This is a genomic window from Anaerobiospirillum sp. NML120511, assembly GCF_023050955.1.
Classification (GTDB): Bacteria; Pseudomonadota; Gammaproteobacteria; order Enterobacterales; family Succinivibrionaceae; genus Anaerobiospirillum.
Genome location: NZ_JALKIK010000038.1, coordinates 1 through 48,485 on the forward strand (window position 1 = coordinate 1; position 48,485 = coordinate 48,485).

General features: G+C 52.7%; 19 protein-coding genes and 1 tRNA gene. 9 read left to right on the top strand and 11 right to left on the bottom strand.

Annotation, left to right across the window (positions count from 1 at the left end; genetic code table 11):
• Positions 1-1,189: 1,189 nt before the first annotated feature.
• Positions 1,190-1,280: transfer RNA gene (locus MXE39_RS09915), tRNA-Ser, on the bottom strand.
• Positions 1,281-1,786: 506 nt separating this feature from the next.
• A complete protein-coding gene (locus MXE39_RS09920) occupies positions 1,787-2,806 on the bottom strand; it encodes a LacI family DNA-binding transcriptional regulator (protein WP_247074034.1) in 1,020 nt (339 codons plus the stop codon).
• Between the two features lie 963 nt (positions 2,807-3,769).
• Here MXE39_RS09920 and MXE39_RS09925 point away from each other — a divergent pair.
• Together MXE39_RS09925 and MXE39_RS09930 are read left to right on the top strand one after the other, a co-directional pair.
• Positions 3,770-4,861, top strand: coding sequence for a cellulase family glycosylhydrolase (locus tag MXE39_RS09925; RefSeq protein ID WP_246977836.1), 1,092 nt, complete (start codon positions 3,770-3,772; stop codon positions 4,859-4,861).
• Between the two features lie 21 nt (positions 4,862-4,882).
• Positions 4,883-6,238, top strand: a complete 1,356-nt coding sequence (locus tag MXE39_RS09930; RefSeq protein WP_246977837.1) for an MFS transporter — start codon at positions 4,883-4,885, stop codon at positions 6,236-6,238.
• 942 nt (positions 6,239-7,180) lie between these two features.
• Here the strand turns inward: MXE39_RS09930 and MXE39_RS09935 are convergent.
• Positions 7,181-8,371 carry an SLAC1 anion channel family protein gene (locus tag MXE39_RS09935; protein ID WP_246977838.1) on the bottom strand — a complete coding sequence of 397 codons (1,191 nt, stop codon included), beginning with the start codon at positions 8,369-8,371 and terminating at the stop codon, positions 7,181-7,183.
• Between the two features lie 1,374 nt (positions 8,372-9,745).
• Between MXE39_RS09935 and MXE39_RS09940 the strand changes: the two genes are divergently transcribed.
• On the top strand, positions 9,746-22,639 hold the full coding sequence (locus MXE39_RS09940) for a TOPRIM nucleotidyl transferase/hydrolase domain-containing protein (RefSeq protein WP_247074036.1): 12,894 nt from the start codon (positions 9,746-9,748) through the stop codon (positions 22,637-22,639).
• 253 nt (positions 22,640-22,892) lie between these two features.
• On the opposite strand, the gene MXE39_RS09945 is transcribed toward MXE39_RS09940, so the two are convergent.
• The 5 genes from MXE39_RS09945 to MXE39_RS09965 form a co-directional block, all read right to left on the bottom strand.
• Positions 22,893-23,795 carry a flagellin gene (locus MXE39_RS09945; protein WP_246978654.1) on the bottom strand — a complete coding sequence of 301 codons (903 nt, stop codon included), beginning with the start codon at positions 23,793-23,795 and terminating at the stop codon, positions 22,893-22,895.
• Positions 23,796-24,195: 400 nt separating this feature from the next.
• Positions 24,196-25,098 carry a flagellin gene (locus MXE39_RS09950; protein WP_246978653.1) on the bottom strand — a complete coding sequence of 301 codons (903 nt, stop codon included), beginning with the start codon at positions 25,096-25,098 and terminating at the stop codon, positions 24,196-24,198.
• A 456-nt stretch (positions 25,099-25,554) separates the two neighbouring features.
• Complete coding sequence (locus MXE39_RS09955) at positions 25,555-26,469, bottom strand: flagellin (protein WP_246978652.1); 915 nt, start codon at positions 26,467-26,469, stop codon at positions 25,555-25,557.
• A gap of 505 nt (positions 26,470-26,974) precedes the next feature.
• On the bottom strand, positions 26,975-28,435 hold the full coding sequence (locus MXE39_RS09960) for a citrate transporter (protein ID WP_247074038.1): 1,461 nt from the start codon (positions 28,433-28,435) through the stop codon (positions 26,975-26,977).
• Between the two features lie 300 nt (positions 28,436-28,735).
• On the bottom strand, positions 28,736-29,509 hold the full coding sequence (locus MXE39_RS09965) for a hypothetical protein (RefSeq protein WP_246978649.1): 774 nt from the start codon (positions 29,507-29,509) through the stop codon (positions 28,736-28,738).
• 2,352 nt (positions 29,510-31,861) lie between these two features.
• On the opposite strand from MXE39_RS09965, the gene MXE39_RS09970 reads away from it, so the two are divergent.
• From MXE39_RS09970 to MXE39_RS13000, 6 genes are all read left to right on the top strand, one after another.
• Complete coding sequence (locus MXE39_RS09970; RefSeq protein ID WP_246978648.1) at positions 31,862-32,326, top strand: DIP1984 family protein; 465 nt, start codon at positions 31,862-31,864, stop codon at positions 32,324-32,326.
• A 1,998-nt stretch (positions 32,327-34,324) separates the two neighbouring features.
• On the top strand, positions 34,325-35,680 hold the full coding sequence (locus MXE39_RS09975; protein ID WP_246978647.1) for a Wadjet anti-phage system protein JetD domain-containing protein: 1,356 nt from the start codon (positions 34,325-34,327) through the stop codon (positions 35,678-35,680).
• A gap of 361 nt (positions 35,681-36,041) precedes the next feature.
• Positions 36,042-39,035, top strand: coding sequence for a hypothetical protein (locus tag MXE39_RS09980; RefSeq protein ID WP_246978645.1), 2,994 nt, complete (start codon positions 36,042-36,044; stop codon positions 39,033-39,035).
• A gap of 279 nt (positions 39,036-39,314) precedes the next feature.
• On the top strand, positions 39,315-39,632 hold the full coding sequence (locus MXE39_RS09985) for a hypothetical protein (RefSeq protein ID WP_247074040.1): 318 nt from the start codon (positions 39,315-39,317) through the stop codon (positions 39,630-39,632).
• Positions 39,633-40,343: 711 nt separating this feature from the next.
• Positions 40,344-42,560: a DUF805 domain-containing protein gene (locus MXE39_RS09990; RefSeq protein WP_246978641.1), complete on the top strand. Its 2,217-nt coding sequence runs from the start codon at positions 40,344-40,346 to the stop codon at positions 42,558-42,560.
• A gap of 216 nt (positions 42,561-42,776) precedes the next feature.
• Positions 42,777-43,916, top strand: a complete 1,140-nt coding sequence (locus MXE39_RS13000) for a DUF805 domain-containing protein (protein WP_281503441.1) — start codon at positions 42,777-42,779, stop codon at positions 43,914-43,916.
• A gap of 368 nt (positions 43,917-44,284) precedes the next feature.
• Here MXE39_RS13000 and MXE39_RS10000 read toward each other — a convergent pair whose 3' ends face one another.
• The 3 genes from MXE39_RS10000 to MXE39_RS10010 all read right to left on the bottom strand — a co-directional run.
• Positions 44,285-45,550 (bottom strand): hypothetical protein, encoded by a 1,266-nt coding sequence (locus tag MXE39_RS10000; RefSeq protein ID WP_246978639.1) that lies wholly within the window; start codon positions 45,548-45,550, stop codon positions 44,285-44,287.
• Positions 45,551-46,744: 1,194 nt separating this feature from the next.
• On the bottom strand, positions 46,745-47,884 hold the full coding sequence (locus MXE39_RS10005) for a hypothetical protein (RefSeq protein WP_246978638.1): 1,140 nt from the start codon (positions 47,882-47,884) through the stop codon (positions 46,745-46,747).
• Between the two features lie 379 nt (positions 47,885-48,263).
• A partial coding sequence (locus MXE39_RS10010; protein ID WP_246978637.1) for a hypothetical protein occupies positions 48,264-48,485 on the bottom strand: 222 nt, incomplete at its 5' end.

Genomic DNA, 48,485 nt, shown 5'->3' on the forward strand with positions numbered 1-48,485 from the left:
TGTAATGGCACACAGCCAGCGGCGTCAGCCCCAACGGAGCGACAGCGGCCCCGCATGCAAGCAGCGGCATCAGCCTCAACGAAGCAACAGCTGTAATGGCACACAGCCAGCGGCGTCAGCCCCAACGAAGCAACAGCTGTCTCTGCACACAAACAGTGGTATCACCCTCAACAGAACAACAGAGGTGAAAAAATACAGCAGCCGCGACAGCGGGAAAGCAGCATAAGCTGTGGCATGCTACAAGAGGACAGGAACCGGTCATATTGGCACCTGCAGCCTGCAAATAGTGTGTGATCAACAAGTTGTCAGGCTTAGCAGAGGCAAAAGGACAAGGGACGATGGTATGCCCGGGTAAAGAGTATTAATGATGCTCTAACTGAAAGATGTTGGGTCAATAAACGTACTGTGCCGCTTTCTGTACCTTTCAGTTACAGTTGCTTATATAAAAGAGTTTGATGAGCGTCTTAAAGATATTAGCGGGGCAGAGGTTGCAGGGCTTCAGGGGTATGTACAAATGTGCAGGAAATATTTGGCAGTGGGCTGTGCTGCCTCATGGATGCCGCTTTGCTTTGCAGGCGGAGATGCATATCTAAAATATTTTGAGATGTGCTTGCTGAGGTTGACTTACAGGTCTGGAAGGGCTGACAGAGCTGTATGAGTGGTATGGGAAAGGATTTGTGAGCGGACATGCAGGCTCATGTCGATGGTCTCGTATTGGTGTCAGATACTGTCTAAGCGCAAGGATTCTTATACCATCGGCCTGGTATGGACCTGAGAGCATTATGCTCGGAACTGTTGAGGGTCGGGAGGTCTGGCACAGCAACTTATGATGGCTCCACACGGGAGGAACAGCGCATGGACTGACAGCCGCCGGGCTAACTGAGGCTTGTCTTACTTAAGCGGACTTTACTCAGGCTGGCCTTACTGGCTATGGGAACGGTGAGAATGGTATCGGGTCCATGGTATCTGGACCGTGGTGGAATCGGGATCAGGGGATGATGACGACGGAGGCAGATAAGCATGGCTGCAGATCAATGCCATCATAATGGTTGCGCCAGATAAATCAGATGTTTATTGGGGATGAGATAAAACCAAGAGGGGACAGGCCCGTTTGGTAAGGCGGCGGCTGATCCTGGTGTGATGTATCTATGAGGCGGGCAATAAAAAAGCAGCTTGCGCTGCTTAATCATGGCGGTGAGAGGGGGATTCGAACCCCCGATACGGAGTTACCGTATACACGCTTTCCAGGCGTGCTCCTTCAGCCACTCGGACATCTCACCGCTGCTGCTACGAAGCTTTTCTCTTCAGCTCCGTCGCTGGAACGGTGCTCATTATATAGAAATTTAACGTGCATGCAAGCTTTTTTTAAAAAATTTTTGCCTGAGCAGTGGCTGCAGGGCTGTTTTTTGGTGAAAAGCTGCATATATACGGCAAAAGTGCTCTGGTGGCGCGATTATGAAGTTTGCGCCGCTGAGCGGCTGCGCTGTCTGCAGGCATCATCATGCATGAGACATCAGTGCAGATAGCCCTTATGCTTGGAGACATCAGTGCAAGGGGCATAATGCAGGCGGCGGCAGTGCAGGGGGCAGTATGCATGGCACCAGTGCAGTGGGGCAGCATGCATGGGAACGTCTGTGCAGGGGGCATAATGCAGGCGGCGGCAGTGCAAGGGGCATCATGCAGGCGGCGGCAGTGCAAGGGGCATCATGCAGGCGGCGGCAGTGCAGTGGGGCAGCATGCATGGGGACCTCTGTGCAGGGGCAGCAGGCTGCGGCATGCTCAGGCGTCAGCTATGAGGGCGAGCCAGCGGAGTAGAAGCTCTGATGAACAGCTCTCCGGTTACGGTGCGAATCTTGTCTTTTTTCACCTGTTTGCCTGAAGCAAGAGCATAGGCATACTCAAGAGCTGTACGGGCCATCTTCTCATAAGGCAGTTCAACAGAGGTAAGCTGCGGACTGAGCTCGCGGCACACAGCCTGATTGTCATAGCCGGCCACTGCAATGTCACGGCCCGGACGCAGGCCCATATGGGACAGTCCATGGTACACACCCATGGCTACGTAATCTGAGGCGCAGTAGATAATGTCATAGCCCGGCTCCTCTCTCAGGCGCTCCATAACAATGGAGCAGGCTTCACGAAAAGACCATGAGCAGTACTGGATATCATCAGGTAACAGGCTGATATTATGAGCAGCATAGACTTCAGTTATGGCCTTAATACGATCCCGTGTGGCTTTCATCCAAGCATCGCCGCCTATAATCAGAGGATGACGGTAGTGTGGGGCCAGTGCCTGAGCCATGCGGGAGGCATTGTCATAATCGTCAGGCAGCACGGCTATAACACTTGATTCATCCTGCGGCATGCAGTTGAGATACACAGCCGGAACCGACAGGGAAGTGAAGGTGCATTTCTCTGAGGTCATATTAGTAGCCACAATCACGGCATCATAAGAGCCTCCGGATATTTCATCCCTGATAAGTCGCTCACCTTCCCGGCTTGACAGTGTGGCAACCACCTTGAGACTGACATTAAGCTCAAGGGCCCTCTCCATGGCGGCATTGAGAGTAAGCAGGAAATGGTCATAGCAGTAAAGGGAGCCGTCTATTATCAGGGCCACCTGTTTAAGCTCACAGCTGCGACGCTTTGATTTTCGTATGTAACCGAGCTCACGGGCGGCATCAAGCACGCGCTTGCGTGTTTCTTCTGATATGGAGACAGTATCGGAATTATTAAGCACTATGGACACTGTGGGCTGAGACACCTGAGCGCGCTGAGCAATCATGCTCATAGTAACTTTATTAGCCATAAATTAATCTCCATATCATAAAGGCAGCATCCAGCCACGCAGGCTGCCCCTGTCCATCTTAACAGTAATTTTGCCTGCAAATTCCTGAAAAAATCCAGGAAAACAGGGCATCTGTTGCTGGACAGTGTCAGCGAAAAAAGTATAAAAAAGTGTGATGCAGCTGTCAAAATTGACTAATAATATTAGTAAGTTCAGGACTAATAATATTAGAATCACCTCAGAACAGTAAATTATCAGTTGATTATTCCAGCAGGGATAACAACCAGATCAGCTGTGGATGTGCTCACATGCTTATATTGAACATAGCTGAACATAGCTGAACAGTATGGTGATCTCCCGTAGTAAATACTGGCAATCCCTCAGGGGGCGCTGTTGTGGTGGCAGTGCTGTTGCCAGTCTTTTACCAGGTCATGTTTTATGCCTGATCTCCAGGGGGTGGCTCCACACAAAACCGATTTAACCTGTCAGGGCCACGATGGCTTACTATGGCCCTGTTTCTTTTCCTTTAATTACTAATAATATTAGTATGTGTTGCTGCATGAGCAGCATGACTGCATTAAGGCAGTAATTTTCAGCAGACAGCACTCCCTTTGTCAGCTCAATACCAGACTCATGACATAAGTTACTGGTGCGGGCGCGGCTATGCTGGCTGTGCCATGAAGAGGGCTGATGCCGGTCCTGTAACTGACGAAGAGCACGTGTGCACATGTGCACATGTGTACATGTGCACATGTGACTGAATAAGAGCGCCGGTGCTGTTCGTGTGACTGAGGGTGTAACCGGGGGCAGGGGCTGTGGGCCGTAGGTCCGGAGGGCGGCCTTATGGTTCGTGAGTCTGTCTGGTGGTATGAGAGAGCAGAATTTTCAAGTTTTATCTGAGACTGCAGCAGCTGTCGGAATCTGACCGGTCCATTTTTGACGGGCATAGCGGCTGACAGTGAGCGTGTTAATGAGGGAAAAACAATGAAACGTCGCTGGACTGAAGAAGAAATTAACGCATGGGCTGCCGAGCGTCCATGGTTTGTAGGCATGAACTTCCTGCCATCCACAGCTGTTAACTGGAATGAGCTGTGGGCCCGTGAGACCTTCGACCCTGAAACAATTGACCGCGAGCTGGGCTGGGCAGCTGCCATGGGAATGAATACCCTGCGCACCAATCTGCCATTTATCGTCTGGATGTACGATGCTCAGGGCCTTCTCGAGCGTATCGATCAGTTTCTGACTATTGCCTCTAAGCATGGCATTGCCACCATGCTCACTCTTATGGATGACTGCGGTTTCTCCGGTGAGCATCCTTATATCGGTTTTCAGGGCGACCCTCGTCCTGGCGTTCACAACTCACGTGGTGCTGCCAGCCCGGGCCGTAATGTAGTTACCAGAAAGGAGTACTGGCCACAGGTTGAAAAGTACATTCGTGAGGTGGTCCGTCGCTTTAAGGATGACAGCCGTATTCTGATCTGGGATGTTTACAATGAGCCTTCCAATGACGGTATCTTTGGCGATGACGGCAGGATGCTGCACTATCAGGGCCCTCTTACCGAGTGTTCTCTGGAGCTGTGCCGCAAGGCTGTTGAGTGGGTGCGATCTGAAGATCCGTCCCAGCCTCTTACTGTAGGCGCCTGGCGTGACATGAAGATCTTCATCAACCGTGAACCTGAGATCTTTGCCCATGCTATCGATCAGATGGCCCTTGAGCTTTCTGATATCATCACTTTCCATGCCTACTCTCCAAAAGATGTTATTGAAGAGACTCTCAATATCTTAAAGCCGCTTAACCGTCCTGTGATGTGTACAGAGTGGCTGGCCCGTCATGCCCAGTCTACTGTAGAGGACATTCTGCCGATCTTTGCCGAGCACAAGGTAGGCTGCTATAACTGGGGTCTGGTAAATGGACGTACCCAGACTCATCTGCCATGGCCGGTTATCATGGAAGCAAGTCCTGATTACATCAACACCTGGTTCCATGATCTGTTCAGGGCTGACGGTACAGCCTACAGTCAGAGCGAGATTGATCTCTTCAGCCGCCTGATTAAAGAGCGCAACGGCAGCAAGTGATGAAATGAGGGAGAGTTAACTATGAGTTCCAGCAAAATACCACTTAAGGCCCTGGCCTCCTATTTTGGCTTTGGTATGGGACAGTGCTTCAGCTTTGGCCTGGTCGGTACCTTCATTCTGTTCTTCTATACTGACATTCTGGGCATCAGTCCGGTAGCAGCCTCTACCATCTTCCTTATTGCCCGTGTCTGGGATGCTTTTAATGATCCGATTTTTGCAGGCCTGATTGATTCGCTCAATCTCAAGCGTGGCAAGTACCGTCCATTCCTCGGTTTCATGCCTTTTGTAATCGTCATCATTACCATTCTGACCTTTATCAATGTTGACGGCTCTATCTGGTATAAGACCATGTATGCCGGTGCCACCTACATTCTCTGGGGCACTTTATATACCATCAGTGATCTGCCTTTCTGGTCCATGACCACTGTGCTCTCTGATGATCCTCAGGAGCGCGCCAAGGCAGCTACCTGTGCCATGCTGGGCGTAAACGCCGGTATCGGCCTTGCCATGCTGGTCTTCCCATATCTGGCCGATTTCTTTGCCGAAGGCCGTGATGACCGTGGCTATCTGCCTGCTGTAATTGTGCTGATGCTCATGGGCCTCGTGCTTATGCTCAATGGCTGGTGGAATACCCGTGAAAAAGTCCGTCCAGAGGGCGATGCTGCCAAAGTTACCCTGCTGCAGACTTTCAAGGTTGTAAAGACCAACAAGCCGCTCTTTATTATCCTGGGCATTTTTTCCATGAATGTCTTCGGTAATATTGCCAACAATCTCTATCTGTACTTCTTTACCTACAATATGGGTAACGGCTCTCTGGTAGCTGCAGTAGGCACCATTACTATCTGCTGCTCGATTGCCTGTCTGGTAACTCCTTTCCTCACTGCCCGCTTCCGCAAGCGCGATATTTTCATCGTACTGTGCGTGCTTGAGATTGCTGCCCGTATCGGCTTCTATATGAGCGGCTATGACTCAGTTACCGAGGTTATTATCTGGCTGTCCGTAGTGAACATCATTTTCATGATGACCAATCCGTTAGTGTCCGCCATGATTGCCGATACCGTAGAGTACTCCTACTACCACACCGGCAAGCGCTGTGCCGCCATTACCTTTGCCGGCCAGACCTTCACTGGCAAGCTGTCAGTTGCCATTGCCGGCGGTTTCTCCGGTGTGCTCCTGACCATACTGGGCTATATGCCAAATGAGGCTCAGAGCATCGAGACCATGGACGGTATCTTCTTCTGCATCGCTCTGTTACCGGCTCTTGGTACTGTAGTACGCATTATTCTGCTCAAGATGTACACCTTCAACGAAGAGCAGCATGCCGAACTGGTTGAAAAGATTAACCGTGGTGAGTTCAATATCACCGCCAAAATCTAAGACCACGTACAGCTGCATCTCACCGTGCAGCTGCCCCTGACAGGCCAGCGGCCCTGAAGAGGACACCTGCCCCGACAGGACCGTTGACCACAAAAGGAAACTGGCCCCCTGCAGGCCCCTTTCCTCAAAAGGACAATGGGCCTTAACAGGGCCATTGTCCTGAAATGCCTGTCGCCGGCTCACCGAGTTGGGGCCGCCCCGGGCAAGGTCATAACCCGCGATTACCTTCTATACACTAAACACCTTCAGGCGCAGTCATCCCCATGGCTGCGCCTTTTTGCTTTGGTACAGTGGCGACAGGTCTGAACTCAGGGCCAGAAGCAAACTGGCCTTTGCCTGCTCCGGTTGCTCTCACAGTGCCATGCGAGAGCGCCTGTTGCCAGTACAGGTCATGTAATGTCAGCCAGGGGGCCAGGGCGCGAGGGGGCTTTGTGTCCAATGGTCATGTCCCCAGTAGGACATGGTGCAGGGCTGCATGCTCCGGCGGGAGTATGCTCTTAAATGCAGGCCTGGGTTGCGTCTGGTCATGGTGTGGGGGCGGCACTGACACGAGGGCCTGTACAGAGGACGGTTATGGAGCATAGCAGCCTGTACCGTGGTAGCCAGCGCTGACACGCGGGACTGTGCGGAGGCCTGAGCGGAGACCCGGGCGGAGACCTGGACCTGGGGCCATCGGGCTGGGCTCAGAGCTGTTAGTGAGGCTGCAGAAATAAAAAGAGCACCGGACGGAAAGCCAGGTGCTCTATTTGTGAGATCAGCTCGTGCTGGGATATTTAATACCTGCCTGCCGGGACGGGACAGTAATGCGCAGAGCAGTGCTGTGCTGTTGTGTTGTGCTTAATAGTACAGCTTTGCATCGCAGGTTATGAAACTACATGTTATGGCAGCGTAAGCTGCTGGTCCTCTGGCAGGGATGGGGGCAGCGCGTGGCAGCCTGGGGTTTTATTCAGGAACGCAGATCTTGCCTTTGGCAATCAGACCAACTGTTCTTACCACCAGCCAGAGGATCAGCATGGTAAACAGGCCCCACAGGGTGTAATCAATAATTTCGAGCACGCCCTTGTAGGCCGGGTCGGCAAACTCTGGAACCAGCTTTCTGGTAGCCAGAATAAAGGCAGCTACAGGGAATGAGTAGGCCCATGCTGACAGGAAGAAAGGAGCCTTCATAAAGCGCCTGATATTGGTAAGCAGGAAGACGAAGACGAACCAGGCAATACCGTAAAGCATCAGCACTACAGGAGAGGGAGCGGCCTCTGGAACGGCATAGAAGCCATCGATGGCGTGATATGACAGGGCTGCTACAGATGGCGGAGCCAGCATAATGCACAGCATTGGAACCAGCTTTGGAGGCAGAGGATCGTGGAATACCAGACGGTAGAGCAAAATGGTAAAGAGCAGAATCCAGAACAGGAAGCCGACAGGATAGGCAATTGATGAAATAAAGCCGTAACCCATCTGAATACCTGCCAGAGGCACAATCAGCGGACCTGCTACCGGGATAAACCAGGCAGGATTGACGTGGTTGATGTTAAAGCTCTTGTGAACCAGAGAGTACAGCACAAATAAAGTGAGGAACAGCTGCAAAGTACAGCCGGCCAGCCACAGGTACCGGGCAAAATCATACTTGAGCCATACTGAGGAAAGCAGCAGCAGGCTGATGGAAAAAGCCGGGAAGAAGGAGAGCTTGACCGGGTGACTGGCCTCCTGAACCACAGCACCAGGGTATTTGATGATTTTAATGCCATAAAGAATGGTCAGGACAACAAATACCGCTGAAGCCAGCAGTCCGGTAATGATATCGAGGGTGGCATTGCCTATTACAGCATGGCAGGTTAGCGAATAGCCGGCCAGACCCATAACAATGGCGTACATGTTAACTGGCAGATGCTTGAGCTTTGGCTCAGGGCCGGCGGCAGCGCCAGGGGCGCCAGCGGCACTTGATGAGGCACCGGCAGCAGCTGCGCCCTGGGCGGCTGCAGGTGACTTTTCACAGGCCTGTGGGGCCGGGGCAGCACCGGGCTGTGCCGATGACGGGGCACTGCTGGCGGCGGCTGTGGTGGCGGGAGTTTGCTGGGCACTGTGCTCAGGGGCAGGAACCTGAGCATCTACAGGCTGTTTTGTCTCTTGACTCATGGGGAATACCTTTGACGGGACGTTTAACAGGTAATGTATTGAAGACCTTGCATGTTTGTGACCGGTTTTTGCGTGGAGACAATATAAATAAGGAAGGTACTTTCAGTAATTATCAGTATTGTTTTGTGTCAAATCAGCCCTTAAGACCATAGTGAGGCCTGGGGCGATTTTAGCATGAGCCCATACTAGACAAATTAAGCTCTCATAATCAAGCTGCCATTCTTGTCTGCACCAGCGCAACATCATGGGCACCAAAAGGGAGCGTGAATTATCCTGGGTGCACGACCACGGCGGCGCCAGCGAAAAATACGGCCCTGCGTGCAAAAGTGGCACGCTTTTTTCGCGCACTTGCGCCCCACATTGCCTGCCCCTCATCTCTGCCTGCAGTCCGTCAGGATCCCGCAGGCTCATTGCCACTGATTGCGACCTCTCCTGGGCGGGCGCCGCTGCGCCTTGCTCAGGCCAGCCATCCATTTAGCCAGTCAGTTGGCCAGTCGGCCAGCCAGTCAGGCTGCCAGCCAATCAGGCAGACTGAAGGCAACTGGCCTCTCTTTGCGAGCTGCGCATGCTGACGCAGCTGGGCAGGTTTCACTCCGGTTGGAGGCTGAGCGTGTGTTTACGAGCTGATATCCTGGCAGGCTGGTGAGTCAGGTCTTGATCAGGCTGGTGCAGCTGGGCAGTGAGCACGTGTGTTGCTGCCCGAATGGCTCGGGCGCTGCCTGTCCGGTGCAGCCGTGACCTTTGCCCTGTGGAGCTGGCGCTTCGCTGTAACTGGTGCATCGCTGTAGCCGGTGCTTCGATGATCTGCAGTATGGCGCTGTCGCCGCTGCTTTCATTTGTGGGCTCTGAGTTGCTGTCTTTGGTGCGGCTGCCTTATGAGATGGACCTGCGCTACGTGAGAGCAATTATGCGCTCGAGGCTTCGCGGCATCTGCAGACTTATCATTGCTGCATGTTGGCTGCGGTGGCCTCGGTCGCCACTGTGGCATGGTGGCCGGGACATGCTGGGGCTGGGGCGTGACAGGCGGGGGCTGGGGCGGGTTGATAGATATAAATTATTTTGGTGTTTTTGCCCTGTTGAGGGGCAGATTCTGTATCAAGGGGACTGCCTTGTGATGGGGCAGCGGCGAATTTTGGCCTGTGTCTGCTCTTTTTAATATGAGACCGGGCGCACGGTACTGGCAATAAGGGGGCCTTTGAGGGCGCCAAACGTGCCCAAAAAGTGGCCTAAGCTGCCCATTGCCACTATAATTAAGGATGAGCCGATCCGCGTACCCATTTGATCGGCTCAAAATTTTTCCGGCTCTGACCTGTTTTTCAGGGAAAGGATCGCCGTGAAAGCTTATTACCAGCTGCACTGACAGGACTACTCTGCATGCTAATCAGGCATTTACATATCGAGCGCTTCCGCTCCCTGCACTTCTTTGATTTGAGTCTCAATGATGACTCCACTATCATCGCGCCTATTCCGGCTGCCGCTCAGCTGGATCTCATGGCCGCCATCAACAAAATTACCCTGCTGAACAATCCGGCTCAGGCCTTGGTACCGTCAGAAAGTCCTGACCTTGCCAGAGCTCTGCTGCAGAGCAACTGCGCTCTGTCCCATCAGACTGTAGTGGGCCGCCTCGGTCCATGCGGCCGTCCGCTGGCTCTGCCGTCCCAGTCCGTTGAGGTTCACCCTGAGCATGATGTTGACGCCGGCTGCGGCGGCAGCTGCAGCTCAGGCTGCTGCGATGAGCTTTCAGCAGATGATGAAAGCTGCTGTGATCACAGTGGCCCGGACGGCTGTGGTAATGACTGCGGCTGTGCACAGGGGCATTGTGAGCGTGCCGCAGGTGCTGTTGCAGGTTCTGGCATCGGTGTCGGCGCTGGCGTCGACTGTGCAGGTCACTGTGACAGTGCTCAGGGCACTGACAGTGAGGACCTGGGCGACAGTGACGCACAGAGCGCCGGTAATGTAACTGTCAAGAGCGGCAGTGAACACGAAAGCGGCATCAAGGACATGCTGGAGTTCAAGTTCATGGCTGATGATCAGCATCTTGATACTGCCCGCTATGACGTCTCCATCAAGTCACGTCACCGCAATGCCGGCACCTATCAGCTCTCGCGTGTAAACCCTGAGGGTCCGCAGAAGCTGTCCTTAATGGTGACCTCAGGTGTATATGAGCCTGAGTCCAATACAGCTCATGGCTATTCTCAGGTAGCTGTTCACATTGCCCCAAAGGGCGATGGCTCCAGCCAGGATTATGCCGAGGCTGAGGTCAGCCGTGCCTTTATTGCCGGTGCTGATGTGATCCGTGAGCAGATTACAGTGCGTTCACGTAATTCAGATGCTCCTGATATCAGTCTGCAGGTTACCCATAAATCTCATGCCGGTCTCATGCAGTCCCTAAGTCCTGCCCTGCAGGGCGCACTGCCCGGCAGAGCCCTTGCTGACAGACCAGTCCTGTCTGACAGCAAGCTGGGTTCCATGCTGCGCCGTGGCCCGGTAATCAGCTTTGAGGTGGTTCGTGGTGATCGCACCTGGCTGGTAACTCTTAATCTGACCATGCAGGGATCCGATCAGGCTGTCGAGGGTACCGACAGCTGTGATGGTTCTTTACAGGGCGGAGCAGCTGCTGCCTGTGCTCAGGGTGCTGTTGCCGGCGCTGAGGGCATTACCCTGCCATATGACTTTGATCGTCCGGAGCGCCGCAATGTTGTGGTCTTTGAGGGGGATCGCCGTGTTAACGAGGGCGTCACTCCGGCTGTTGATGCCAGGGATGCTGCCTGCATCAATGCCTCTCTGGACAGTCGTGGGGTGCGCTGTCAGGTAAGCGTTCATGAAATCATCAGCAGCTGTGAGGACTGCAGGGATCAGGCTGATGCTGCCGAAGCTGAGGCTGCCGAAGCTGCAGCTGGTGCCGCCTGTGCCGGCGCTGCTGAAGATGCTGCAGCTTATGTTGCCGGCGATGAGGGCGCTCAGGCAGAACAGAGTGCTGCCCAGGCTGCCGGCTCAGGCGCCGCAGGGGCTGTCGGGGCAGCCCGTCGCCTGATTGCTGTAAGTGAGGCAGAGCGTGATGAAGTGCTCAGCTGGCTCAGTGGCGTAGGCCCACGCTACCCTGTGCCTCAGTGCCTGATGCTCGGTGCTTTCTGCAGCCGCAAGGGCAAGACCCTTGATCAGGTGCGTGAGGACAATGCCGGTTACAACTCTCTGCTGCGCTTTATTTCCTATGATGAGGATGAAGTTCAGACTCTGGCCGAGCAGAAGTGCCGCCGTGCTCATAACAAAACTATTCCATGTGAGGTCAACGACCACATCGATCATCTGGCCTCTCAGATTATTGCTCTGTCCTCAGGCACAGAAGAACTGATTTTCTATCCTGGCGCCCAGTGGCGTCTGATTGGCCCTGTCAGCAAGGTTGACCGCCGCTTCAGCATCAAGCTCAAGAGCTCCCAGAAGCACTCTGATAACAAACTGCCAGCTTGGGGCACCAATCTGCTCCGTGAGCGCTGGTATCTGGAGCACGGCTCTCTTGAGGGCCTTGCTCAGTCTCAGGGCGGTGCTCCTGCCAGTGCTGGTGCCGCAGCAGGTGCAGCAGGCGCTGCAGCTGCCACCGGTGCTGCAGCTGCAGCTACCGCAGCCAGTGCTGCTGACATCATGGCTGATGTCCTTGGTGATATGGGTATTGATATGCCAGATGATGAGCTGACAGCAAATTCTGATGCTACAGGCATGGCCGGGGCAGAGAGCGAAGCTGCAGCCAGCGCAGGTAACGAAGTTGATGCTGATGCTTTCGCCGCTGATACCGCTGGCGCTCAGAGCGCTGAGCTTGCAGGTGAGGAAGATGAAGGCGAGCAGGACATGATGGATGATCTGCTTGGTGAATTTGGCATTGAGATCGAAGAGGAAGAGGAAGAAGAGGAAGTGCTCAACGAGTCTGCCCCTGATCTGAATCTGAGCGCAGCTGATGATTCAGCTGACCTGCTCGCTGGTATTGACGCTAAAGATGACGGCGGTGATCTGCTCGACGGCATTGACCTTGATGCCAATGACTTGGAGCTGCCTGATGAATCTGACGGCCTTGCCCAAATGGCTGCCGGCGCCGAAGAAGCTGCTGACGATGACCTTTTTGACGGCGTTACAGATGGAGCGGGTACTCTTTATGGGGCAGATGGTGCAGATGCCTGTGCAGTGGATATCAGTGCTGTACGTGCTGTAGCTCAGGATGAAGAATTTTCCTCTGCTCTTGATGCGGCCGATGATCTCGTAGTGCCTGATGCCTGTCCTGTAGATCTTGGCGCAGTCAGCAACTCAGAGGCACAGCTCAGTCAGGACCGCGATGAGGAGCTCTTTGATGAATCGGATGACAGTGATCTGGTGATGCCTGATATTTGCGCAACTGCATCTGATGGTGCCGATTCTCTGGAGGGTGATCTGCTTGATGCAGCTCTTGATGCCGCTGATGTTCTCAATGTGCCTGATGCCTGTCCGGTAAATCTGGGCATATCCCCATCTGACAATGACGATTTTGATTCAGCTGAAATGGCTGCTGCTGCCGTAAGCTGCGCCAGCAATGCCGCTCAGCATGCCTCACAGGCACGAGAAGATGCTGCCAATGCTGCCATGATTGCTGCGGCCATTGCCCGTGATGAAACTTCCAATGCCTTCCGCGAGGCCACCAACCAGGCCTGCAAGGAGGATCATGCCCAGGCTGCTGCCTTTGAAGAAGCCGCAGCTGCCGCAGTCAGTGCCGCTGCTGCTCCGGCTGAGGTCGATGAGCAGTCTTCAGCTGCCGGCGAGACCACTGCTGAGGCTGCCGGCGAGGCCACTGCCGGGGCTGCCGGTGGAGTGGCCAGTGCAGATAAGCACAGTGAGGAGACAAACGGTAACAGGCCAAAGACCATGGCTGAGCGTATGGCTGCCATCAAGGCTGCCGCCTCTGCCCGTAAGGCCGCCCGTGAAGCCGAACTGGCTCAGGAGTTTGGTGAGCAGCAGGCTGCAAAGGAAGAGGCCCTTGCTCAGGAAGAAGATTTTGCTTCCGATGCCTCTGCTGCTTTTGATGCTGCCTTAAGTGCTGATGAGGGCAGTGAGGCAGCCACCACTGATGTTGCCGCCAGCGCAGGCGAGCTGTCTGCTGGTGCAGATGAGCAGTCCCTGGACATGGGAGCAGTTGCTGACGCTGTAGCACATGCTGCTCAGGCGCTTGCCGAGATTGATCTGGACAGTACAGTCACTGCCCCGGCTGTTGAAGATACAGCCGATGCTGCTATGGATGCTATGGCCGATGCTGCTGATATGGATGCAATGGCCGATGCTGATGTCGGTCTTGATGACAGCCTTGACGCTGGATCTGTTGAGGGTATGGATGAGCAGTCTGAACTGAGCGCAGTTGCCGCTGACAGTAGCGACGATGCTCAGAATCAGTCTCTGTCAGCAGAAGATGATTTACTGGCTGCTGCTGAAAGTGCTCTGGACAGTGCTGAGCTGGAGCTCGAGGCCGCCGCTGGCTCTGATGCAGCCGATGCTGAGTTAAGCACAGCTGCCACAGCAGATGATGACTGTGAGCTGTCTCTTGCTGAACTGAACACAGGGCTGGAGATTGAACCTGCAGCTCAGGCAGGTGGCGATGACGAAAATGCTGTTGCTGATGCAGCCGGTCAGATTCAGGCAGCTGATGGATTAGACAGTGCTGCCATGGAAGACAGCATGACCGAGACTGCTGATGAGTCTCTGACAGGCTCCATGGAAGAAGTCATGTCCGAGACTGTGAGCGATGCTGATGAGGCTGTGAGTGAGTCAGTGTCTGAAAGCATGCCAGATGGCCTGACAGAGGGCCTGGCAGAGAACCTGGCAGAGGACCTTACTGATCCTGATTCAGCTCAAAGTGCTCTCAGTGAAGAGCCTGTAATGGATCTGGGCGGTGAGCCTGCTGATATTGTCGAGGCTGATGAGTCTGCCCTGGTTGCCGATGACGATCTGGCTGTTGATGCCGGCAGTGCTGATGAGTTTGAAGAGACTGCAGACAGCAGCGCTCTTGCTGCTGTAGCTGCTGCTGATGATATCGAAATGCCGGAGATGGCCCAGGAGGCACCTGCTGCAAAGAAGTTAAGCATGGCTGAGCGCATGGCTGCGGTCAAAGCCGCTGCTGCCGCCCGTAAGGCAGCCATGGAGGCTCATGATGAGCCTGATATGGATATGGGTCTTACCCTTGACAGTCTCAGTGAAGCAGCTGCAGAGGATACTCCTGAGCTGCCAGCTGATGATATTTCTGCCGGTGCGCCTTCTGATACTGAGGCCCTGGGTGCTGGTGATGCTGCCGCTCAGGAAGTAGATGCAGATGCTCAGGCAGGTGCTGCAGCCGATCAGGCGGTTGAAGCTGTTGATGATGCTGGCGCAGCCGCACTGGCAGCAAGTGAAGCAATGGATATTCCTGACATGGCCCAGGAGGCACCTGCTGCAAAGAAGATCAGCATGGCTGAGCGCATGGCTGCGGTCAAGGCCGCTGCTGCCGCCCGTAAGGCAGCCATGGAGGCTCATGATGAGCCTGATATGGATATGGGTCTTACCCTTGACAGTCTCAGTGAAGCAGCTGCAGAGGGCACTCCTGAGCTGCCAGCTGATGATGTTTCTGCCTGTGCACCTTCTGATGCTGAGACTGTGGCCCAGGGTGCTGGTGATACTGCCGCTCAGGCAGGTGATGCAGATGCTCAGGCAGGTGATGCATCCCATCAGGCTGTTGATGATGTTGCCGATGCTGGTGCAGCCGCACTGGCAGCAAGTGAAGCAATGGATATTCCTGATATGGGTCAGGAGCAGCCGGCCAGGAAGACGAGCATGGCAGAGCGCATGGCCGCCGTTAAGGCCGCTGCAGCTGCACGTAAGGCTGCCATGGATGCCGGGAATACTGATGATGACCTGGCATCTGAGACAGATATGGCATCAGAACCTGCCATGGAGCTTAATGACTCTGTTCCTGCCGATGAGATGGCTGACAAGTTTGCAGCTGGCGATGTTCTGGACGGGCTGACAGATGCCCCTGATCTGTCAGACATTGCTGCTTTTGCCGATGAGGCCGGTCTTGATTCCATAAGTGGTGTGCTTGAAGATCCGAAGATGGATGCCGAAGCGGCTGTGGAAATCTCTCATGAAGATGCGATCGGATCCCGTCAGGATAAAGATAAAAGTGTCAATGATGAGCTTTCAGGAAAGTTCAAGGCAGATGCATGCATTATGGAGGATGAAAACTTTGCCTCCGACAGTGCTGCAGCCTTTGATGCAGCTGTAGCTGCTGAGCAAAAGGACAGTCACAGACCTGCCGGATCAGGAACTAAGGGTGTGAACATGGCCGAGCGCATGGCCGCCATCAAGGCAGCTGCTGCCGCCCGCAAGTCAGGTGAAGCCCACCCTGTACTGACCGCACAGCCAGTTATGGAGTCAGTAAGCACTGAACTTTCAGCCCAGCTGGAAAAGGCTATTGAAGTCACTGACGACAGTGCCAGTGGTCAGTCTGATATGCCACCAGCCATTGATGTCAGCCTGGCCCCTCAGGATCAGCCTGAAGGTCAGCTCGGTGCAGATATCATCTCTGACATCAGTGCCCCTCAGGATGAAGCCGTGCAGGCTGACCTCCAGGATTGTGATGCCCCGGCAGCTGATCAGGCTGACGATGAGTCAGAAGGTGCTGCAATGGCAATTGCTGCAGGCGATGAGCCTGAAGATGCTCCTGAGCTGGAAAATGCCATTGAGTCAGCTGACCCAGGTGCTCAGAGTGCAGACGATCTGGTATCCCTGGTAGCTGAGGCTGCCGGTGCACTTGACGCTGTTGAGGAACTTGCCGGTGATGGTGCTCCTGAGCCTGAGGATCAGTCAGATGAACTCACTGCAACCCATGACATGTCTCTGGACAGTGAGTGTGCAGGGGCTGATGATTCAGGTTCCGACCTTGCCTGTGATGTCTTTGATGAAGATGAGTCTTCTGATGAGGATACTATGGCAGGTGATTCTGAAGATCATGGCCGTGGTATTAACATGGCTGTACGTATGGCTGCCATTAAGGCCGCTGCAGCCGCCCGCAAGGCCGGTCTTGCTGACACAGTAGAGCTCTCAGCCGATGTCGGTGCTGCTCAGGACGGCTTATTTGCCATGACTGATGACCAGCACAGTGCTGACCAGCAAGCTGCTGCAGCCAGTGACGAGCTTAGTGAAAGCGATGCTGATACCAGGGCTGTCGGTGATGACATTTCAGCTGATGCTCAGGAAGATGCATTTGAGTCCGCTGACGCTGACATGGCTGCCAGTGCATCTGCCAGCATCGATGATATGAATGCCAGTGCTCAGGATGTACCAGCTGAAGAAACTGAAGAGCTCAACAATACTGCTGAGCACAGCTCTGGCGGTGAATCTGCAGTTCAAGGCGTGGACATGGCCGAGCGCATGGCCGCTATTAAGGCAGCTGCAGCTGCGCGTAAAGCAGCTCTGGATGCAGAAGCTGTTGAGGCTGTAGAGGCTGAGCAGTCTGCCATCATTGAAGAAGACGAAGATTATGCTCAGCTCGCTGCCGAAGAGTTTGAAGCTGCGGCATCCGGCGAGAACGGCATACTTGGAAAAATCGTTGAGGAAGAAGAAGTTCGTGATGAGCTTGATCTTGCAGATGCAGCTGATGAAGAAGACGAGCTGATCATGGCCCGTGAGCTTGATCTGGATGATGAAGATGATGATCTCATCATGCCGGACAACCTTGACAGTTCTCAGGAAGGTGCCGCTCAGTTCGATGAGGCCCTGGCTTCAGACACCATGCCAGCAGATGAGCTGGCCGCTGATCCGGTCGCCGGTGAAACCTTTGTCGGAGACGCTGCCTCTGATGGCGAACAGACTGACCTTTCTGCTGTTGACAGCGATATGGAAAGTGACACCTCTTCACACAGCGAAATCAGCAGTAATGATATGGCTGAGCGCATGGCCGCCATCAAGGCTGCCGCAGCTGCCAGAAAGGCTGCCATTCGTGAGGAAGCCAATGATGCCGTTGAGGCACATCAGGCTGCCATCATGAGTGAAGATGAGGACTTTGCCCAGATTGCCGCCGCCGAGTTTGATGCTGCCGTATCAGGCGAGATACCTGCACATGCCGGACAGGTCAGCAAGTCTGTTGCCATGACTGACGACATGGATCTGCTCGAAGAGGGCGATGATGGCGACATGATCATGCCTGAAGACCTGGTGCTGGCTGAAGAGAATGCACGTCCAGCTGAGTCAGTAACCATGGAGAGCGTAGCTCAGGCCATGGCAGAGGCTGCCGGTCTTCAGGACAGCGAGCCTGCTGATGAGAGTGCTCAGGATCTGTCCATGGATATGGCAGACAGCACTGCTGACCTCATGGATGAATCAGTCTGCGACAACATGGCAGATACAGAGCAGGAGCTCATGGATGAGCCTGAGCTTGCTGCTCATGACCAGGATCCAGCTGCTGATCTGGCAGAAGACAGCATTGACCTTGAGAGTGCTGCCGATGCTGCTGCTGACATAATTGACGAAGCAATCAGCACTGACGATGTGTTAGAGGCTCAGATTGAGGCTCAGGAAGAGCTGGCTGCCATTGCTGAGGCTGCTGTAGAGGAAGCTGCCGATGAAGCTGCTGAGCTGATTGGCGACGATATGGCATCTGAGGAGGACTCAGCTGACGATTTCATGGGCTCAGATGAATCTGCTGACCTGATGGCTGACGCCATGGCCGATGCTATGGGTCAGGAGGACAGCTCAGATAGCCCAGACCTCATGGCCGGTGATGAAGCCGCCCTGATGGAGGAGACTGCTGAGGCTGCCGCAGCAACTGACGACCTCATGGGCTCAGATGAATCTGCTGACCTGATGGCAGATGCCATGGGTGAGGCCGATAGCGCAGACAGCGCAGACCTCATGGCCGGTGAAGAAGCCGCCCTTATGGAAGAGACAGCTGATGCCATGGGTGAGGCCGACAGCGCAGATAGCGCAGACCTCATGGCCGATGATGAAGCTGCCCTGATGGAAGAGACAGCTGATGCCGCCGCAGCAACTGCCGACCTCATGGGCGCAGATGAGTCTGCTGACCTGATGGCTGACGCCATGGCCGATGCCATGGGTGAGGCCGACAGCGCAGACCTCATGGCCGGTGATGAAGCCGCCCTGATGGAGGAGACTGCTGAGGCGGCCGCAGCAACTGCCGACCTCATGGACTCAGATGAATCAGCTGATCTGATGGCTGACGCCATGGCCGATGCCATGGGTGAGGTCGACAGCGCAGACCTTATGGCTGATGTAATGGGTGATGAGTCAGCTGCCTCAGCTGATCTGCCTGCTGATCTTGCAGCTGCAGCCAACTTCCTCAAGGAAAATGAAGTTGAGGAGCCTGCTGAGGACAAGCCGGCTGCTGAGACTGCTCAGGATGACTTCATTCCTGCAGTTGAAAGTCCTTCACAGTCTGCCAATCCGGCTATTGATGCAGCCTATGCAGTATATAAGGATGCCAAGGAGACCCTTACCGAAGGTGAGCCTGCTATTGAGGCCTCTTTTGCCGTATACGAACAGTCCCGTGGCGTGCTGACTGGTGAAGAAAAGCCTGTCATCAAGTCAGGTGACAAGGAAGTTCCTAAGAAGATTGTTGACGAGGCTGCCAGCATTGCCATGGTCACAGCCTATGCCGTTTACAAAGAGGCACGTGAGGACCTGGTAACTGATAAGGGAGAGCCTGTTGAGGGTGCTTCTGAGGCTCAGGCCCAGTCAGCTGCATCAGCTACAGATGATCTGATGTCTGATGTTGAGGCCCCAGCTGCCACTGCAGTTGAATCTGAGGATCTTGCAGTTGCTGATGCTCTCTGTGCTGTTGAAGAGCTTGCACAGGGTCAGTCTGAAGCAGAGGATGATGCTCTGGCATCACTGGGCTTTGACAGTGAGGATGTGGTTGATACCCTTTCCGATCCTGAGGCAGAGGCTCGTGCTGAGGCTGAGGCTGACGCCGCCATGATTGAGGCTGCTGAGACTGCAGAGCGCACTGAGGAAATGCTTGGTGAGTTCGGTCTTGAGAATGCCTCTGAGGGGGATGATGAGCCTTACGATGCTGAGGCTGCTGCCCGAGCTGAGGCCGAAGCCGACGCCGCCATGATTGAGGCTGCCGAGACTGCAGAGCGCACTGAGGAAATGCTTGGTGAGTTCGGTCTTGAGAATGACTCTGAGGGTGATGACGAGCCTTACGATGCTGATGCTGCTGCCCGTGCTGAGGCTGAAGCTGACGCCGCCATGATTGAGGCTGCCGAGACTGCAGAGCGCACTGAGGAAATGCTCGGTGAGTTCGGTCTTGATAATGCTGCCGATGGCGACGACGAGCCTTACGATGCTGAGGCTGCTGCCCGAGCTGAGGCCGAAGCTGACGCCGCCATGATTGAGGCTGCTGAGACTGCAGAGCGCACTGAGGAAATGCTCGGTGAGTTCGGTCTGGAGAATGCCTCTGAGGCAGACGACGAGCCTTACGATGCTGAAGCTGCTGCCCGTGCCGAGGCTGAGGCAGACGCCGCCATGATTGAGGCTGCTGAGACTGCAGAGCGCACTGAGGAAATGCTTGGTGAGTTCGGTCTGGAGAATGCCTCTGAGGGTGATGATGAGCCTTACGACGCTGAAGCAGCTGCCCGTGCTGAGGCCGAAGCCGACGCCGCCATGATTGAGGCTGCCGAGACTGCAGAGCGCACTGAGGAAATGCTTGGTGAGTTCGGTCTTGAGAATGCCTCTGAGGGTGATGATGAGCCTTACGATGCTGAAGCCGCTGCCCGTGCCGAGGCTGAAGCTGACGCCGCCATGATTGAGGCTGCTGAGACTGCAGAGCGTACTGAGGAAATGCTCGGTGAGTTCGGTCTTGAGAATGCCTCTGAGGGTGATGATGAGCCTTACGATGCTGATGCTGCTGCCCGTGCTGAGGCCGAAGCAGACGCTGCCATGATTGCAGCTGCCGAAGCTGAAGAAGCTGCTGAGGCAGACGCAGCTATCATTCCTGCTGATCCAGAGCTGGCTGCAGAGGCTGTTTCCGAGGTTGCAAACTCAGAAGATTCTGAGTATGTATCTGACATAGCCGGTGAGGATGTCGCAGCAGCTGAAGACAACGCTGTCTTTGATGTTGAGTCCGATGCAGCTGATATTGAAAATGCTAACGCTGCCATCGATGCAGCTGCTGAGGCTATTAATTCAGCTGAGGCTGAGGCATCCTTTATAGCAGGTGCTGTAGAGGAGCAGCGTGCTGAGGCTGAGGCCGGTGCAGCAATGATGGCTGCTCAGGATGCCACTTCAGAGTCTGCTATGGAGATTGCAGGCGTAGCCGATGAGCCTGCATCAGAAGCTGCTGAAAGTTCTGAAATGACTGGCGCGGGCGCTGCAAGCGAGATGGTCGTTGCTGTTGAACAGGAGGATCAGGATGATGAGTTCGATGACTTTGTTGATCTCTCATCAGCCCGTACTGTTCACTCACTTGGTGATGAATTCAGTCTTACTCTTGATGACAGCAATACTGCAAGCTTCATCAGCACCCACTGTCCTGATGCACTTGAGGCCCGTTTCTGGCTGCTCGTTGAGGGCTCTACTGATACCCTGACTCTGACCAACATGGCTCATGAGATGGGTATTAACCTCAAGCGTGCCGGTCTGCACATTGTGCGCTTTATAGGTACCAGCCTGAACATACTCATTGAGCTGGCTCAGCGTATGGGTATCGATTACCTCATTCTCTGCGATGAGGATCAGGGTGCTTCATCAGTGCTTAAGAATCTGGAGCTGCCTGCATCTCTGGACAAGAGACGTCATAATGCCCTGCTCTCAGCAATGGAGAACTTAAACCGTCTCGGTGAAGCAGGAAACGCAGCATTCCCACAGGCTGATGATATTGCAGCACGATTTGCTGCTCTCAAGGCCAACAGCGTGAACCACGTAGTGTTCCTGCCTGGTGCATGGCTTGAAATCTTCCTGTTCAATCATGGCTTTGCTCATGTATACCTCAAGGCTGCTTTCAGCAACCAGACTGACCTGCACACTGTGAACTACAGGGAAAAGCTGGCATCTGAAATCAAGCGTATGCGCAGCCGCTGCAATACTCTGCAGGCCCAGATCAAGGCTGTAGAGAAAGCACAGGAGGCTATCTTTGCCCGTGCTGCTCTGCAGGCTGCAGAGGCTGATGCCACAGCTGAGGAGGCTGCAGCTGCACAGGCTCAGGCTGCAGAGGAGGCTGCACGTATGCAGGCTGCTCAGGCCCGCGCCCATGAGGAGGCCCAGGCACGCTTTGTTGAGGGGCTGAAAGACTGGTCACCAATTGAGTCACACAATGACGATACTCTTGTCGGTCAGGGACCTGATCACAAGCTCTACAGCATTATTTCAACTATTGCCAATGAGCCTGAGGGCGCAATGTCACAGCTGGCAGTTCTACTGAGAATTGTCTACATCAAGGCACGCAATGACTTCCTCCTGTCCCGTGGCCGTGAGTCTGAGCTGTTGTCTGATAAGGGTGATGCACGTTACACCTTCAAGATCCCTACTGATCAGGGCTTCAATCCAGATGACATGACCATGAACGATATCGCCCGCCTCAAGAAGGCTCTGGACAGAGCAGCTGATTCTTACACCATCAGCTCATCTGCTCCTAGCATGGCTGATTCAACATGGCGTGCCAGCTTCTCTGCTTCAGTATCTCTGGTCAGATCAGCTACCATGCAGGCCAAGAACCTGTATCAGAAGCTGCAGACCCGTGTAATGCGCAACAATATGCTCAAGGGGCATCCTGCTCAGTCAGGCGCTACCCCTGCTGCAACAGCTGCCGGTGGCAGCTACACTGCAACTTCATGTCCTGTACCGCAGAATCTGCGCAACCGCGTGACTGCACAGGCAGCAGCTGCTACTGTAGCTTCTGCCATGGTTACATCAGCTGCAACTGGTGGCAAACTGTCTTCAAATGAGCGTAATGCCATCAAGGACACCTACCAGAAGCATCTTGATGATGAGATAAAGGAGCTGCGTACTCTGGAGCTTATTTACCAGCGTGCCTGCCTCAAGCGCAATGTACCGCTGACCGCTGATGAGTATGAATACCTCAAGGTAGATGCTCTTAACTTCACTCAGCGCGCCATTGCAGCCCGTGGCAAGATGCTGCTGGCTACCATGATTGTTCATGACCTGAATAACCGTGGTCCAGAGGCCGTACCTGATTTCATGGCTGACCTGCTGGCCGGTATCATCAGCTACATCAATTGCCGCAGCGTCGACAGCGAGAACTCAAAATAGTTTTCAGCCGTCACTGACTGCTTCAATAAAAGGGCAACCTTCCTCAGGGAAAGTTGCCCTTTGTCCTTAATGAGCTATGCACTTGAACTCATAATCATGTTCCAAAACTCCATGGCAGCCCGTACACTGGTGCCGGTGAGCCTGGGTTATCGGGTATTGAGAACATAAACGACAAAGCCCCCTGCCTTTGCGGCAGAGGGCCTTGTGTGCACCAGAGGCAATGCCTCCAGTAGAGTCGTCCTATTGTGGCTTATTAGCCTAACAGGGACAGACCCAGCTGTGGGCGGGTGTTTGCCTGCATCAGCATAGAGGTTGCAGCCTGCTGGATAATGGACTGCTGGCTCAGGTTTGCGGACTCTTCGGCGAAGTCAGCGTCACGAATACGTGAGCGGGCATCAGCCTGGTTGGCAGAAACGTTAGCCTGATTTCTGATGGAAGATTCCAGTCTGTTCTGGATTGCACCTAGTCCAGCTCTCTGGGCATCTACAGCGCCAATCATCTTGTCCATGGCTTCGATAATGCCATCGATCTTGGTTGCGTCGCTCAGGAGAACTACGCCTTTGTTGATGATATTGGTCACATCGCCTGGGGCGATGCCACCCTTACTGGCGATCTGTGAGAACTTCATGCCGTTAACGGTGAAGTCGATAGTATCACCCTTGTTTGCACCTACCTGCAGGGTTAACTTACCCTCGTAATCGCCTGCACCCTTTGTGAATAAGGAGGCAGCGCCGGCGCCGTCCAGGATCTTCTTGCCACCGAAAGTGGTCTGCTGGGCAATACGGTTAACTTCGGCGGCCAGTGCTGAGGCCTCCTTACCAAGGGCCTGACGGTCTTCAGCTGTGTTGGTACCGTTCTTGGCCTGAACTGCGAGGGTACGGATCTTCTGCAGCATGCCTGTGATTTCGTCCATACCACCTTCAGCGGTCTGGGCAAGGGCAATACCATCAGAGCTGTTGCGGTTACCCTGGTTCAGACCGTTAATCTGGGTGGTTAAACGGGAGCTGATTTGCAGACCAGCTGCGTCATCCTTAGCAGAATTAATTCTCAGGCCAGAGCTGAGTCTTTGATACGTAGTAGTGAGCTGGTTCTGCACATTATTCAGATAGCGGCGGCCATTCAGGCTTGATACATTGGTATTTACGTAAACTGCCATGACAGGCTCCTTAACAAAAAGTATTTGCAATTATGACATTTAAGGTAAATCCCGAATGCCATCTACCTGTATGAACGACCCTTTGCGCTATATGACATATAGAGGAATATGATGCAAAATTGTTGCAAAAATATACAAAAATTTACGTATGCATAGATGCTACAAGATGATGCAAAAATCGCGTAAATAAGCATTTCCAGATCTTCGTTACGATTAATGCATAGTTATCACTTACGTAATCAGCGCAATGAAATAATATTTTACAATTATAAATCTGTAACGATTGTTAGTCAGTTCTTGCTGATGGTCTTGAAAGCAACAAGGCCCCCTGCCTTAGCGGCAGAGGGCCTTGGGCGCACCAGAGGCAATGCCTCCAGTAGAGTCGTCCTATTATGGCATATTAGCCTAACAGGGACAGACCCAGCTGAGGACGGGTGTTAGCCTGCATCAGCATAGAGGTTGCAGCCTGCTGGATAATGGACTGCTGGCTCAGATTGGCGGACTCTTCGGCGAAGTCTGCGTCACGAATACGTGAGCGGGCATCAGCCTGGTTGGCAGAAACGTTTGCCTGATTTCTGATGGAAGATTCCAGTCTGTTCTGGATTGCACCTAGGCCGGCTCTCTGGGCATCTACAGCGGCAATCATCTTGTCCATACCTTCGATAATGCCATCGATCTTGGTTGAATCAGACAGGAGGACAATGCCATTCTTGATGATGTCTTCAACCTTTGCTGCCTCAATACCGCCCTTACTGGCGATCTGGGAGAATTTCATGCCGTTTACGGTGAAGTCGATAGTATCACCCTTGTTTGCACCTACCTGCAGGGTTAACTTACCCTCGTAGTCGCCTGCACCCTTTGTGAATAAGGAGGCAGCGCCGGCGCCGTCCAGGATCTTCTTGCCACCGAAAGTGGTCTGCTGGGCAATACGGTTTACCTCAGCAGCCAGAGCAGAGGCCTCCTTACCGAGGGCCTTACGATCATCACCTGTGTTGGTTCCGTTCTTGGCCTGAACTGCGAGGGTACGGATCTTCTGCAGCATGCCTGTGATTTCGTCCATACCACCTTCGGCGGTCTGGGCAAGAGCAATACCATCAGAGCTGTTGCGGTTGCCCTGGTTCAGACCGTTAATCTGGGTGGTTAAACGGGAGCTGATTTGCAGACCAGCTGCGTCATCCTTAGCAGAATTAATTCTCAGACCTGAGCTCAGGCGCTGGTATGTAGTGGTCAGCTGATTCTGCACATTATTAAGATATCTACGGCCGTTCAGGCTTGAGACATTTGTATTGACATAAACTGCCATGACAGATTCCTTAACAAAAAGTAATTTGCAACTGTGAAATTAATTAGGGCTTGCCCTTGATTATCATCGAGTTTGAGAACGGTTACACGAGATACATTACATATAGATACATGATGTGAGCAATTTTAGTAAATATATGCCGATCAGCATGGCTTCATAGATACTGCAAATATATGCCAGGAGCACGTGCCCATCGTATTTCTGTGCGTTTTTTAGTTGATGTCAATATTTGCATACGTTAAGTACTTGTGATGCATGGAAATGTCTATATACATTTTTAAATGACTCAAATAGACTGGGGGCTTTGCTCCTTCGGCAGAGGCGCGTTCTGCAGACAACTCATTGGCACGTGGAGGATATCGTAATTCCAAAGCACCAAGGCCCCCTGCCTGGCGGCAGAGGGCCTTGGGTGCACCAGAGGCTAAGCCTCGGTTAGTGCTGTCCGGTGACGAGCTGTTAGCCTAACAGGGACAGACCCAGCTGAGGACGGGTGTTGGCCTGCATCAGCATGGAGGTAGCAGCCTGCTGGATAATGGACTGCTGGCTCAGGTTTGCGGACTCTTCGGCGAAGTCTGCGTCACGAATACGTGAGCGGGCATCAGCCTGGTTGGCGGATACGTTGGCCTGATTTCTTATGGAAGATTCCAGTCTGTTCTGGATTGCACCTAGGTCTGCGCGGCTGCCTTCAACCTTGGCAATCATTTTGTCGAGGCTGGAAATAGCTGCATCGATGTTATCAGCAGTAGAGAACAGAATTGTAGAATTCTTGGTATCAAAATACTTTTTGAGATCATTGTTAGCGTCAACACCGCCACCAACAGCAATCTGAGAGAACTTCATTGACTGAATCTGGAATGAAATGGTGTCGCCTTTATTGGCGCCTACCTGCAGGGTAAGCTCACCAATTGAGGTGCCATTGGCGCCCTGTGGCTTGGTCAGAAGGCCGTGGGCGCCATCAAGAACCACCTGGCCACCAAAAGTAGTCTTCTGAGCAATACGGGTGATTTCCTGAGCCAGTGAGGAGGCCTCCTTACTCAGTGCAGTACGATCCTCGGCAGTATTGGTGCCGTTGCGGGCCTGCACTGCCAGAGTGCGGATCTTCTGCAGCATGTTGCCCATTTCGTCCATAGCGCCCTCAACAGTCTGGGCAAGGGCAATACCATCAGAGCTGTTGCGGTTGCCCTGGTTCAGACCGTTAATCTGGGTGGTTAAACGGGAGCTAATCTGTAAACCAGCTGCGTCATCCTTGGCAGAATTAATTCTCAGACCTGAGGAGAGTCTCTGGTATGTAGTAGTCAGCTGATTCTGCACATTATTGAGATATCTACGGCCATTCAAGCTCGATACATTGGTATTGACATAAACTGCCATGACAGATTCCTTAACAAAAAGTAACTTTCAAATGTGACACCATGGAAGTTTTCCCTGGTTGTTTACTTCTTTATGAACGGTCCCTTATAACCAGTGACACATAGATACACATGCCGTGTGGCTGGCACAAAAACAGGCTGAAACGGAACTTTCATAGATACATCATTATGGATGATATCCTGTTAAATTCTGTGTAACATTCGTCAGCTCATAATGGAAAACTCTTCATCAGAAGCCCTTGTTTCAGGTCTTTGTAATTAATATTTGTGGAAATTTCAATTTAAAGGCTGAAAACGGTCGTTGTTACTTCAGTTGTCAGTGCAATCATTGCCCTGTACTGGGATTGATAAGCGGAGGAAATGTGTTGTGAGGAAGGGCGGGATTTTGGGCAAAACAAAGGGCAGCGTGATGCTGCCCTGAGTGAAGGCGGGCTGAGCTGGTCAGCCCTTGATGTTGGCCATTTGGCCAGAGATTGTGTCCTTATGAGCCTTTATGCGCCTGTTTGTTACTGGGCTCCGGCTTCAGAGGCTGGAGTGGCAGCGGATGGGGCCTGTGGAGCTGCTGGGGCCTGTTGAGCTGCTGGTGCAGCAGGGGCGGCTTCAGGAGCTACGGTTACACCTGCAGGCAGATCATTCTTGTTGATACGGGTGTTACCTACAGCCTCTTCACTGGTAATAGGAGCAGGCATCTGATCTGGTGGGTTGCCCTTCATTGGGTCCCAGCCAAGAGTAATGAGGTAGACGCCAAAGCCAACAAGGAATGCAAAAGGAATGTGCCAGCCGTAACGCAGCCAGTTCATGAATGAGCGGGCCTTAGGGAAGACATTACATACGGCAACGCCGGCAGAGGAGCCAAACCACATCATTGAGCCGCCGAAGCCTACCGCAAAGGACAGCAGAGCCCAGTCGTAGCCGCCCTTGATAAGAGTAAGCTGGGTGAGTGGTATGTTGTTGAATACCGAGGATACGAAGCCGATGGCCATGGTGGACAGGATGGAAGCGTCAGGTACGGAGTCGATTGGTACGAGCTCGGCACAGAATACCAGAGCAATAAGGAATACTGTTGACTCAATGGCAGTCAGGCCTTCACGGAAGTTGATCTTCACAAAAGGAGTGCCAATCAGAATGGCGATCCAGATACCAAGGGCAGGGAACTCAAGGAAGTAGTTGAAGATAATGGCACCTGCCAGAATCAGACCAACCAGGGCAATTCGACGGGTCTCGACACGTACGCCGCCCTGTGGAACAAAGACGTCCTGTGTATACAGATGCTGCTGACGGGCACCAAAGAATGCCAGTACTACGAAAGCTGTAATTGATGGGATAAAGGCATGGGCAAGGACGAGTGGATCCTTACCGAAGATCCAGATCAGGGTAGTGGTGGTATCGCCTACTACCGATCCTGCACCACCAGCATTGGAGGCAGCACAGATAGCGGCGATATAACCGATGTGTACCTTTCCTTTGTAGAGAGTTGCGGCCATGGAGCAGCCGATAATTGCTGCAGCAATGTTGTCAAGGAAGGTAGAGAGGATGAAAACGAACAGCAGCAGAACCATGGCACCGCCCATGCCCTTAGGCAGGTAACGTGGCAGTACGGCAGGGAACTTGGACTCCTCAAAGATGTTAGCCAGAATAGCAAAGCCAGGCAGCATCAGAGCGAGGTTGAGGTAGGTATTCCATGAGCCTTTTACCCACTCACCATCGGCGTTGGTATAACCAAAAAGCTTATGAATCACCGAGAAGTCAACAAGGAATTCATACTTGTAGAAACACAAAGCCAGCAAACCTATCAGGGCAACATGCATGGTCTTGTTGTAAAACACGGCTACACCAAGGAGGATGAGACCGAAGATGATCATCTCATAGCGGATGCCGTAAACAGTAGTAGTGGTGATAATGGCGGAGCTGTCGCCAGTTGCGGCCATGGCGGCGCTGCCGGCCATGCCGAGCAACATCGCCACCATGCTTAAAATTTTAAAGAGGGGCATATTTAATCTTCACAAAATGCTCTGCCCTGACATCAGGCTATACCACGGGATCAAAGGCCTCATGGTGGTATGTATAAGCCCGTACTGAAAAAGAGATCCGATCGAGGCTGTACTGGCAGTTATCAGATCAGGGATGTACTGGCAATTAACAGTATCCTGGATGGTACTTAAGGCAGAAAATCAATCTATTGCAGGGTAAAGAATCGTGGTGACCTGTACCCGTGGATTCTGATCAGAACCTGTTTTCAAATCAGGCTGAAGAGCCGGACTGCTTAATCAGATGCGCTTGTTGTCGTTCTGCTTCGGGGCAGGTGGAGCTGCATCGCCGTCCTTGATTTCAGTGCTGTCAGAGTGAATGTAGCCACCCATGGACTTCAGGGCATCAAGATTGATATCGGCATCTGGGGAAGGCCTGGACTTTGGCTTGCTGTGGTGATGGCTGTAGTCAACGCCATCTTTCTGGATACGAAGTACGAATTTAGGTGCATCGGAGTAGTCGATGTGCAGGCCAAGACGCTGAACCCATACCCAGAAAGCGATTACGATGAAGTGAGCGTAAACAAGTCGCAGGGTCAGAAGACCATACTGGTCAAATATATTGAGAACTGCAACAGAAACTATAGGACCAACTGCCCATGCTGCCAGTGACATGGCTGAACTGCCGCCCTTGGATGCAGCCTTTACCTGAACGTTGAAATTGGCGGTGAAGTACCAGCTCATACCAACACCGCTGATGAGCAGGCCAACGATAAGCATTGCCTGATTCATGGCCAGAGACATGAACAGAAGGCCAATCATCATGATCAGTACATCCTGCTCAAATACAGCCTTTACGCCTACCCTTGGAATAAGCGGACGTAAAATCAGCATTCCGGCAATAATACCGGCGATAAAGGTAGCACTGACTACAATTGAAGCAATTGTGTACTCTCTGTCAAAGAAGGTTGCCCACAGAGAAAGGCTTGCGAAAATTGCAACCACTACGCCGGCACATAAATAGCCTGTAGCTATAAAGATGCCCTTACGGGTTAAATTATCGTTGGTTGACATAACTTCACCACTTGAGCTTTTGCCCTCAGTCGCTCCGGCTCTGACCTGTTCCTCAGGTCACCGGGCATACCCGGCCCCGTGCCAGTTTCCTGCGAAATTGCATCCAATACGGATTTTTGTGCTGCCTGACATTCTGATTTACATTCTGTTTTACAAAGTGTTTTTCAGCATGTCTCGCTTTGACGTCAGAGCTTCCCGTTTCATTAAGACCTTGTCTTTTCAGCTATATGATCTGATCCTGCTGAAATTACATATGCATCATTAAGCATATGACAGGTCGTCTGTAGAGCGCCTGTGTAGCAGAGCCTGTTCATGCTCTGTATATTGCTGAATGATAACAACTGTTCTCTTTCGCACTCTGAAATGATCTTTGCGCGATCGGCCCATGTGAGGAATACCCGGGCAAGACCATGGTTTACTCCAGTCTTAGCATGCAGATACTCCCCCTGATATTGGGAAAGGACAGAAGGACACAGGACATCCAGATGTGGATGAAAGAAAGCAGGGACGGGACCTCAAAGGCCGCACAGTCTGTTTTTCAACAGACCTGAAAAGATATGTACCATACTGGGAACAGATGGCTAAGTGGCTAACCGCAGCGGACAGAGTTGACTGTCACGGGCGCACAGCAGCAATAGCTGTCGCGCAGAGATGATTTTGCAGCTGATGTGTCAGCTGACCATCAATACACAATAACTAATTACCGCCTGTCTGCAGTCGTCATTCCCGGCAGCAAAGCAGGCTTTACCTGTACGGGTAACTGCCTGTGGCAAGCTCCCATGCAGGGCCCCCATTATGCTGAAGTGGAATTACCTTATGCGCAGTAACAGCTCTGTATCGTTTAAACAGCAGTTGCTACCAGGCAAACAACCGTAGTTCACAGTTCTGAAGATTGGCAGGCAGGGCAGCGCAGACTTGTAGACAAGAAAGGGCACTGTGAGCCTGTTGCAATCATACAGCGGTACACTCTCCCGCAGGCGGTAAGGACTGATCCTCATATAAGCAGAAACTGCTGCGGGCAAAAGCATTTCATATTAATTAAGGTATATCCGCCAAAAGTTACTCTGACGCTCACCAGCAGAGGCGATCTGTCGGACAAGCTGCCACTGCAGCCGTTTTCACATGATGTCACGTACGGTGCTAACTCAGCATCAGAGATTTATTGACTCCCAGTCATCATAACGCAAGTTTGAGAGCACAGATACAGATGGTCATAAGAAAAACGGGCGCTGCAATCATCAAAATTGCCACATTACAAATATCTTTATTTGTGATCTGGCTCTCTTTACATCTCTTTGAGTGATTTTTTTCTGTGCCATTTTTATTTACAGCCCCAGGCATACCCGGATAAAAGATCAGGACAGGATCCGGAGTTTAACTTGGATCCAAGCATGTCATAATCAATGGCACAAAACGGCATCCCTATCTGCAGGATCAGACGAAAAGTACCAGTAAATTTCTGGAAAGGCCCCTCAGCAGGTTTCCAAACAGCAAAAATAAATCACTTTAATAAAAAGCGGGCTTTTTCGGATAGCGTTTACGGCACCTAAATATAGCAACATGCATGAAATTGGTGCACAATAAGGCTATTTATCACAAAATACGCATGAAATTTCCATAGATATGAAAAGGCACTGTTTCGGCACTAATGACCATAATTTTGTCACGCAACTTTAAGCAGGGGCAGAGCAAAAAAACTTATAGCTTTGCAGGCAGGCTTTGAAAAGCAATGAGCTCTTTTCCGTCCCAACGGTATGGGACTGCAACTATGGTTTAAGGTTATAAGAGAGCTGTGCAGGCATGCTGACTGTTCATAGGAAATCGCAAAATGATCTGTACATGACACAAAGTGCACATAAAGCACACTAATACATGGACCAGATGAAGCTGTAGTGAATTTTGAGAACCGGGGGGGCCGGTATGGAGACTAAACAGGCTGCCTGCCTGCAGGCAGGTAGGGCATCATGGATATAAAGAGGGAGGGTTGGATCCCTGTCAGGATGCGATATGGTTAAAAAGCAATAGTATGCTAGAATGCCTGTCCTGTATGAGAGCTTATTGCTCTTTAGTCCAGTCCCGTCCGGACCCTCCGGCCCTATAGGGCAGCAACACATTGCAGGTAAAAACAAAGGGCTGCTTTCCATGAGGTGACCTCGTTTTTTCTGTTAGTTCGACTTTTGCCTGTAGTCGTTTTAATTTATGAGGATCATGAGTACGTGACTGACGCCGTATAAAGGATTGCAGGAGTGCAGGCATGCTGTTTTAAGATGCCTTATTTGAGGTCACGAGGCCCTGGACTTTCAGGCAATTGGATTTTTGACTGGCAGTAAGTGCCGTCTGAATTAGGAGTAGATGAAGGTGAAACTCGCTGAAGCACTTCAGGAAAGAGCTGATCTGCAGCGCCAGATTAACCAGCTGCGTGCCAGAGCCATGAGCGCTGCTCTGATGCAGGAAGGCTCAGAGCCTCTTGAGAACCCGGAGTCACTTTTTACCGAGCTTGAGTCGCTGTACCAGCGTCTTGAGCATCTTATCTATTCAATCAATATGACCAACAGCCGCAGCATGCTTGAGGGCAAGCCTGTGACATGGTACCTGTCCCGTCGTGACATTCTTAACCTTAAGATCAGAAACTGCAGGGACATTCTTGATGTGGCACGAACCAGTAATATGCGTGCCCGAGGCGGTGAAATTAAGATTCTGCCTGCTGTTGATATCAAGGCCCATCAGCAGAAGCTGGACATTTTGTGCTCCGAGCTTCGCAAGGTGGACAACAGTATTCAGCAGTTTAACTGGAGTGCTGATCTGATTGAGGAGTAGGCCTCCAGACTTCATACAGACCAGTCAGAGCATGGTGTGCCAGAAGCCGCAAGGCGGCAGACCATAGTCTTTGACACTACGCAGCATATCGGTTTTCAGTCGGTAGTCTGCTGTTTTGGGCGAATACCAGCGAGTCGACATTGTATTGTCGAAAAGGAACCTGTCACGTTTAAGCTCCAGGAGCGGAGTATTTGTTATTTATCATTCACGCTCAGCATAACTTACAGGTGCACAATTCACGTTGTATTGTTACTACCATGGTATTGACGAAGCAGCCGATGAGGGTGGGACGTGGGACCTGACCCGATTTCTGCATATCTGCAACCCGGCCACAGACGCAGGATTGCCAGGCATCAAGTCTGTCAGGCCACATGGCTAAACCCGTTTTAGCAGCACATCTGCCCTTGCACCTCCGGTCCATGGGCGCTTTTATTTGTATTTCCCCGGCCAGCCCTCTTGTTCACGAGGAGCCATGGCCTCGCTTTCCCAGCCCCATTCATCCCCGGAATCCCGTCTTCCCTTGAATCCCATCCTTTCATAACCCCTTTCCTCCTCATAACCCCTTTGCCAGGTAAGCCTGATCTGCCCTCCTTTATTAGTGTTTCTCTGCTGCACCATGGCTTGTCCGGCGTCAGGCCTCCGTGCTTATTTCCTGAAATTGCAGCCCTGCATCTTCCTTGATCTCCTGGCTTTTCTGCCCTCTCATGGGCCTTATGATCAGCCCTGCAAATCGGCTGATCATGCAGCAGCGCTACAGATTTAGAGGATTTTGCCTGTATAGCACTCAACACTTATCCGTATCCATGACGAAATCAGATACTGCATTGTGCTCATAATCACAGCCTCGCAGGGCTGGGCCAGGGGCAGCAAGGCTTTGGGCAGCAAGGGCATGGGCAGGCCAGGTCAGGGCACATCTTTACTCTTTACCTTTAAATTCAGCTGTATCTGCATCTCCATGTGTACTGCACCTGAACCTGACCTGTAGCGGCACTTTCAGCTTCCACATCAAGGTAGTCATGACAGTCGCATGTATATGACAGCTGCGAGGCTGGCTGCTTGTTGGCCTTGCAGTGTGGCTGGTATTGCACTGTGCGGGACAGGGCGGCTGAGTTCGTGGCAGTGATGACAGCCATGACCAGGGCTGTCGTGGCTGTGGCCATGGCTAAGGTCTTAGTTGTGGCGGTGATTCGGGATGTTATTGTTTGTGCTTTTGACTGTGTTTATGAGCTTTTATGGGGGCGGGCCTGCATGGACGGGCCAGGATAATTACTGGTGCACATCTGATACTGTATGTATTTTTTCTTTGTCTGGTTTTGACCGGATAACAGGTAAAATAATGCCGTTCTTTTGCCTCTAATCTGTTCAGCTTATGGCTGGCCTTGCTTCCTGCATTACCGGTTACCGTCCCTGTTGCATTCATCCTGGCTGGACAGGTCCGTTTGCAGGGCTGGGCTATGGGGACGTCGTAATTGCATCTTTGCAGATATATTACCGATGCAAATACGCATCCCCATATATGTCACACAAGCACCTGGTAAGCTCCTTTATCCCGTCGACTCAAGTTATGTTGTCTGTATAAGGAGCTGGATTGAGCTAATGCTGATGGAAAGGGAGAAGACAGCCTTTTAAAGGGGCTGGATGTTTTGCGGCGACTGTGTTTTCACGGGGAAAAGTGTGAGGAATGCCGCAAAAAAAGGCGTAAAGCGCCTTTTACCGGTCAGGCAGTTTTGTAGATATGGCCATATGCTATAATTGCTGGACTGAAGATTATTGTGCCTCCCTGCGCCCGCATTACGGATCCAGGCGCAGCGCGCCCCGGAGAGCATTTGGATAAAGGGAAAAATCCCTTTCCTGATACCATTACAGGGTATTGCCTCCGCAGGTACTGTCTGAGGCTTTGGTTTAGTTTGGTAAGGCTACTTTGCTAAACCTAAGCCTTAGTGGTGCATCAGAGCTGACAGGATGTCCTGGGCACGTTTAGACCATAGGAAGTTCATTTTGAAAAACCGTAGCATTATTCGCAGCGAGATTAACAACTACTATCGCGCCAAAGTGATCAGCTGGCTGGCCAGTCATGTAAATGACAAGCGTGATGTACCTGAGGATTTTCCTACCCACCTTTATCTTGGTGCTCCAACCAGAGACGAGGATGTAGCTGAGAATCAGACTGCATTTATCAATTTCTGCAAGGAATGGAGTGCTCCTCTTCCTGCTGGTCATGTAGAGTTTGTAGATCGTACTTTTGACGATATCGGCGCCGTTAAGGTTCCGGTACATCTGGTATTTGAGACTCCTGAAGAGCTGGCCACCTGGGCCGGTCACCTGGTTGAGTATCAGTCTGCTATCCGCTGCCTGAGCCTCATCCTTCAGGAAATTCCAGAGCTTACCGACTCTGCCCTCAACGTTATCAATGGTCTGTCCAATCTTGACTGGATCGACTTTGAGCGTGTGGTTGCTGTTTCCAAGTGGCTCTGTGAAAACCGCGACTCCAACTTCCTTACCCGTCAGATTCCTATCCGTGGTATCGATACCACCTGGTTTGAGAAGTACACTCCGCTGCTTCTGGACTTCCTGCGCGACTACCTCGAGCTCAACCCATACCGCAAGGACATTCTCCAGCTCGGTATCATTCCGCCACCATCTCTGGTACGTATTGTCCTCTTTGATGATGACCTGCGTGCCCGTGTTGGCGGCATGAAGCTCTTTGCCTGCGCTATTGACGAAATGGCCTCACTGCAGCTGCGTCCTGACCGTATTGTCTTTATGGACAATATCTCTACCGCTGTGGCTCTGCCTCCAATCAAAGGCACCATGGCCATCATGACCCCGCTTTCACATATCCGTGAGGTATGTGAGGTTGACTGGGTTGCCAACAGCCAGTGTCAGTACCTGGGCTCCATTGATCTGAAGTCCTTTGCCATTCTGCACAACCTGCGTCTGTATCTGCCAAATATCGAGAGCCTCTTAATGGATGAGCAGACTCTGCTGTCCAACCAGGATCTCTGGACTGCCAACGATGCCCAGACCTATGACTGCGCACCTGTTGCCTTAAATCAGGCAGAAACCCACCTCTACCGCTGCCTGCTTGACGGTTTCTACGGCACCAATATCCGTCTTGATATCGAGCGTCTGCCACTGGCTCTGGTCGCCACTGCTCTGGGCTCTGAAGATGAGTCTCTGGCTCACGATATCAAGGTAAATGGTATTGATGGCGTTCGTCCAAATACCCTCAAGGGCAATGACCCTTACCCTGATCTCGAACAGCGCCGCAAGCTGGCCAATGTCGCTCTGCAAAAGCAGAAAGACAAGGAAGAGGAAGCTGAGCAGGCTGCCAGCAGAGAGCGCAGAGCCTGATATAACTTACAGGCCCGGTCGCTCCGGCAATACGGCTACAAAGACCGTTCACACATCAAGTGATATGCTCACCTGCAGCACTATTGTCCAGGTGGGTTGATGTTTCCGTCAGGTTTGACCTGACCTGGTGATAACAGCACAGTCACTTCACGGGACTTTCAGCCGTATGGATATGACAGGGCTGCAATTACTGCCCCTGTCCCTGCGGCACCCATATTCCGCAGGCCTGTTTCGCTAAAGGGCGGAGCTGCCAGCGAGGCATCTGCGCCGGGTCCTGACCCCAGTCAGGAATGACTAACCCTGCCTGGCGCAGGGTTTCATTTTTCAGCAAAAGATTAATCGCACCGTACAAGGTAATAACATGCCAAAAAGCTCATCGGCATCCCACGAGGACAACAGAAGCAACAAGAGAAAAAAGCATGCTGCCTCTGATGCGGCCTCATCCCGGTCAGGTTCAGGCTCTCAGTCTGGCAACCAGGGAAAGGTCACTGCCGCAGCCTCAACAGACTCTCAGTCCTGGCAGCAGGATCTGGGATCTGCTGTAAGCTATCAGGATTCAGCTTATGGCTCCAGCCTGTCGGGCTTTGAGGCCATGATTGATGACGGTCAGTCTTTCGGTGGCATGCCAGACAGTGGTTTTGACGATCTCTCAATAACAGAGACCGCTGCTGTTGAGGACTTTGCCTATGGAGCAGACGGCCCGGCCGCAGCCGAGACTGTCAATGCCCTCGCTCAGATTCTGCGTGAGCAGCAGGCCCGTGAAGCCGCTGCCGCAGCTCAGGCCGGTCAGGGCATTGCCGCTATGCCGGCCTATGGCTCTCAGGCTCCATCAGAAAACGCCGGATCAGCAGGCGCTGCGCAGTCTGCATCCCCATCAGCCCCAGAAGGTTCTGCCTCCCGTTCGGGCAAGAAGTCACACGACAAATCATCAGATCGTGACAGCGGTCGCAGCAGCGATCGCTCTGGACAGCGCGCCAGTGATCGCAATGACCGCGCTGGTGAGCGCACCACTGAGCACAATAACGACCGCGCTGGTGAGCGCACTACTGAGCACAAGAACGACCGCGCTGGTGACCGTGCCGGCGAGCGCAATGACGGCCGTGACGCCCACAGCAGCCAGAACACTGCTGACAATAAGGGCAGTAAGGGGGCCCAGAACAAGGAGTCTTACTCAGATAAGGCTGCATCACAGAACGGCAACTCCTCTGAAATAAAGGGATCGTCAGTGCTGTCATCCGGTACAGCAGTGGCTTACGGATCAGCTGCCCATGAGATCAATCCTCTAGCAGGTATCAGCTCTGATGATGGCAGCTCCCTGCAGACCCTCAATGCCGCACATTACAGTGGTGATGCCCCATCACTAAGTGCTGGTGGCTATGACTACAGTTCTGTAACACAGCATATTCCTGGCGGTTCAGTAAGTGCTGTTGCTGACAAGTCTTTAAGCCCGGTACGTGGCTCATCTATTGATGATAACGCTGCCTATGCACCTTCAGATGCTTCTGAGTCCTTTGGCTATCCTGACAGTAATCTGAACACAGACAGGACAAGTCTGGTATCAGGTGCTGCTTCAGGCAAGGTTTCTACAGACGATTTCACCTCTCAGGTACATGGTACCGAGGTTGCTCATCAGGAGCTTAATATTCCTGAGAGCTATCAGGCAGAGCTGTCTCCGGCTTCCTGGATTCCAACTGCCAACGAACCTCGTTCTCTTAAGCACAATACCGGTCTTACCCAGCGCAGCTATGAAAATTTCAGAGCTCCGGTAATGCGTGTTCCTGCTTATGGTTTCTCAGGTCTTGAGTACACCGAAATGGCACGTTCATTCCGCCGTGTAGCCAACAGCGCTCATGATCTGGCCTATGACCGTCACCAGACTGGTGAGCAGGGTAACCGCATGTATATCCCTGTTCCAAGACTGTTCACTCTGCCACGTGCCGCCAACGCGCAGCCGGTCAGCAATGCACAGTCACGTCGTCGCACCACCACCAGCAGCCGCTTTGGCATTGCCCCTGGTCCAGTGCTGTCGCGTCGTAATCCAGGCAAGTACGAAGTATTTAATTCATTATATGCCAGGGGCGAAAATGCCAGAGTACGTAATCACTTCACTCAGGCAAATAACAGCCCTGTGCGCTCGGCTTTTGGTAAGGGCCCTTCCTATGCCCAGTGCCTGCCAGCTCCGCACATTGGCACTCCACCAGCCATGACCAAGTTACAGATCACTCCTGACACATCCTACCAGTCCAACAGCGTTGATAAAGGACTGCACGGTGCCCGTATCAACCGACACCAGCTTTCCGGTTCCACCACCATGGGTATTGCAGCTCATATTGCACGTTCCATGGCAGCAGCCGGTTTTGGTGCCGACGGAAGCACTCTGCGTTCTTCAGGCCTGATGGCTCAGGTTGTACGCAGTGGCGAAGAGGTCAAAAGCAATCAGACTACACTTGAGGTCAGCCCATCAACACGTATTACTTTCCGTGTTCCTCAGGAGCAGCTTCCAGCCCCTGAGCCTGTTGAACCTCAGGCTCTGCCATCAACTCTTGAAGGCAGTATTCCTGAAGAGCAGGCCCCTGGTCTGATCTGCAGTAACCGTATGGCTGAAGATGATGAGCAGGCTGCTGTAATGGAGCAGGAGCGCAAGGCTAATGTTGCCATGCGTGCCGAGCTCAGGGATAAGGGTCAGGCTCTCAAGCAGGAGATTCTTTCCCAGGGTAATACCCTGATTATGGGAAGCATTTCCATGGCACCGGAGGCACAGGATGCACAGGGTCCTGTCATTCGTGTTGTCCGTAATGAGCGTAATACCTTTGTGCCCAGCGCCGAAGCCCGCTCTTTAATGAGCCGTCGTCTTACCCCTGAGATGCGCTCTCTAATGCGTCAGCAGCAGGTTACCCTGCCACCTGACTATTTCTTCGAGAGCCTGAACATCGAGGACAGGGAAAAGGATGACAAGCTCATCAATGCTACCCTGCTGGGCAATGCCAGTACCCGTATTGTTACCACCTCCTCACGCCTGCAGCGTGCCTGGAGCGGTAACAGTACTCTGGCCGCACCTCAGGCTCAGGAGGTTCCAGCTCTGCCGGCTGCGCCTTCAACCATGGCCGCATCCGAGCTTACCGGCTCTGCCCTGACCGGCGCATCTGCCAGTGTTCTTGAGGTCGAAGCCGTGCCTGTAGAGGCTGTACCAGTAGAGCCTGAAGCTGCAAATGCCTCCGCAGCAGCTCCGGCAGCCGCTGCCTCCTCAAAGTCAGCTGCAAAAGCCAGATCTGCAGTTGACGCTGAGCCAGCTGCAGAGCAACCTGCCAAGGCTGCACCGGCACGTCGTGCCCGCCGCACTACCAAACGCAAATAATAAAAATGCCCGGTTTATCCGGGTTTTTTTATCTCTGAAGCAGCCATAGCCGTTCTGAAAACATCAGGCGCTGCAGCTGACCATGGCAACTGCAGCGTCAATGGCCGCCTGGCCAGGCTCATCAGTGCAATACTGTGCCCAACGGACGCAGCGCTGCACAAATCTTCCTGCTCCCACCAATAATTTTCAGCAGACTACATTCAGCCCCCGACTGCAACAAGAGGCCTGAATGCAGCCAGGACCATGACCTTATCCAGGGGCCTGACTGCAGCCAGGACCATGACCCTATCCAGGGACCTGACTGCAGACAGGAACACGCCCCCATCAACTCAGGAGCATGGCCAGGTTCAGGTCCAGCCTCTGGCAGGTGAACAGGACCCGGATCAGGCTGCTCAGAGTGCAGCCCAGCAGGCACTTAACAATGCAGCCCACAATGCTGCAGACATGGCCTCCCAGGACGCAGCCTCCAGCATGAGCGTCGTTAATAATCTGGAGAACAATGTTGCCATGGGCAGCAAGGCCTCACATCAGGATGTAGAAGCTGCATTAAATCAGGGTAAGAATGAGTCTGATAAAAGCGACAGAAAATTTCACTAAGCTGTATACTACGCCCTGACGTATCAGTAATGCTGCATCTGAATGCCGCATACCCATACAGAAAGCCCGGACATGTGTCCGGGTTTTTTGTGCCTGAACAATATGGCTTGCTGCTCTGAGCGGCTGTTTCACAAGCTCAGAGGTGGTCTTACCGAGCCAGGTTCGAACATCAGTTGTCAGCTCAGTCATGCTGAGTTTGACCATGCTGATGCAGCCTCGGGCAGATGCCGGGCTATTGCCTGTTCATGCTTATGTCTGCATACTTTGTTACGTGGCTTATTCACTGGCATGCCGGCAAAGCCCCTTGCACCCTGGCCTGTGTGCATATGCACTGTTAACAGTATGGGCTGAATATTGCCTGTTAAATGAAGGTATTGAGCCGGACCTGGCTTCTGTCTTCGACCTTGCCCATGTCATAGCACCTGTTGGGCAGTCTTGCCATGGATGAATTACTGTCAGGCTGTGCAGTGCAAAGCTTTATATGCTGTAGCTGTAGCCGTAGCTCTGGCCCAGGGCCAGGGCCAGGGATTGAGCATGGACATGGTCCCTGGGCTTTAGCCTGAGCCCTGAGCCTTAGGCTTGAGCCTGAGTCCTGGGCTATGGGCATGATAATGAGCCATGGCCTGGTCAGGGCCATTGCCAGCTTGTGGTTTAGATCCGGGCTTTGGATGGGGCGGTGGCAGTTTTGCCAGAGTTTTATCAGGAGGCGTTATGCCAATAGCAAATGCGTGCATCAGATGCATCTTTAAGACCTTTATTTTTACGGGTCGTGCATCCAGAGCTGAGTTCTGGTCGTATTTTTTTCTGGCACTTGCTCTTGAGGTGATGTCCTCCTGGCACATTATTGAAACCTATGACAGTGTCGAACTCATACTGATTATGATGGCGGTATTAATGCTGCCCTTACCTGCTGTTACCGTAAGAAGACTTCATGATCTTGGATTTGGTGCCGGCGGCTTTCTGATACCTCTGGCCTTATTCATTACAGCGCTGGTTACAGCATTCCAGATCGACTCTAATCTGGGGCTGTTTATAGCAATTGGAGCAGTTCTCTTCTGGCTCGTATACCTGTTTGGCCTGATGCTGGTACTTCTCGGGCAGGGAGTAAGCGGTCCTAACAGATATGGACCTGATCCCCTGGGACGCATGTCTGCCAGTGCAAACGGGTACGGAAATAGCGGTATTAATGCAGCAGTCTGCAGCACAGGCCAGCAGCCTGGTTCGGCCATTATCAATCAGGGAGCCATCCCATGCCCTCCTGTAGACAGTGTCCAGTCAAAGCCTGACGAATATGATAATTGGCATGACAATGAGCATTTGCGTCCAGAAGGCACATCTGAGCTCTTTAACAGCAATGCCCCATGGCCGCCTGCACCTGCACCTGGATTTGGTTATTACGGCTACGATCCGGCAATGATGCCGCCTGGTCCTGCTGTCCATAGCGGCCGTGCTGACATTCATAGCCATACTGGCTCTGTTGACCATCCTGGCCATGCTTTCCCCGGTTTTGAGTACATTGCGCCGTCAGGCGCGTCTGAGTATACAGGCGCTACCCAGTCGGCCCCATCAACAGCTGCAGCACCGGGCAAGGACACTTGTGCAGCGTCACTCCCAGGAAGTGCCAGTGTTTTAAATACTTCCGACAGCATTGATGGCGAAAACCATGTTGCATACTGGCCTTATCATGAATTTATGTACATGTCTCCAGAGCAGTACTGGCAGATGATGGCCTGGTATTTCCCTTACATCTTTGCCCCTGATGCTGCAGCCTCAAATGCAGAGGCTCATGACAGCTCTTCACCGTATATATCTGCCTGCGAAGGATCTGTCCAGAATGACATTGCTTTGAATGAAATTGTTCCTGCTTACATTGTCCCGAATGGCAGCTTCACTGATGGCTGCCTGCTTCAGGCTGCACACAATCCTGAAGTTGAAGCGCCATCGTCTGATAAATATAATGCTCCATCGCCAGATGACTATAATGCTGCAGCTGCAGCATGTGCAGCAGACAGGCCGACTGCTGCAGCCACAGCCGCAGCCACAGCTGCAGCTGCAGATGGGGCAGCGGCTATGGATATGAGCCTTTACTCCATGTCCCCGGAGCAGTGGGCCTGGTGGCAGTACTGGGCAATGCTCTGGCAGCAGAATATAGCCATGCAGGGCGGCTTGCTGTCTGAAGAGCTTTCTCGAGGACTGGCTGTCGGCCTGACCGACGGGCAGACTGGGGGCCAGACTGAGGTAATGTCTGGCATGCAATCTGAGGGAGTTTTCGGGCAAAACCAGAGCCCATACTGGCCATACTTCATGTCACACTGGTGCGAGCCTTTTGGCCAGCACTATGACATTGCCTCATCTGAATGCGGCGCAACAGCATCTGATTCAGGCAGCCTGACTGCTGAGGAGCCGCAGAGTGCCAGCTTTGCCAGTGAGGCCAGCCATGGGCAGAAAGCTGATCCGCAAACTGCCCAGATCTCCTGGTACCCGTGGTGGCTTTATGAACCAGCAATGCAGCTACAGCCTGAGGCACAGTCCAGCTCTGAGATCGCCTCAGCCCCTGCCGCTGCATGGACAGCAGGGGCAGCAGTTTCTGCAGCTGCTGCAACTGCCGGAGCAACTGATGCCCCTGCATCATCAGATGCGGCGCCAGCAGCCACAACTGTGGCTGCGCCAGTGCCGGCTGCAGCGACTGCAGCAGCCAGGGGTGAGGGCAGTGCTGACAATGGCGTCAGTGGCGGCCTGTCGGCAATGACGCTGCCGGCCAGCATGGTGGCTGCTGTGATGATTGACGGGCAACAGGCTCTTTGCGGTGATGGGCGTAATTTGCTGAGCACCGGTCATACTGTAGCCTGGCAGGAGCAACCACCTGCAATCACTGATCTGGCTTGCAGTGACGGGCCGACAGTAGATCGCGTTCCGGGATATCAATAGATGTATGGAAATTTATAAGCGTGGTACCTGCTGCGCAACCATGCTGTGGCGATAAAGGCCAGCAGCCATGAATGGGAATATATTGATCCGCCATGTGATATCGGCTGTTATTCAGTGATTGCTTTTGCTGTACACTGCAGAGGATAGCCAGTTGCACGCCCCTTCATGATGGCAGGCATATTGTGCGATTGATTTGATAGTAATTAGGAGAACACCATGGTGACCTTCAAGGAGGCGGCACTGCTGGGACTTAGGTACAGAGTGCTTGATTTCAAAGGACGTTCGTCGCGATCGGAGTACTGGTTCTTAATGCTCATTGGCCTGATTGCCAATGCTGTGCTGACGATAGTAGAACTTGTACCCCTGCTGGGACCTCTGATAAGCATTGTCTGCCAGCTGTATCTGTCAGTTGCCACCATTTCTGTATCAGTTCGACGACTGCACGATACCAACCGCAGAGGATGGTGGGTACTTCTACCTTATGCTGTTGCCTTCATTGGAGTTTTTGTCGGCGTGTTTTTCCTTGAGTTAATCACGGACGACTCTTTCAGATCACCTGAGGACAATCCCGAGTTTATGACAGCTTTGATTGGCCTGGTGATTGTTATGATCGCCAGCTTTATCTATCTGATTGTCCTTTGTGCTCTCAAAGGTAATGACGGAGATAACAGATTTGGTCCTGATCCGCTCCGAATGACCTTTGATCAGCTGTGCGCCGTCAGCTCCAGCAAGTATGCCGGTGGTCAGTTTGGTCAGCAAGGTCCTTATAATGGCCAGCAGTGGCAGGGACCTTTTGATGGTCAGCAAGGCCCACAGGGTCCGTTTGGCGGTCAGCCATGGCAGAATGGTCCTCAGGGCCCATACGGTGGTCCGCAGGGGCAGCAAAGCCAGTACGGCGGCCAGCCATGGCACAATGGCCCACAGGGCCCATACGGTGGTCCGCAGGGGCAGCAGGGCCAGTACGGCGGCCAGCCATGGCACAATGGCCCACAGGGCCCATACGGTGGTCCGCAGGGCCAGTACGGCGGCCAGCCATGGCACAATGGCCCACAGGGCCCATATGGTGGTCCGCAGGGCCCATATGGCGGACAGCCATGGCAACATGGACCTCAGGGGCCGTTCGACGGCCAGCAAGGCCCTCAGAGGCCATATGATGGCCAGCCATGGCAGCATGGACCTCAGGGGCCATTCGACGGTCATCCAGGCCCAACTCAAGGCCATGGTAATCAGGGCTTTTTTGATGGCAATGACTGGCAGGAGCCGCAGGGACAAAACAATGCCCCGGCTGCCGACAGTCATGCAGATGATGCCGACTTTAACCGCTATAACGACAACTCACGCAATGACAGACCATAAACAGCCTTACTGAGCATTTGCTCAGTATTGGAGTAAGGTCATCATGGCGCCATAAAGAAAAGCTCAGGTCGAAAGATCTGAGCTTTTTTGCTTAAAGAGCCTCTCTTATGGGTCTGACAGCCCCGGAACCAGTACCATGCCTGCAAAGATGCAACGCTGCAATCATGCAGACCTGAAAACGCATGCACGCATGACGTCAGGCCCTGTATGCATGACATCAGGAGCTTGCCAGCAGGGCCTCATGCAGGTACTGCATAATGCGTGGATGGAAGGTTATGCAGGTACTGCATCATGCAGGTACGACTTTGTCGCAGGCGGAAGCAGAGGCCGGTACTGTCGTCAGGGGTAAACTGAGGCTGCATTGACGGTCAGACACGAAATCCGCTGATGGTAATACCCAGCGTGGCCATAATGAGCTTGAGGTCAAACACGCAGGTGTCACTGTAAAAGTCCAGCTGATGTTCTATATCCTCACGCTGACAGCCAGCAAGAGAGGCCACTTTATTGAAGTTCAGACCATGACGGCACATGTGATTGGCAATTATGAATTTAACCGCAGTCTGTCCGGGCAGCTCAAACTGCACATCGAGGCTATGCCTTTTGCCGCTTCCTTGCTTCTTCTTCTTTACATAGCGTGGCTCGGCCAGTTCAGTTGACAGGATATCGCTGCTTTTAAAGGTAGAAAGCTGAGTCAGGGCATCAGGCTGTAAAATTGAGCTGTCTGAACTGCCGCGTACTGAGGCACGATCATGACTGGCATCAGCTGGCGTCATGTCGCCATACTGCGCTTGCCCGCAAACAGCGTCACAATGGCCTGATAGGCCTGGCATCATGGCTCCCGATGATGGAGCAGAGTTCGTATTTGCGGTGAACGGTGGGAATGACTGGTTATCGTGCTGCCCGCTGATTGCATCATCACAAGATGAGCAGGCATTGTGTGCAGCTGGTTGCAAGGAGGTGCCACAGTTTGCAGCAGCAGGTTGGAATGGCGTGCCACTGCTTGCAGCAGCCGGTTGTAGTGGCGTGCCACAGCTTGCAGCAGCTGGCGGTATGGAGGCGCCACAGTTTGCAGCAGCTGGCTGTAAGGAAGGGTAATTGGCTAAAAGGCTAGATGATCCTGATGGGTTTTCAGGGGCTTGAACATTGACATTAATGCTATGCGTACTGTTATCTGGCATTGAGCTGGCCGCAATTGCATTAACAGAGCCCAGGGCATGTTCAGCGGCACTGTCACAGTCAGTAAGTCTGGTCAGTCTGCTCTGATCGGCATGCACAGAACCAGCTGAGCCGCGTCTCATGGATTCTGTTCGGGCACCACGGGATCTTATGATTATGGGCAGGTCCTGCTGTACAGTCTTTAGAAGATAATCATTGTCAGGATCATCAGGGCTTCCAGTACACAGAGAATTTACAGGAGCCGGGCATCCTGAGGGTATGAGCTCGTCATAGGACATGGCATGGGCCATGTCCACTACAGCACTGCGGGCCATTTTGACAGTGTTTTCGAAATTGACACCGTAAGTAACTATGTCCAGGTCCTGTGCATGTATGACTGCACGGTAACCGGCATTACTGCCCTGAACTTCACATGGTTCAAAGGTCGCACAGTAGACCTGATAATCCTTCAGTTGCATTCGTCTAACCAGGCTGTACCCAAAGGTCAGGGCCAGCCCGTTCTCCCGATGCCGCCGCAGCGGCAAATTAAAATACTGTTACCAGCAGACAGCTCACACCGCAGCAGCCAGAATGCATACGCGGAACATACCGCAAAGTATGGTCACGCTGCTGATACTGTCAGTGCAGCTGAATCTGCATCTCTATCTAAGCGCATGGCTCCGTGATAATCACCATATTGTGCAGTAAATGTGACTGAGCCACGGCCGTCTCCTGGGCGGTAAGCTCCGGTTATAAAATGCTGTTGCAGGCCTTTTCCTTACAGATCGGGCCTGATGTGAATCTTTTGTCGGTAAGTTATGCAGGAAAGTACAAACCTGCAGGCATGGCGCACCGGTTAAGGCTCCAGTGCCTGTCCATCTTTTCAGCCTATCATAAGTATTACGCCTGAGCGCCATGGTAATACAAGCTGTCGATATAACATTAGAGCACTTTGGGATCTGCATCACATACAGGACATTAGATATCTGCATGCCCTGCGCTCAAACGCCACTGCTGTCCCCCAAAAATCTCACTGCCCCACAGGCCTAAGCCCTCACGTCAGAATCTCATAGCCTCACAGGGCACACCATTCGCCTCAGAATCTCACAGCTTCAAAGGGCACACCATTCGCCTCAGAATCTCACAGCCTCACAGGGCACACCCTTCGCCTCAGAATCTTACAGCCTTACAGGGCACACCCTTCGCCTCAGAATCTCACAATCTCACAGGGCACACCCTTCGCCTCAAAATCTCACAGCCTCACAGGGCTCAGCCTTTGTCGCAGAATCTAATAGATTCACAGTTCTCGCGCTTCACCTGAAACTCTCGTAGCCATTCTGATGCCAGAGAGACATGCCCTCAGTCAGTCATTGTCCTCATGTCCACAATTGCAGTATGCCAACAGTAAAGCTGCTGTGGTACTGATAAATACAAAATATTTTGTAAAGCATATCGTATAAACAGCAAAGCCTGCACAGAGGCAGGCTTTCAATGGTATTTATCTGCTCCAGTACCGGGGTCGACACTGGCACAGAGCCTGATGCTGTCCTGCACGGCCGGGCAGGCACACAGCGGGGCTGTGCAGGGCTGGCCATGTAAGGCCGGGCCGGGCTGTCAGGGGCAGAGGCATGATGTGGTATCAGCCCATATGAATTATCAGGTCTGATGGGAGATCAGGTCTGCTGGTGAATTACGCATGCTACCTGGCAGTCAGGACAGATTTCGATGTAGCCGTAACCCTCGGCAAATTCCTCTACGGTATCCCATTGAATCTGGGCTAAATATTTCATTGGTTTGCCGCACTTTGGACAGGTTTTGATATCAACATCCTGCACCCAGAAAGCATAGCCGCCAATGGAGCTGCCCATATCCCAGTCAGCATGCCAGCGCAGAGAGGCAGACTCAGGACCGAGCACCCAGGTGTTGGCTGCCATTTTCTGGTAATCATTCTCACTTATTGTGCATTCACAGTTAGGATCCTGCTCATATTCAGAAAGAGGCCAGCTGTTGCCCTGAAGATCATAGCCGGTGAAATAGCCGTCATCCCAGTACAGGCAGGACATGCAGCCCTTGATCGAAAGCACGCCGTCGATTTTGAGGAAAGCAAGGCGGGGATCGCGACCGTCAATGCGGATAATCTCAAAAAGCCGGGCACCGCAGCGGGAACAGTGCTCTTCAGGAGCAGTCTCGGAAATGATAGTAACCGGACTGTTGGCCTTGTCTTGAGCCGTACCCTTAACCAGTGACCAGCACTGAGGGTAGACAACCTCCATCATGTTGAAGTCTTTATCGTAGGTCCAGCCACCATATGGAGCGTAAGAGCATGGATCTACATGCAGCTTGCTGCGCCAGGCACGGGGCTCTTTATGCAGAGTTACAAAGGTGTCATAAACAGTTTGACGCATCTGCGGACGGGCACCGGCGACTGCAGCGCACAGCAGAATCTGATTGGCAAGGAAGCTGTCCAGATCATCACGCAGCAGCAGCTCACACAGGCCCTTGACTATCTGCTCAGGAGCATCCTTGTACAGACCGCAGGGAAAGTAAATTCCATTGTTAAAGGCAATACGCGCAAATTCTGAGGTATCGATATTACGATAGCGGGCCAGCTTTGAAAACTGATCTTCAAAGTCATCATCAAGATCATCTGCAGTTTTTATCTTCTCAAGCAAAGCATTGATCCTGGACTGCAGCTCCTCCTGACTCATATCAGCAATCTGCTGACGCTCATTCTGGGCCTTGCATACCCAGCAGAGGCCGTCATAGTATTTGATGCGTCCGCATTGAGGACATGGATATTCTTTACGTTCCATACAAATTATTCCAACAATGTCCAGGTTCGTGTAAGTAAGGGCCATACCGGCACTGCCAGCAGGCATCACAGCCTGCATTCCGGGCCTTGGCTGCCCAGGCAGGTCCCTGAGGGCAGCGGGGCTGACCTGTGCTCAAGGATATGTGGTCCTGCAGTTACACGCTGCTTTGACTTCCTGTTTGTACTGAATTTTCTGCAGTAACAGCTGTAATACTGCGGCAGTGCAGCCGACCTGATAACCATGTTGAGCCTGACAGAAGGTCAGAGGCACAGGCTGACGCTGGCACCATGGTGACATGATGACAGGTTGTCATAGCGTTCTGGTGCTGGCACTGGCAGCTGAGGCTGCCGGGCGCCGGGAGAAGCAGCACTTGCCAATGTTAAGTCATATCAGGCATGGCATCCCAGGGCTGCTGTCTGCATATGGCTGGTACTGGCGCGGGCTGATGGTGACGGGCACCAAACAGCATTGTAAGTACGGCAAACCGATGAAGGATATGCCTCTCAAAAATAATTGAAATTAATTGACTTTTAAAATAACCAGTGTTAGGCGTTGAGGCGTATTCGCCAAATATTGGCTTATTTATGCCTTTGTTGGCTCG

Coding starts and splice junctions, on each gene's coding strand:
- MXE39_RS09920 (WP_247074034.1), bottom strand. CDS start 2,806: ATGGCTAATAAAGTTACTATGAGCATGATTGCTCAGCGCGCTCAGGTG.
- MXE39_RS09925 (WP_246977836.1), top strand. CDS start 3,770: ATGAAACGTCGCTGGACTGAAGAAGAAATTAACGCATGGGCTGCCGAG.
- MXE39_RS09930 (WP_246977837.1), top strand. CDS start 4,883: ATGAGTTCCAGCAAAATACCACTTAAGGCCCTGGCCTCCTATTTTGGC.
- MXE39_RS09935 (WP_246977838.1), bottom strand. CDS start 8,371: ATGAGTCAAGAGACAAAACAGCCTGTAGATGCTCAGGTTCCTGCCCCT.
- MXE39_RS09940 (WP_247074036.1), top strand. CDS start 9,746: ATGCTAATCAGGCATTTACATATCGAGCGCTTCCGCTCCCTGCACTTC.
- MXE39_RS09945 (WP_246978654.1), bottom strand. CDS start 23,795: ATGGCAGTTTACGTAAATACCAATGTATCAAGCCTGAATGGCCGCCGC.
- MXE39_RS09950 (WP_246978653.1), bottom strand. CDS start 25,098: ATGGCAGTTTATGTCAATACAAATGTCTCAAGCCTGAACGGCCGTAGA.
- MXE39_RS09955 (WP_246978652.1), bottom strand. CDS start 26,469: ATGGCAGTTTATGTCAATACCAATGTATCGAGCTTGAATGGCCGTAGA.
- MXE39_RS09960 (WP_247074038.1), bottom strand. CDS start 28,435: ATGGTGGCGATGTTGCTCGGCATGGCCGGCAGCGCCGCCATGGCCGCA.
- MXE39_RS09965 (WP_246978649.1), bottom strand. CDS start 29,509: ATGTCAACCAACGATAATTTAACCCGTAAGGGCATCTTTATAGCTACA.
- MXE39_RS09970 (WP_246978648.1), top strand. CDS start 31,862: ATGAAGGTGAAACTCGCTGAAGCACTTCAGGAAAGAGCTGATCTGCAG.
- MXE39_RS09980 (WP_246978645.1), top strand. CDS start 36,042: ATGCCAAAAAGCTCATCGGCATCCCACGAGGACAACAGAAGCAACAAG.
- MXE39_RS09985 (WP_247074040.1), top strand. CDS start 39,315: ATGACCCTATCCAGGGACCTGACTGCAGACAGGAACACGCCCCCATCA.
- MXE39_RS09990 (WP_246978641.1), top strand. CDS start 40,344: ATGCCAATAGCAAATGCGTGCATCAGATGCATCTTTAAGACCTTTATT.
- MXE39_RS13000 (WP_281503441.1), top strand. CDS start 42,777: ATGGTGACCTTCAAGGAGGCGGCACTGCTGGGACTTAGGTACAGAGTG.
- MXE39_RS10000 (WP_246978639.1), bottom strand. CDS start 45,550: ATGCAACTGAAGGATTATCAGGTCTACTGTGCGACCTTTGAACCATGT.
- MXE39_RS10005 (WP_246978638.1), bottom strand. CDS start 47,884: ATGGAACGTAAAGAATATCCATGTCCTCAATGCGGACGCATCAAATAC.